This is a genomic window from Corallococcus sp. AB032C, from assembly GCF_003668935.1.
Classification (GTDB): Bacteria; Myxococcota; Myxococcia; order Myxococcales; family Myxococcaceae; genus Corallococcus; species Corallococcus exiguus.
Window position 1 is genome coordinate 1 of the sequence record NZ_RAWP01000094.1, and the last position, 41,123, is coordinate 41,123.

At 71.0% G+C, this 41,123-nt stretch carries 35 protein-coding genes and 1 pseudogene; 23 read left to right on the forward strand and 13 right to left on the reverse strand.

The window, feature by feature from the left end:
- The 4 genes from D7X99_RS31580 to pcnB form a co-directional block, all read left to right on the forward strand.
- Positions 1–378: MFS transporter (locus D7X99_RS31580; protein ID WP_120600400.1), on the forward strand; the 378-nt coding region annotated here is incomplete at its 5' end.
- 10 nt (positions 379–388) lie between these two features.
- Complete coding sequence (gene plsX, locus D7X99_RS31585; protein ID WP_120581642.1) at positions 389–1,423, forward strand: phosphate acyltransferase PlsX; 1,035 nt, start codon at positions 389–391, stop codon at positions 1,421–1,423.
- The gene (locus D7X99_RS31590; protein WP_120581641.1) at positions 1,420–2,466 is read left to right on the forward strand and encodes a phosphatase domain-containing protein; all 1,047 of its coding nucleotides are present in this window, start codon (positions 1,420–1,422) and stop codon (positions 2,464–2,466) included. Before plsX ends, D7X99_RS31590 begins: the two co-directional genes overlap by 4 nt.
- 381 nt (positions 2,467–2,847) lie before the next feature.
- On the forward strand, positions 2,848–4,581 hold the full coding sequence (pcnB, locus tag D7X99_RS31595) for a polynucleotide adenylyltransferase PcnB (RefSeq protein ID WP_121781008.1): 1,734 nt from the start codon (positions 2,848–2,850) through the stop codon (positions 4,579–4,581).
- An 86-nt stretch (positions 4,582–4,667) separates the two neighbouring features.
- On the opposite strand, the gene dinB is transcribed toward pcnB, so the two are convergent.
- Complete coding sequence (gene dinB, locus D7X99_RS31600; RefSeq protein ID WP_121759948.1) at positions 4,668–5,873, reverse strand: DNA polymerase IV; 1,206 nt, start codon at positions 5,871–5,873, stop codon at positions 4,668–4,670.
- Positions 5,874–5,914: 41 nt separating this feature from the next.
- Between dinB and D7X99_RS31605 the strand changes: the two genes are divergently transcribed.
- On the forward strand, positions 5,915–6,328 hold the full coding sequence (locus D7X99_RS31605) for a secondary thiamine-phosphate synthase enzyme YjbQ (RefSeq protein WP_014398332.1): 414 nt from the start codon (positions 5,915–5,917) through the stop codon (positions 6,326–6,328).
- Here the strand turns inward: D7X99_RS31605 and D7X99_RS31610 are convergent.
- Positions 6,325–7,263 carry an RluA family pseudouridine synthase gene (locus tag D7X99_RS31610; RefSeq protein ID WP_121781009.1) on the reverse strand — a complete coding sequence of 313 codons (939 nt, stop codon included), beginning with the start codon at positions 7,261–7,263 and terminating at the stop codon, positions 6,325–6,327. The genes D7X99_RS31605 and D7X99_RS31610 overlap by 4 nt on opposite strands.
- The gene (locus D7X99_RS31615) at positions 7,260–8,378 is read right to left on the reverse strand and encodes a serine/threonine-protein kinase (protein WP_121781010.1); all 1,119 of its coding nucleotides are present in this window, start codon (positions 8,376–8,378) and stop codon (positions 7,260–7,262) included. The genes D7X99_RS31610 and D7X99_RS31615 overlap by 4 nt, the downstream gene beginning before the upstream one ends.
- Positions 8,379–8,505: 127 nt before the next feature.
- Here D7X99_RS31615 and D7X99_RS31620 point away from each other — a divergent pair, with 127 nt between their 5' ends.
- Both D7X99_RS31620 and D7X99_RS31625 read left to right on the forward strand, forming a co-directional pair.
- On the forward strand, positions 8,506–9,396 hold the full coding sequence (locus D7X99_RS31620; RefSeq protein WP_158627099.1) for a serine/threonine-protein kinase: 891 nt from the start codon (positions 8,506–8,508) through the stop codon (positions 9,394–9,396).
- A gap of 93 nt (positions 9,397–9,489) precedes the next feature.
- Positions 9,490–11,349: a serine/threonine-protein kinase gene (locus D7X99_RS31625; protein WP_121781012.1), complete on the forward strand. Its 1,860-nt coding sequence runs from the start codon at positions 9,490–9,492 to the stop codon at positions 11,347–11,349.
- Positions 11,350–11,361: 12 nt separating this feature from the next.
- Here D7X99_RS31625 and D7X99_RS31630 read toward each other — a convergent pair whose 3' ends face one another.
- Both D7X99_RS31630 and D7X99_RS31635 read right to left on the reverse strand, forming a co-directional pair.
- Positions 11,362–13,359 carry a MopE-related protein gene (locus D7X99_RS31630; RefSeq protein WP_121781013.1) on the reverse strand — a complete coding sequence of 666 codons (1,998 nt, stop codon included), beginning with the start codon at positions 13,357–13,359 and terminating at the stop codon, positions 11,362–11,364.
- On the reverse strand, positions 13,356–14,186 hold the full coding sequence (locus D7X99_RS31635; RefSeq protein WP_147476312.1) for a tetratricopeptide repeat protein: 831 nt from the start codon (positions 14,184–14,186) through the stop codon (positions 13,356–13,358). Before D7X99_RS31635 ends, D7X99_RS31630 begins: the two co-directional genes overlap by 4 nt.
- A 138-nt stretch (positions 14,187–14,324) precedes the next feature.
- On the opposite strand from D7X99_RS31635, the gene uppS reads away from it, so the two are divergent.
- The 10 genes from uppS (at position 14,325) to D7X99_RS31685 (ending at position 24,404) form a co-directional block, all read left to right on the forward strand.
- A complete protein-coding gene (gene uppS, locus D7X99_RS31640; RefSeq protein WP_120578794.1) occupies positions 14,325–15,122 on the forward strand; it encodes a polyprenyl diphosphate synthase in 798 nt (265 codons plus the stop codon).
- The gene (locus tag D7X99_RS31645) at positions 15,119–15,946 is read left to right on the forward strand and encodes a phosphatidate cytidylyltransferase (protein ID WP_120578791.1); all 828 of its coding nucleotides are present in this window, start codon (positions 15,119–15,121) and stop codon (positions 15,944–15,946) included. Before uppS ends, D7X99_RS31645 begins: the two co-directional genes overlap by 4 nt.
- Positions 15,947–16,030: 84 nt before the next feature.
- Positions 16,031–17,662: an RIP metalloprotease RseP gene (gene rseP / locus D7X99_RS31650; protein WP_121781015.1), complete on the forward strand. Its 1,632-nt coding sequence runs from the start codon at positions 16,031–16,033 to the stop codon at positions 17,660–17,662.
- Between the two features lie 10 nt (positions 17,663–17,672).
- On the forward strand, positions 17,673–18,155 hold the full coding sequence (locus D7X99_RS31655) for a septal ring lytic transglycosylase RlpA family protein (RefSeq protein WP_121781030.1): 483 nt from the start codon (positions 17,673–17,675) through the stop codon (positions 18,153–18,155).
- A gap of 22 nt (positions 18,156–18,177) precedes the next feature.
- The gene (tsaB, locus tag D7X99_RS31660; RefSeq protein ID WP_120578789.1) at positions 18,178–18,921 is read left to right on the forward strand and encodes a tRNA (adenosine(37)-N6)-threonylcarbamoyltransferase complex dimerization subunit type 1 TsaB; all 744 of its coding nucleotides are present in this window, start codon (positions 18,178–18,180) and stop codon (positions 18,919–18,921) included.
- Positions 18,922–18,988: 67 nt separating this feature from the next.
- Entirely contained in the window at positions 18,989–20,020 is a 1,032-nt protein-coding gene (locus D7X99_RS31665; protein ID WP_121781016.1) for an aspartate-semialdehyde dehydrogenase, read from the forward strand.
- Between the two features lie 126 nt (positions 20,021–20,146).
- The gene (locus D7X99_RS31670) at positions 20,147–21,181 is read left to right on the forward strand and encodes an MXAN_2561 family MXYO-CTERM-anchored protein (RefSeq protein ID WP_121781017.1); all 1,035 of its coding nucleotides are present in this window, start codon (positions 20,147–20,149) and stop codon (positions 21,179–21,181) included.
- Positions 21,178–21,897, forward strand: a complete 720-nt coding sequence (locus tag D7X99_RS31675) for an MXAN_2562 family outer membrane beta-barrel protein (RefSeq protein ID WP_121781018.1) — start codon at positions 21,178–21,180, stop codon at positions 21,895–21,897. The genes D7X99_RS31670 and D7X99_RS31675 overlap by 4 nt, the downstream gene beginning before the upstream one ends.
- An 11-nt stretch (positions 21,898–21,908) precedes the next feature.
- Positions 21,909–23,717 carry a PKD domain-containing protein gene (locus D7X99_RS31680; RefSeq protein WP_121781019.1) on the forward strand — a complete coding sequence of 603 codons (1,809 nt, stop codon included), beginning with the start codon at positions 21,909–21,911 and terminating at the stop codon, positions 23,715–23,717.
- Positions 23,718–23,741: 24 nt separating this feature from the next.
- Positions 23,742–24,404 carry a molybdenum cofactor biosynthesis protein MoaE gene (locus D7X99_RS31685; protein ID WP_121781020.1) on the forward strand — a complete coding sequence of 221 codons (663 nt, stop codon included), beginning with the start codon at positions 23,742–23,744 and terminating at the stop codon, positions 24,402–24,404.
- 22 nt (positions 24,405–24,426) lie between these two features.
- On the opposite strand, the pseudogene D7X99_RS44725 reads toward D7X99_RS31685, so the two are convergent.
- The 5 genes and pseudogenes from D7X99_RS44725 to D7X99_RS31715 form a co-directional block, all read right to left on the reverse strand.
- A pseudogene (locus tag D7X99_RS44725) lies at positions 24,427–25,148 on the reverse strand (IS5 family transposase); the annotation flags it as partial.
- Between the two features lie 134 nt (positions 25,149–25,282).
- Positions 25,283–25,963 carry a hypothetical protein gene (locus D7X99_RS31700; protein ID WP_121781031.1) on the reverse strand — a complete coding sequence of 227 codons (681 nt, stop codon included), beginning with the start codon at positions 25,961–25,963 and terminating at the stop codon, positions 25,283–25,285.
- An 85-nt stretch (positions 25,964–26,048) separates the two neighbouring features.
- Positions 26,049–29,849, reverse strand: a complete 3,801-nt coding sequence (locus tag D7X99_RS31705; RefSeq protein ID WP_121781021.1) for an ATP-binding protein — start codon at positions 29,847–29,849, stop codon at positions 26,049–26,051.
- A 163-nt stretch (positions 29,850–30,012) separates the two neighbouring features.
- A complete protein-coding gene (locus tag D7X99_RS31710; protein WP_171805491.1) occupies positions 30,013–31,428 on the reverse strand; it encodes an RIP metalloprotease in 1,416 nt (471 codons plus the stop codon).
- A gap of 22 nt (positions 31,429–31,450) precedes the next feature.
- Positions 31,451–31,873 (reverse strand): NUDIX hydrolase, encoded by a 423-nt coding sequence (locus D7X99_RS31715; RefSeq protein ID WP_121781022.1) that lies wholly within the window; start codon positions 31,871–31,873, stop codon positions 31,451–31,453.
- A 73-nt stretch (positions 31,874–31,946) separates the two neighbouring features.
- On the opposite strand from D7X99_RS31715, the gene D7X99_RS31720 reads away from it, so the two are divergent.
- Together D7X99_RS31720 and acs are read left to right on the forward strand one after the other, a co-directional pair.
- Positions 31,947–32,429, forward strand: a complete 483-nt coding sequence (locus D7X99_RS31720) for a hypothetical protein (RefSeq protein ID WP_233597204.1) — start codon at positions 31,947–31,949, stop codon at positions 32,427–32,429.
- 63 nt (positions 32,430–32,492) lie between these two features.
- Entirely contained in the window at positions 32,493–34,445 is a 1,953-nt protein-coding gene (gene acs, locus D7X99_RS31725; protein WP_121781023.1) for an acetate--CoA ligase, read from the forward strand.
- A gap of 27 nt (positions 34,446–34,472) precedes the next feature.
- On the opposite strand, the gene D7X99_RS42945 is transcribed toward acs, so the two are convergent.
- A complete protein-coding gene (locus D7X99_RS42945; protein ID WP_158627100.1) occupies positions 34,473–34,628 on the reverse strand; it encodes a hypothetical protein in 156 nt (51 codons plus the stop codon).
- Positions 34,629–34,864: 236 nt separating this feature from the next.
- On the opposite strand from D7X99_RS42945, the gene D7X99_RS31730 reads away from it, so the two are divergent.
- The 3 genes from D7X99_RS31730 to D7X99_RS31740 all read left to right on the forward strand — a co-directional run bounded on the left by D7X99_RS31730 (position 34,865) and on the right by D7X99_RS31740 (position 38,318).
- Positions 34,865–36,592 (forward strand): dipeptidase, encoded by a 1,728-nt coding sequence (locus D7X99_RS31730; RefSeq protein WP_121781024.1) that lies wholly within the window; start codon positions 34,865–34,867, stop codon positions 36,590–36,592.
- Positions 36,593–36,731: 139 nt separating this feature from the next.
- Positions 36,732–37,703, forward strand: a complete 972-nt coding sequence (locus D7X99_RS31735; RefSeq protein WP_121781025.1) for a squalene/phytoene synthase family protein — start codon at positions 36,732–36,734, stop codon at positions 37,701–37,703.
- A gap of 84 nt (positions 37,704–37,787) precedes the next feature.
- Entirely contained in the window at positions 37,788–38,318 is a 531-nt protein-coding gene (locus D7X99_RS31740) for a hypothetical protein (protein ID WP_121781026.1), read from the forward strand.
- Here D7X99_RS31740 and D7X99_RS31745 read toward each other — a convergent pair.
- Positions 38,302–39,018, reverse strand: a complete 717-nt coding sequence (locus D7X99_RS31745) for a hypothetical protein (protein ID WP_121781027.1) — start codon at positions 39,016–39,018, stop codon at positions 38,302–38,304. The two genes, D7X99_RS31740 and D7X99_RS31745, sit on opposite strands and share 17 nt — an antisense overlap.
- A 114-nt stretch (positions 39,019–39,132) precedes the next feature.
- Here D7X99_RS31745 and dusA point away from each other — a divergent pair, with 114 nt between their 5' ends.
- The gene (gene dusA, locus D7X99_RS31750) at positions 39,133–40,134 is read left to right on the forward strand and encodes a tRNA dihydrouridine(20/20a) synthase DusA (RefSeq protein ID WP_121781028.1); all 1,002 of its coding nucleotides are present in this window, start codon (positions 39,133–39,135) and stop codon (positions 40,132–40,134) included.
- A gap of 9 nt (positions 40,135–40,143) precedes the next feature.
- Here dusA and D7X99_RS31755 read toward each other — a convergent pair.
- Positions 40,144–41,123, reverse strand: a 980-nt coding sequence (locus D7X99_RS31755; RefSeq protein ID WP_121781029.1) for a hypothetical protein, incomplete at its 5' end; no start/stop codon positions are given.

Below are 41,123 nucleotides of genomic sequence, written 5' to 3' on the forward strand. Positions count from 1 at the left end.
GCCCCGGTGGCCGTGGTGGGCTTCGGGCTGACGGCGGTGGGGCTGGCCCTGCTGCCCGTGGCGCCGTCGTACGGGTGGCTTTTCCCGGTGATGGGCCTGTTGGCGGTGGGCTCCGCGCTGGTGACGCCGTGCCTGTCCGCGCTGGTGTCCCTGCACGCCCCCATGGAGCGGCAGGGGGCGGTGCTGGGGGCCTATCAGGCGTCCGGCTCGCTGGGCCGCATCATCGGGCCCGCGCTGGGCGGCCTGCTCTTCACCCGACTGGGTCCGACAGCCCCGTACGGGACGGGCGCGGTGCTGGTGGCGCTGGGTGGACTTTTGGCACTGTCGCTGGTGACACAGGTGCGATTGTCGGGAGCAGGCGCGGAGCAAAGCTCCTAGGATGGGGACCATGGTGGGCAAGCCGCAACACATCACCATCGCGTTCGACGTGATGGGGAGCGATCACGGCCCGTTGGAGGTGGTGCGAGGCGCCGCCCAGCTTTCGCTGGAGTCTCCGCACATCCACGCGCTGCTCGTGGGGGACCGGCCGGTCATCGACGAGGCCCTGGCGAGCATCAAGCACAACGGGGAGCGCATCTCCGTGCACCACGCGGGAGACTACGTGGGCATGGACGAGAAGCCCGGCGAGGCGCTGGCGCGCAAACCCGAGTCCTCCGTGGCGGTGGCCGCCCGGCTGGTGGCGGAGGGTGAGGCGCATGCGCTCGTCTCCGCGGGCAACACGGGCGCGGGCGTGCTCGCGTGCAAGCGCCACTTCCAGCTGATTCCCGGCGTGCGCCGCGCGGCCCTGGCCACGGTGTATCCCACGCGGGGCGTGCGAGGCGCGAAGCAGGACCCGTTCAGCCTCATCCTCGACGTGGGCGCCACGGTGGAGGCCACCGCGGAGGACCTGGTGGCGTTCGCCGTCATGGGCTCCGCCTACGCGCGCATCATCTCCCGCAACGAGCGGCCGAAGGTGGCGCTCCTGTCCAACGGCGTCGAGCCGCAGAAGGGCCCTCCGCGCGTGGTGGAGGCGCACCAGCGGCTGTCGCAGATGGCGGGGCTCAACTTCACGGGGAACGTGGAGGGCATCGACATTCCTCGCGGCACGGTGGACGTCATCGTCACGGACGGCTTCGTGGGCAACGTGTGCCTGAAGATGCTGGAGGGCGTGCACGACACGGTGATGGAGCTGGCCCAGTACGCCTACAAGGAGAGCCTGCGCTGGCGCGCGGGCCTGGCCATGCTGTCGTCCGGCATCGAGCGGCTGAAGGACATCACGGACTGGGAGCAGTACGGCGGCGCGCCCATCCTGGGATTCGACCGCATCTTCATCAAGGCGCACGGCCGCTCCAAGGCGCGCGCCATCGCGAACGCGGGCAAGGTGGCCGCGAAGGCGGTGGCGAACGAGCTGGGCACCGCCATCCAGGAGGGCCTGGCGAAGTGAGCCTGCCGGACCGCATCGACCCGCCCCCTCCGCGCCGCATCTACCGGTGGGACCTGGACAAGACGTACCTCCAGACGGACTTCGAATCGCTGCGCGACCTGTTCCGCACGGCGTTCCAGAAGGCCCATGAGAAGGTCGCCATCCCGGGCGCGTCCGCCCTCATCCGCGAACTGGCGGAGCAGGGGGACTCGCGGCTGTGCATCGTGTCCGGCAGCCCCAAGCAGATGCGCGCGGTGCTGGAGGAGAAGCTCAAGCTGGACGGCATCCAGTGGGACGAGTTCGTCCTCAAGGACAACGTGGGCAACCTCCTGCGCGGGCGCTTCCGGGCGCTCCGGGGACAGGTGGGCTACAAGCTGCCCGCCATCCTGGAGAGCCGCGTCCACGCGCCGGTGGAAGCGGAGGAGGTGCTCTTCGGTGACGACGCGGAGGCTGACGCGTTCATCTATTCGCTCTACGCGGACCTCATCGCGGGCCGGGTGGACGAGCGCGTGCTGTCCCAGGTGCTGGAGGCGGGCGGGGTGTACCCGGACGACGTCGCGCGGGTGCAGGAGGCGTGGAAGAAGATTCCCATCGCGGATCCGGTGCGGCGCATCTTCATCCACCTGGACAAGCTGACGCCGCCCGCGCACTTCACGCCGTACGGCCCGCGCGTGGTGCCCATCTTCAACTACTTCCAGGCGGCGCTGGTGCTGCTGGCGGACGGCCACCTCACGGCGCCGCAGGTGCTCAAAATCGCCGTGGAGATGGTGCAGACGGCGGGGCACAACATCATCACGCTGTCGAACTCGTTCCAGGACCTGCTGCGACGTGGGTTGCCGCTGCAGCAGGCGGCCATCGCGTTGTCCCAGGCGATGGAGGGGCCCAACGCGCTGCTCAAGGCCATGCGCCCCATGCCGGACATCCTGGCCGCGTTCAGCAAGCGCCTGGCCGCGCTGGGCACGCAGCCACCCCCACCGCGCGTGCAGGCGGTGGACTATGTGTCGCTCATCTCCCACGCGCTGCCCCGGACCCATAAGGGGCGCACCTTGAAGCCGCCCACCTGAGCGCGGGCCTTCGGGCTCGGCTGTCTGCCTGCCTGCTTCCCAGCCCCTCCAGCGTTGGGGCCCGTGGCGGCCGGAGTCCGGCCCGGACCGGGGTGTTATCCAGTGGAAGCGCCTCCCACGGGCAGCGGGCGCACGGCGAGCGGGCAGGGGGCCCTGGGCGGACCCCCGACGTCCCTGAAGAATGTCCTTAAGCGCGACCCCCATGGGTGGGAGGATGCGTGCTAGACGGCTGCCCTGCCGAGGCGAATGACGCGAGACCCGACCCATCCCCCGCCCCCTGGCGGAACGCTGCCAGCCGCGCCCGGAGACGACGCGCGCGGAGAGGCCTCCTTCGAGGCGGCAGCGGACACGGCCTCCGGGTCCGCGCACGAGGTTTTTTCCATGTCTTCCCCCCTGGACCTGTCGGGCCCCGAGGAGCGCACCGAGCGCACCGAGGCCCAGGTGCCCGCGGACTCCGCCGAGCACCCCAGCGATTTCGAAACCCCTTCCCGGGCCGCCACGGCCCCCTCCGAGCCCTCCTTCGCCGCGGACGCGGCGGAGGACGACGGGTTCGACGACGATGACGATGACACCGAGGACGCCGGCCCGGAGGTCACCGACGAAATCCTGGCCGCCACCGAGGCCCTGAAGGCCGCGGAGGCGGAGGACGCGCAGGCCGCCGCCGAGGCGGGTGACGAAGCCGAGGAGCCCGAGGCCGTCATCCTGGAGCCGGAGCCGGAGCCCGCCGCGAACGAGCCGGAGTTGCAGGCGCCCACCACCACCCGCACGGGTGAGCCCGCGGAAATCGACCCGGACGAGATGGATCCGGACGCGCTCAAGGTGGTGCTGCGGCTGCACCAGCACGGCCACCAGGCGTACCTGGTGGGTGGCTGCGTGCGCGACCTGCTGTTGGGCAAGAAGCCCAAGGACTTCGACGTGGCCACCAGCGCCCACCCGGGCGAGGTGCGCGCCATCTTCCGCAACTGCCGGCTCATCGGCAGGCGCTTCCGGTTGGCGCACGTCTACTTCAAGGGCGGGAAGATCGTGGAGGTGTCCACCTTCCGCGCGAACCCCACGGAGCTGGAGCCGGCGGCCGGTGCGGCCGGTGCGGCGGGGGCGGAGGAGGGGCAGAGCGGCGAGGACCTCCTCATCACCCACGACAACGTCTTCGGCACCGCGCAGCAGGACGCACGCCGCCGCGACTTCACCATCAACGGCCTGTTCTACGACGCGGCTGAAGGCCGGGTCATCGACTACGTGCGCGGCCGGCGCGACCTGGATGAGCGCTTCATCCGGACGATTGGCGACCCGGAAATCCGCATGCGTGAGGACCCGGTGCGCATCCTGCGCGCGGTGCGCTTCGCGGCGAAGCTGGACCTGGACATCGAGTCGCGCACGTACGCGGCGATGGAGGGCGCGGTGGAGGACCTGCCGCGCTGCGCGCCCGCGCGCCTGCTGGAGGAGACGTTCCGGCTCATCCGCGGCGGCGTGTCCGCCCCGGCGCTGAAGCTGCTGGCGGCGCTGGACGCGCTGAAGATTCTGCTGCCGCCCGTGGACGAGTACCTGCGTGAGAACGGCAAGGAAGGCGAGAAGACCTTCTACGCCTTCGCGCAGGCGCTGGATAAGCGCGTGTCGGCGGGCGAGGTGCTGGACGACGCCATCCTGCTGGCGGCGTTGCTGGTGCCCATCAGCCGCGCGCAGCCGCCGGTGGAGGAGACCCAGGACGAGGGCCGCGCGTCGGTGTCGCGCGTCATCGAGGACCTGCTGGCGGGCTTCGTGGAGTCCGCGCGGCTGCCGCGCCGCATCGCCGAGCGCTGCCGCATGCTGCTCCTGATGCAGCGCACGCTGTCCGGGGAGCGCCGCCGCAAGACGGGCGCCTTCCGCCGCCACCCGCTCTTCAACGAGGCGCTGGCCGTCTACGCGATGACGGTGGAGGCCACGGACGAGGGCCGCGAGGCGCTGGAGGCCTGGCATGCCGGAGAGGTGCCGCCGCCGCGCGCCGGAGCGAGCAATGGCGCGGACGCGGATGGCCCCAAGCGCAAGCGCCGTCGCCGCCGTCGCCGCCGCTCCGGCAACGGGAGCGGAGAGGGCGGCGGTTCGGGCGCCTCCTCCGGTTCCGACGCGGGCGAGGGGTAGCGCTCCCGTAGCAGCCGGGTGCAGCGAAAGGGCTGGAGTGCTTCAGGCGCTCCGGCCCTTGTCGTGTCCGCGAGCCCGGTGACGCGCTACCGCTTCGGCTTGTCCACCGGCTTTTCGGAGCGGTGCTGGTCGTCATCCGACGCCTCCGCCCCCGCGATGTCCGCCATGGTGATGGCCTTGCTGCCGAAGCGCGCGGCGATGCGGTCCATCGCCTCGTTCAACTTCGACGACTTCGGCGCCGCCGCCGGGAACAGCCCCAGCTGCGGCTCGTCCTCATCCAACTGCACGCTCACGCCGGTGAGCCGCAGCGCCTTGCCTTCGTGCGCGCGCTCCAGCAGCTCCAGCGCCGCGCGGTAGATGACCTGCCCGTCGTCCGTGGCCTCGCGCAGCGTGACGCGGCGGGTGATGAGCGTGAAGTCCGCGAACTTCAGCTTGAGCTGCACCACGCGGCCCTTCAGCGTCGCGCGCCGCAGCCGCCGGGCCACCCGCAGGGCCTGCGCGTGCACGTGCGGCTTGAGCGCCTCCAGGCCCGTCAGGTCCTCGTCGAAGGTGTCCTCCGCGCCCACGCTCTTGGCCGCCCGGTCCGGCACCACGTCCCGCGCGTCGATGCCGTGCGACAGCTCCCACAGGTGCTTCGCGCTCGCCGCGCCGAACCGCTCCTCCAGCCAGTCCACGTCCCGCGCCGCCACGTCGCCAATGGTGACGAGCCCCGCGCGCTTCATCGCCTCTTCCGTCTTCGGCCCCACGCCCCACAGCCGCGACACCGGCAGCCCGGCGAGGAAGGCCACCGTCTCCTCCGGGCGCACCTCGCGCTGGCCGTTGGGCTTCGCCAGGTCGGAGGCGATCTTCGCCACGAACTTCGCCGTGGCGATGCCCGCGGACGCCGGCAGGTTCAGCTCGTGGGCGATCTCCTTGCGGATCCGCTTCGCGATGTCCGCCGCCGCGCCGAACAGCCCCACCGACGCCGTGACGTCCAGGAAGGCCTCGTCCAGCGACAGGGGCTCGATCAGCGGCGTGTACCGCTCGAAGATGGCGAACACGTGCTCGCTGGCCTCCGCGTAGGCGGAGAAGCGCGGCTTCACCACGATGGCGTGCGGCGCCTGCTTCATCGCCCGCGCCATGGGCATGGCGCTGCGGACCCCGAAGGGGCGCACCTCGTAGGACGCGGCCACCACCACGCCGCGTTGTGCATGCCCGCCAACGATGACCGGCTTGCCCCGGAGGGACGGGTTGTCGCGCTGCTCGACGGACGCATAGAAGGCGTCCATGTCCACGTGGAGGATGGCTCGCATGACGTGAGTCACTCTAGTGGTCCCCTCTGACAGTGCGAGCCATGAAGACCCTCACCGAATACCTCTGGTTCGAGACGAAGGCCCGGCGCGAGCTGGTGCGCCTGACGGACACCGTGGCCGCCCTGCTGAAGAAGAGCGGCATCCAGGAGGGCATGGTGCTGGTGTCCGCCATGCACATCACCGCGGGCGTCTTCGTCAACGACGACGAGCCCGGCCTCCACGAGGACATCTGGGACTGGCTCCAGCACCTGGCGCCCCACGGCCCTGACTACCGCCACCACCGCACCGGCGAGGACAACGGCGACGCGCACCTGAAGTCCATGCTCGTCCACCATCAGGTGCTGATTCCCGTCACCGCCGGCAAGCTCGACCTGGGCCCCTGGCAGCAGGTCTTCTACGCGGAGTTCGACGGCCAGCGCCGCAAGCGCGTCATCGTCAAGGTGATGGGCGACTAACCGGCCACGGGCCACGCCAGCCCGTGGCGTCCCAGCTCCGCCACCAGGTCCGGCGGCAGCGGGCTCTCCACCTTCACGGGCTCCTTCGTCACCGGGTGCTGCACGGTGAGCGAGTGGGCGTGCAGGAAGAACCGCCCCAGCTCCGGCGCCTCGCGGCCGCCGTAGAGCGCGTCCCCCACGAGCGGCGCGCCCACCCCGGCCAGATGCGCGCGGACCTGGTGCAGCACGCCGGTGAGGATTTTGACCTCCACCAGGCTGTAGTCCCCGGACCGGGCCAGCACCCGGAAGTGGGACAGCGCCTCGCGGGCATCCTCGGCGCCGTAGGGGGCGGGCTCCACGCGGTCCGGGTGGCGCGGGTGGTGGCGCAGCGGCACCTCCACCTCGCCCTCGTCCGCCAGCGGGCCCGTCACCAGGGCGACGTAGCGCTTGTCCACCGCGCGGTTGCTGAAGGCCTCGCGCACGGTGGTCCAGGCCTCGCGCGTGCGGGCCGCCGCGAGCACCCCGGACGTCTCCACGTCCAGCCGGTGGCACAGGCCGCCCTCGCGCGGGTCCTGGGACGCCTGCGCGACCTCCGGGTAGCGCGCCACCAGGGCGTTGGCCACCGTGCCCGTCTCACCCGGCTGCAGGGGGTGCGACGGACGGCCGGCGGGCTTGTCCACGAAGAGCAGGGCCGCGTCCTCGTGCAGGACGACGAGCGGGAAGTCCGTGTCGGGCACGGCCTCGCGCGAGGACTCCTCCACCGTCACGGCGACCTTCTGGCCGGCGGTGACGAGGAGGCCCTTCTTGGCGGGGCGGCCGTCCACGCGCACCTGGCCCTCCTCGAAGAGGCGCTTCATGCGCGCGCGGGACAGGCCCAGGGCCTCGCCCGCGAACAGGTCCACCCGCTGGCCCGCCTTGTCGGCGTCCACGGTGAGGGTGTGCGTCGTCGTCGTCACTCTGAGAGGGCCTCGTACACTTCCTCGGCCGTCTGGAACCGGTCGTCCGGCTCCTTGCGGATGAGGCGATGGGCCACCCGCGCCAGCTGCGGGTCGCCATGCAGGTTGAGCGCGAGCAGCGGCGGAGGTTCCGTCTCCAGCACCTGGCGCCACAGCTCGTGCGGCGTTTTCGCGTCGAACGGCGGACGCCCGCTCATCAGCTCGTACAGGATGACGCCCAGGCTGTACAGGTCCGCGCGCCCGTCCAGCGGCTCGCCCAGGATCTGCTCCGGGGCCATGTACCGGTAGGTGCCCACCAGCTTGCCGTCCGCGGTGATGCCCGCGTCGTCCGCGAGGAACTTGGCCAGGCCGAAGTCCATCAGCCGCACCTGGCGGTCGTCGTCCACCATGATGTTGGACGGCTTCAGGTCGCGGTGCACCAGCCCGTGGCCGTGGATGTACGCCAGCGCCTCGCACACCTGGAGCATGGCGTCCTTCAGCTTGCCCATGCGCTCCGGGCGGTTGAGGTCCGCCTCCTTCGGCGTGGCGGGGCGTGAGGGGGGCGGCGGCGCGCGCGGCGAGGCCCGGCGCGGATCCACCACGAGCATCCCGTCCGAATCCGAGTCGCCCTCCCCGGCGCCGTGGAAGCTGGCCAGGTCCTCGCTGGGCGCTTCCTCCGCGAAGGCGTTGAGGTCGAAGGTGCCGTCGTCCTCCACGTCGTCGTCCTCTTCCTCGTCCGGGCTGTCGACGCTGCCGAAGTCGTCGTCCGCGGTGCGGCGGATGGTGAGCGGGAAGCGCGAGGAGGGCGTGGGCGTGTGCAGGTCGTTGAAGCTCACGTCCAGGTAGTGGCGCAGCGTGAGCCCCTCGATGAGCTCCATGGCCAGGTACGGCTGGCCCGCGTGGACGCCGGCCTCGAAGACCTTCACCACGTTGGGGTGGGCCAGGTCCGCGAGCGTCTCGAATTCGCGCGCGAGTCTCCGGGCCGCGCGGTCGTCCAGCGACGGTCCACCCGTCGACAGGAGCTTCAGCGCGACCTCGTCGTTGCTGCGGCGGTCCAGGGCCCGATAGACGGTCCCGGCCCCGCCACTGCCGAGCGTTTCCAACACGCGGTAGGGACCAATGGCCTTGGGAGGCATGGGAGCGCGGATCCTACGGACCACGTCACGTCAGGGTCAAACATGCAGACGGCGCTTGAGAGGTTGCGAACGCCTGGCCCCTGGGCTGTTTCATTTTTCCAGTGAGACATGGGAAGCCTCACGGACCATGCAAATCGGGAAGTATCGGCTCATCCAGAAGCTCTCCGAAGGCGAGAGGGTGGAGTCCTTCCTGGCGGAAGACGCCAGAGGCCCATGTGAGCTCCAGCGCGTCCTTCCCGAGGTCGCGACGAGCCCCGAGCTCGTGAAGACGTTCCTGTCCGAGGCCGAGAATGCTTCGTGCCTGCTCCATCCGAACGTGCAGCGGGTCCTCGACTTCGGGACGGAGGATGGGAACGCCTTCCGGGTGACGGAGTCCATCGACGGGCCTTCGCTGCACTCACTCATCCAGGCGTTGGCGGAGCAGGGGGCGCCGCTGCCGCTCGGCGTGTGCGCGGGGCTCATGGCCCAGGCCGCCATGGGGCTGGCGTACGTGCACGCGCTGACGGATGGGGCGACGGGAATGCCGCTGGAGTGGGCGCACCGCGATGTGCGGCCCGGGACCGTCCGGGTGTCCCGGGAGGGCGTCGTGAAGGTGAGCGACTTCGGCATCGCGCAGCTGGCGGTGCACGACCTCCGCACGCGGCTGACGCCGGTGGATGCACTGGCGTACAAGCCGCCGGAGCTGTTCCAGGGCCAGTCCCCGGACCTGCGCGGTGACGTGTACGGGTTGGGGATGGTGCTCTATGAGTTGCTCACCGGCCTGCGTCCCTTCGTCGGGCAAGACCTCGTAGGCGCGCTCAAGGCCATCCGCTCCGCTTCCTACGTGCCCGCGGTGGAGCGCCGGCCGGACCTGCCGGAGACGATGCAGCGCATTGTGGAGCGGGCGCTCGCGACGGACCGGGAGCAGCGCTATCCGGACTGCCTCGCGTTCCATGCGGACCTGGAGCGCTTCATGTCCTCCCTGAACGAACCGGTGGGGCCGGACGTGCTGGCCCGGTGGGTGGCACGGGTGACCTGAGGCGGGGGCAGGCAGACCCAGGGTGGGCGGGTGGACGTCCCGGGTGGGGCGGGGATTTCCCTTTCCCGCGAACCATGGGAAAGCTCTGGGGCCATGCAATTGGGGAAGTACCAGTTGGTGCGGAAGCTCGCCTCGGGCGGGATGGCCGAGGTGTTCCTCGCGAAGGCGGCGGGGCCCCGGGGGTTCGAGAAGACGCTGGTGCTCAAGCGCATCCTTCCGCACCTGGCGGAGGATGAAGCGTTCGTGGAGATGTTCCTGGGCGAGGCGCAGCTGGCCGCCCGGCTGGACCACCCGAACGTGGTGCAGATCTTCGACTTCGGCGAGGTGGACGGCAGTTACTTCCTGGCCATGGAGTACATCGACGGGCCCACGCTGCGCAGGCTCGTCAAGCGCTCGGCGGAGCTGAAGCAGCCGTTGCCCGCAGGCTTGTGCGCGAAGATGGTGGCCGCCGCGGCGGAGGGGCTGGCGTTCGCGCACGAGCTGTCGGACCCTGAGACGGGATCCCCGCTGGGGCTGGTGCACCGGGACATCAGTCCGGAGAACGTCCTGGTGTCGCGGCAGGGTGCGGTGAAGGTGGTGGACTTCGGCATCGCGAAGGTGGCGGGGCAGAGTCACCGCACGGCGACGGGCGTGGTGAAGGGCAAGATTGCGTACATGCCGCCGGAGCAGCTCCAGGCCAAGGCGATGGATGGGCGCGTGGACGTGTACGCGCTGGGCATCGTGCTCTACGAGTTGCTCACCGGCCGGCGTCCCTTCGACGCGACGACGGACGTGAGCATGATGCAGGCCATCCTCTTCGAGCCCTTCGTGCCCGCGGTGCAGCGCCGGCCGGACCTGCCGGAGGCGATGCAGCGCATCTTGGAGCGGGCGCTCGCGAAGGACCGCGAGCAGCGCTACCCGGACTGCCGCGCGTTCCAGTCGGACCTGGAGCGCTTCGTGCTGTCGCTGGGCGAGCCGGTGGGCGCGTACCAGATTGCCCGGCTGGTGGCGCAGGTGATGGAGGGGGTGGAGGCCACGCCCTTGGCGCCCACGCCCGCGAAGGGGCGGGAGACGGCGCCAGCGGCCCGGGCGCCGGAAGCGGCGACGACGCCCATGCCCGGCCGTGTTGGCACGGCGTGGGAGCCCTTGTCCTCGCGAGGGTCGATGGCGGCGCCTGTGGTGACGGCGTCGCAGCACGACATGCCGTCGAGCCGGTTCGATGCGGCGACGGATCCGGCGACACCTTCTGCGGGGAGCCTGCTGCGGGAGTCCTCGGGGGTGCAGCCTCCGGAAGTCTCGAAGGTGGTTGCCTCCGAGCAGCCCCTGCTCGCGGGAGCGGTCCCCTCTTCCCGACGGAAGCTGGTGGGGGTGATGGTGGCCATGAGCGTGCTGGGGCTCGCTGGGGGGCTGGTGGTGGCGGGCCGGGGGGAGAAGGCCGCGACGCCCGCGAGTGCTCCCACGCAGGTGGCTCGGAAGGACGACGCGCCCGTGAAGCCGCCGGAGCCGAGGGTGACGCCAGTCGTGCCGGAGTCGCGCGTGGAGCCGGTGGCCACCGCATCCGTGGCAGTGGACAGCGGCACTCCGGCCGTCGTGGCCGAGGTGAAGCCCGCGACGGGGGAGCCCGTGGAGGCGCGTGACGCAGGAGTCGTCACGGAGGCCGTGCCGACTCCGCGAGCCGTGGTCGCCGTGAAGCCCGTGTCGACGAGCACGAATCCTCCGCCGGTCCGCCGCGTGGCCACGCCGGTCCGTCGTGAGCTGCCCAAGGGCAAGGTGGAGTTCCGCGTCCGTCCGTTCGGCATGGTGTCCCTGGACGGCAAGCCCCTGGGACAGACGCCCTTCGCCGCAGTGGAGGCGACGGAGGGCGTGCATCAGGTGCGCGTCGTGAACAAGGAGCTGGGCAAGGACGTGACCCGCGCCTTCGAAGTGAAGGCGCGGCAGGACAACGTCTTCAAGCTCAACCTCGCGGCGGAGTGAGCGACGCGGTTGTCAATTCCCGAGGTCTGGTACCCGGACAGGGGCGTGGGCATCCTCGGTGGAGGCTTCGTCAACCTGCCCTCGGTCGTTGCCGCCCCAGGCCCACATGCTTCCATCCTGCTTCACGGCCATCGAATGGCTGTCACCGGCGGCCAGTGAAACCACGTTCGTGAGCCCCATGACCTGCACGGGAGTATCGCGCGCCGTGGTGGAGCCGTCCCCCAACTGGCCTGTCGCGTTTTCGCCCCACGCCCAGACCGTGCCAGCCTGTTTCAGGGCGAGCATGTGGCGACCGCCGGCCGCGACCGCCGTCACGCCCGTCAGGCCCTGGACCTGCGCCGGGATTTGAAGCGTGCCGTTCTTGCTCCAGCACCAGACGGTGCCGTCCGTCAGCAGAGCGATCTCCTGGAGATCGTTGGACGCGATGGCGGCGACCCCCGCCAGCCCAGGAACCTGTTGGGGGCGCGGAGCCCCGAGCCGTGTGCCCCAGGTCCAGACGGTACCGTCGGCCCTCAATGCCTGCCACCTATCGCCACTCGATGCGATGGCGATGATGCCTTTCAGGCCGTCAACCTGGACGGGATGCTGGTTCGAGTACCCACTCACGCCGCCAGACTGGCTCGCGCTGTTATCGCCCCAGGTCCACACCGTGCCGTCATTCTTGATCGCGAAGGAGTGATACCTGCCCGCGGTGAGGGCCACCACGCTCTTGAGCCCTTCGATGGGCCCTGGCAGGTAGCGGGCCACGGAGTCCCCGTTGCCAAGTTGTCCGTAGCTGTTGAAGCCCCAGGCCAGAGGGGCTCCGTCCTGCTTCAGCGCGAGCACGTGGTAGTAGCCGGGGGCAAGCGTCAGGACGCCGGTCAGCCCCTGCGCCTGCGCACGGGCACGCTGATAGCTCCGTGTCCCGTCCGCGAGCTGGCCATCCATGTGCTCGCCCCATCCCCAGACGTCTCCAGACGGGAGTTGCACCAGGTTGTAGTGCCCAGCGGCGAAGACACGGGGGCCGGAGTCGAGCCATTCGTCCACCGCGCCATTGCAGTTGTTGTCCCGGGTGTCCTTGAGCTCCGCGACGCCGGGCCGGATGCCGGGATTCGTGTCATCGCAGTCCGTGGCGATGGCCACATACCCAGACGGCGCCGCGCAAACTGAAACAGCCTGGGCCACGTCGCCATAGCCGTCCCGGTCCGAGTCCCGGTACCACTCCTGGACGGGCAGCCCCTCATCCTTCGCGCCATCGCAGTTGTCGTCACGGCCGTCACAGCGGAACTCGCTCTGGCCCGGATGGACGGTGGCATCCAGGTCGTCGCAATCGCCGCCCTGTTCCACCAGTGGGCCGGTGGGTTTCACGCACGCCATCATGGCCACGCCATAGCCATCGCCATCCTCATCCAGGAACCACGTCCGCATGCCCGGGGCGTCCGCCTCGACGTCCACGCAGTTGTTGTCCACGCCGTCGCACCGTTCCTCCGCGCCCGGGTGGATGTCCGCGTTCGTGTCGTCGCAGTCCGTGCCTCCCGTGGCGATGGACGGATGCCCATCCCCGTCCTCGTCGCTCTGGGACACGTCGAGTTGGACGCTTTGCACCTTGCCCTGAGGAACCTCGACGAACCGCAGGAGCTTCGTGGTGGGAACACCGTCGCAGGCGTTGCCCGCGAAGGATTCGGCCAGCAGCCGGAAGGAGGTCCCCTGTGTCGCGGAGAGCAGGATGCGCAGCCCTCGCGACTGCGCCAGCGTGACCTGCGTCGGTCCCAGCAACTGGGTGGAGGCGAGCAGCCGCTTGTCGCCATCCTGGAGCGTGACCTGGACGCAGCCAGGGCTGGCGTTCCCACTCCGGACCTCCACGGCCATGCCCCGGTCGCAGGCCGACGGATCCGTCAGCCGGAACGTCGCGTCCTGGAAGTCCTGTCCGGTGTTCGAACAGAACCTCCGCAGGATGACGTCGTCATCGGCGGGCACGGTGCAGCCGCCCAGCAGCAGCACCCCCAGCGTCAACGCGAGCTGGATCCTCACGGGGTCCCCGCCGACGCAGTGGACTCACCGCTAAGGAAGTACGTGGTGACGGCGCCAGCCGCCGCTGCCAGCGCCGTGCCGAACAGCACGTTCGCCACGACCGCCTGGCCCCGCGCATCGTCCAGGTGCCCGCTCACATCCGCGGACAGGTCCGCGTCCCGCGCGGAGTTCACGTTGCCGCGCGACTGGAGTCCGATGACCGACCCCACACCGCCCGCCACCACGCCCGTCCCCAACAGCACCCACGACACCGTCGGCACCCGGCGCATCCCGCGCTCACGGGCATCCGCCTTCAAATCCACGCCCGGAGCAGGCGCCGTCGCGACCTGGGGAGGGCTCAACGCCGCCGGAGTCTCCACCACCAGAGGCCGCACCGGCGCATCCGCCGGCTTCTCCAGCGCCGCGCGCTCCTGCCGCACCGCGCTCCGTACCGACTCGAAGTCCCCCTCCACCTTGGGCGACACCTTCGCCGGCAGCCGGGCCTCCGGCGCCAACAGCAACCCCGCTTTGAACGACGCCAGCGCTTCATCGCGCCGCCCCAGGTCCGCGAGGATGACGCCCTCGTAGATGGCCGCCGCGCTCCGCTCCTGCTCTGTCCGGGCCAGGCGCCGCGCCCGGGTCACCGCCGCCAGCGCCTGCTCGGACTCCAGGTCCTCAAAGAGCCGGGCGGTGTCCGCCATCGCCGCGTCGAAGTACGTGCCTGCGAGCCGCGTCGCCGTCGCCCCCGTCCCCGCTGCCTGCCCGAAGGCCGGACCCACCCCGAGCACCCAGAACCCGAGCAGCCCGCCGAGCACCCGGAAGGAAGGACACCCATGAGGAGTTTTCATGGAAGACCACTCTAGCCGGGCTCGTGTCCCCTCATGAACCGTTCAACCCCCCCAGACGACCGCCCACCCGGGGAGGGGGACCGGGCGGCCACGCGCCCGTGGACGCGACGCGGCGCCGCCGCTAGGGTGCGCGGCTTCATGGATCGCCCTCCCACAGTGTTGCCCACCGCCCTTGAGATCCAGGTCAAGGCCCGGCCACTCCCGCGCCACGTGGGCATCATCATGGACGGCAACGGTCGCTGGGCGGAGCTTCGCGGCCAGCCCCGGCTGGAGGGCCACCGCGAGGGCAGCGTGAGCGTCCGGGAAGTCACCCGCGCCGCCCGCCGTGTTGGCGTCCAGGCCCTCACCCTCTACGCCTTCTCCTCCCAGAACTGGGCCCGCCCGCCGGAAGAGGTCGCCGGCCTCATGGACCTCCTGCGCGAGTACCTGGAGTCCGAGCGCGCGGAAATCCTGGACAACGGCATCCGCCTCAACGCCATCGGCGAGGTGGACAAGCTGCCCCGCTACGTCCGCGAGCCCCTGGAGCGCCTCCGGGCGGACTCCGCCCACAACACGGGCATGGTGCTCACCCTGGCGCTCTCCTACGGCGGCCGCGAGGAACTCCTGCGCGCCGCGCGCGACCTGGCTCAGGCCGCTGCCCGCGGCGAGCTGGACCCCGCGCACCTGGACGCTGACGACCTGGAGTCGCGGCTGTGGACCGCCGGACTGCCGCCGGTGGACCTCATCGTCCGCACCAGCGGCGAGCAGCGCATCTCCAACTTCCTGCTCTGGCAACTGGCGTACGCCGAGCTGTGCTTCACCGACGCCCTGTGGCCCGACTTCCGCACCGAAGAGTTCCTGCGCTGCCTGTCGCAGTTCCAGGGCCGCGAAAGGCGCTTCGGTCTGACGTCCGCCCAGGTCAACCGGGACGACACCCCCCAGCGGGCCAAGGCGTGAACGAGAAGAACAAGAACCTCCTCATCCGCGTTGTCACAGGCGTCACCCTCCTGCCGCTGGTGCTCCTGCTCCTGTTCCTGGGCGGGTACTCCAGCGCCATCCTCCTGGGTGCCGCCGCGGCCGTGTGCGCCGGCGAGTACTACCTCATCACGCAGAAGCGCCTGGGCGCCGCCGCCTGGGTGGGCATGGCCTTCGCCTTCGTGATGCCGCTCTTGCCGCTGCGAGACGCCGCGCGCACGGGTGAGGCCGCCTTCTGGCTGACGTCCGTCTTCTTCTTCTTCGCGTGGATCTACAACCTGTTCCGGGGCGTGCTCGCGGAGGCCCCCACCCGGGCCGCGCACCTCGTCACGGGCTTCCTCTACGGCTCCATTGGCCTCACCGCGCTGTCCGCGCTGCGCCTGCTGCCGGAAGGGCACGCGTGGGTCATCTGCGCGCTGACCATCACCTGGGCCAACGACACGCTGGCGTACTTCGCCGGCCGCTTCCTGGGGAAGCACAAGCTCTACCCCGCGGTGAGCCCGAACAAGACGTGGGAGGGCTTCTTCGGCGGCATGGTCGGCTCCGTGCTGGGCATGTTCGTCGCCAAGCTCGGCTTCTTCCCCATCTTCACCGTGTGGGACTGTGTGGTGCTGGGCATCCTGGGTGGCCTGCTGGGCCCCGTGGGTGACCTCTGCGAGTCCATGCTCAAGCGCGCCTACGGCGTGAAGGACTCCGGAAAGCTCATTCCCGGACACGGCGGCGTGCTGGATCGCATCGACGCGCTCATCTTCAACGCGCCGCTGGTGTTCGTCTATGTGCAGTTCGTGAGGCACCTGCTGCCGTAAGTGCCTGATTTCGCGCCTGCCCGCCCGCCTTGCGGCGTGCGTTGTGCGTTGTCCGTCCCAGGGGGCGCGATTACTCTTCCGGCCATGCTCCTGAACCTCGGGTACTTCATCCTCCTGCTGGGCGTGCTCGTCACGGTGCATGAGCTTGGCCACTTCCTCGTGGCCAAGGCCTGCGGAGTGAAGGTCCTCAAGTTCTCCATCGGGTTCGGACCGAAGATCATCGGCTTCACCAAGGGGGAGACGGAGTACCAGGTGGCGCTGTTGCCCCTGGGCGGCTTCGTGAAGATGGCCGGAGACCTTCCGCACGAAGAGCTCCCGCCGGAAGAGGCCGCGCGCGGCTTCCTGGCGCAGCCGCCCTGGAAGCGCGGGCTGATTGTGCTCGCGGGTCCGGCCTTCAACCTGCTGTTCCCCATCCTCGTCTACTTCTTCGTCTTCCTGGGGCCCCAGGAGACGCTGTCCACGCGCGTGGGCATGGTGTCGCCGGACATGGCCGCCGCCGCCGCGGGCGTCCGCCCCGGAGACCGCATCCTGTCCGTGGAGGGCGAGCCGGTCCGCACCTTCGACGACATGCGCGACGCGTTCGTCGGCAAGTTCAACCGCCCCGTCCCCATCACCCTGGAGCGCGACGGGCAGCAGCAGGTGGTGGAGGTGACGCCGGAGAAGAGCTCGGAGGTGTCCCCGGTGGACACCATCGAGCGCGGGATGATTGGCGTGAGCCCCTACCCGCAGCCGCCGGTGGTGGGCGTGCCGGCGACGTCCCCCGCGGCCACCGCGGGCCTGAAGAGCTTCGACCGCGTGCTGTCCGTCAACGGCGTGCACGTGCAGGACGAGGCCGCCCTCTACCGTGAGGTGGCCAAGGTGCCGGAAGGCACCTCCATGGCGCTGAGCGTGGCGCGCCTGGCCCCCGTGGACGTGGGCGCCGTCACCGGCCGGCTGCCGGAAGTGGTGAAGGTGTCCCTGCCGCGTCAGCCCGGCGAGGGCGCGGCGGCGCTGGGCGCGGAGGCGGTGGACCTCTACGTGGCGAGCGTGGCCACCGGCAGCGTGGCGGAAGGCGCGGGCATCGTTCCGGGCGACCGCATTGTCGCCATCAACGGCACGCCGCTGAAGTCCTTCAACAAGCTGGCGACGGTGCTCAACGGCCTGCAGGCCCAGCCCTTCACGCTCACCTGGCGCGGTGCCCAGGGTGAGCGCACGGAGAAGCTTGCGCAGGCGCCGCTCAAGACGCGCGACGACTACGGCCAGACGAGCGCCCCGCTGGTGTTCGGCGTGCGCCCGTGGAGCTACAGCAGCGCGGACCTGCCGCCGGTGGAGAAGGTGACCATCGACCTGGGCCCGGCCGCCGCCTTCAAGGAGGCCGCGCTCATCGTCCCCAAGATTGTCGGGCAGATGGTGCAGGTGCTGGGCGGGCTGTTCGTGGGCAAGGTGTCGCCCAGCACGATTGGCGGCCCCATCATGATGTACCAGCTGGCCGCCAAGAGCGCCGAGCAGGGCCTGGACAGCTTCCTCAACCTGATGGCCATCATCTCCATCAACCTGGGCGTGATGAACCTGTTGCCCATCCCGGTGCTGGACGGCTTCCACCTGCTGTCCGCCGCGTGGGAGGGCATCCGCCGCCGCCCCATCCCCGTGCGCGTGCGCGAGGTGGCGAACATGGTGGGACTGGCGCTGCTCATCCTGCTCATGCTGCTGGCCGTGACCAACGACGTGACCCGCTAGCGAGGTGATGATGCGAGGACGTACCGCGCTCCTGCTGCTGGGGATGGGATTCTTCGCTGGCTGCGCGTCGCGCGCGGCGAAGCCCCAGCCGCCGGAGACCTCTTCCGGTGAGGAGGGCGCGAAGGTGACGCGCCGGGAGAAGATGCCCCGCAACTACCTGGGGGAGGGCGTCGCGTCCTTCTACGGTCCCGGCCTCCACGGCCGGCCCACCGCCAGCGGGGAGAAGTTCAACCAGAACGCCCTCACCGCCGCGCACCGCACGGAGCGCTTCGGGTCGTGCGTGAAGGTGATGAACATGGAGAACGGCCGCCAGGTGGAGGTGCGCGTCAACGACCGCGGCCCCTTCGTGGACGGCCGCATCATCGACGTGTCGAAGGCCGCGGCGAAGCAACTGGGCATGCTGGACAAGGGCCTGGCGCGCGTGCGGCTGTACCGGTGTGGTAGCGACCGCGTGTCGCAGGTGCCGGTGGAGTTCTGGGCCGTTCCGGCCTGAGTGCCTTGAAACGAAAGAAGGGATGTCGCCTGTGTTGCTCGCGCTGGACACCTCCACGCTGACGCTGTCGCTTGCCCTGGTGGAACGCCAGGGGGACGCCGTGCGCGCCGTGGAGCACGTGGTGGTGCTTCCGCCGGAGAAGCAGAGCGAGGCGCTGCCCGGCGTCGTCGGGGATCTGCTCCAGCGCCATGGCCTGAAGCTGAAGGACCTGGAGGGGCTGGCGGTGGGCCTGGGGCCGGGGTCCTTCACGGGCCTGCGCATCGGCCTGGCCACGGTGAAGGCGCTGGCGTACGCCACGGGCCTCAAGGTGGCCGGCGCGTCGTCCCTGGCGGCGGTGGCGCTGGAGGGACCGGAGGGCGTGCCGCTGTTCTGCCTCGCCGTGGCGCGCAAGGACGACCTCTACCTGGGCGCCTACCGCCGCGTGGGCTTCGCCGTGGAGGCGCTGGCGCCGGAGACGGCCATGTCGCCAGAAGAAGTCGCGCAGCGCATGGCCGCCGAACCGGAGGCCGTGGCCCTGGGCCCCGCGCTCGCGGACTACCGCCAGGCGCTGGAGAAGCACGGCGTCGCGCCGCACCGGTTGCTGTCCGGCCCGGCCTTCCCGTCAGCGGTGGAGGTGGGGCGGCTGGCGAGGCTGCCGGAGGCGTACTCCCAGGAGGCGCTCTTCGCCCTGGAGCCGCACTATGTCCGCGCCTCCGAGCCGGAGCGCAACCCGAAGTTCCCGCCGCTGCCGGGCCCCGCGCCCACGGCGCGGCTGAAGGAAGACTGAAGCCTCCGCCTCCCGGGCGCTTCGTCGTGCTCGCGTGGGCGGAGGCGCTGACGTAAAGGAGCGCGTCATGAGAGAGAACCTTCGGATTGCCGTGGTGGGCGCCACGGGCGTGGTGGGCCGCGAGGTGCTGGCCAATCTGTACGCGCGCGACGTGCCGATGGAGCAGGTGCGGGCCTTCGGCTCGGAGCGCTCCAAGGGCCTGGAGGTGGAGTACGGCGAGGACACGCTGGAGGTGGAGCTCGCTTCGGCGGAGGCCTTCCGGGGCATCCACGTCGTCCTGCTGGCCACGCCCGCGGAGGCGTCCCGCACGCTGGCCCCGGCCGCGCAGGCCGCGGGCGCGTGGGTGGTGGACGCAAGCAGCGCCTTCCGGAATGACGGCAACGTGCCGCTCATCCTCCCGGGCTTCAACACGGAGGCCCTGGGGCCGGGCTTCAGCTTCAAGGGCCGGGTGGTGAGCCTGCCGGGCATCGTCACCAGCGCCACCGTGCACCTGGTGGAGCCGCTGCGCCGCGCGTTCGGCGTGGTGCGCGCGCAGGTGACGGCGCTGATGGGCGCCTCCAGCGCGGGCGTGCGCGGCATCTCCGAATTGGAGAAGCAGACCGCGGACCTGCTGTCTGGCCGCGAGCCGGAGCCGCAGGTCTTCCCGCACCGCGTGGGCTTCAACCTGGTGCCCCAGGTGGGCGGCTTCATGGTGAACAGCCCGTGGACGGAAGAGGAGGGTGGCTGGACGCTGGAGGCCGCGCGCCTGTTCTCCGCCCTGGGCGAGACGCCCGTCCTGGCCGGCACCGCCGTGCAGGTGCCCACCTTCCACGGCCATGGCCTCACCGTGAACGTGCAGCTGAAGAAGCCGGGTCCGGTGGAGCAGGTGCGCGCCGCGCTGAAGACGTCCCCCTCCCTCAAGGTGCTGGATGCCCCCGGCGAGCGCATCTACCCCATGCCCATGCTGGTGATGAGCGACCCGGCCGTCCACGTGGGCCGGGTGCGCGCCTTCCCCCAGGCCCCGGAGTGGGTGACGCTCTTCGCGTCCGTGGACAACGCCGGCCGGGCCGCCGCGCACCTGGTGGACGCGGGCCTCAAGCTGGCGGAACGCCCCGCCTGACATTTTGGCAAAGCCCCCGGGGGCGCCTTGCCTGTTTGGCGCGCGAACCCGGGGTTTTCCTTGGGAAACAGGCCGTCTGGATGGGGCTTGAGGGTGGCCCCGCCCTTGCTAGCTTCCAGCCCATCCATGCGCCTTCCCTTCATTGGCCTCCTGCTCTTCGCGTCCACGGCCGTGGCCCAGACGGGGCCCACGGTGGTGTTCACGAGTTCGTCCACCGCCACGAACAACACCGTCACGGTGCCCAAGAGTGAATGTGGCCAGGAGCGCCGCTTCAGTTGGCAGCGCAGCGGGAGTGCCTGTGAGGACTCGATCTATCTCTACGTGACCACGGGGTCCTGCGGCACGCGGCCCGCGTCCACGGACCTGGTCCTGGCTTCGATCGACTCGGCCAACACGGCGACGAACGGCGTCGTGGCCTTCACCGTGGGGGAGGCGCTCGCCGCGCGCGGCGGCGGCTCGGACGCGGGCTCCGTGACGACGTGCGACACCCAGGACACGGAGATCTCCTTCAAGCTGTGCGCGTCCGCGCGGCGGCTGGGCGGCAGCCTGGGGTTCGATTGCCAGGAGACCTTCTCCAACGTGGGCAGCCCCCCCTTCGTGGTGAAGTACGACCCGCAGCCGCCCGCCACGCCCTCCATCGCCAAGGTCATCGCCCGGGACTCGGCGCTGTCGGTTCAGGTGGATGGCGCGGAGGCGAACTCCACCGTCGTGGTGGAGGCGGCGAGGGTGGCCACGGCGGGCTCGGATGACGCCGGGACGGATGCGGATGCCGGCACGGACACCGATGCCGGGACGGACGTGGACGCGGGCACGGAGGACGGCGGGCAGGGGCTGGTGGGCGCGCTGGCGCTGGAGGGCACCACGGGGCCGGTGACGCGCGTCACCAAGGCGTCCGGCGAGGGCAACGTCGTCGTCAACGGCCTCACGAATGGCGTGACGTACCGGCTCCAGGCGACCATCATCGACACCGCGGGCAACGTGAGCACGGGGTCCACCCAGGTGGATGCGACGCCCGTGAAGAGCAATGGTTTGTTCGATGCCTATGTGGAAGATGGCGGTCAGGAGCGCGGCGGGTGTGCCGCGACCGGCGGCGGCATCGCGGGTGGCGCGGTGCTGGCCGCCCTGGGCATCTGGCTGTCGTCTCGGAGGAAGGTGTCATGAGCAGCACGGCTGTGGGCCTGGGAGTCGCGGCGCTTCTCTTGGCGGTACCGGCGGTGGCGCAGGAGGTGACCATCCCCACGCGCTCTCCGCGCACGGGCGCGGTCATCTTCCGCGCGGGCGGCTACAAGCCGCGCATCGACACCGAGAAGGCCTTGAAAGGCAACACGCCGTACAAGGACACCTTCGGTGACACGTCGCTGCTGCTCGTCGAGGGGGAGCTCCAGCGCTTCTTCTACCAGGGCATCGGCACGGCGGGTCTGGGCCTGGGCCTGGGCTACGGGGAGAAGTACGCGGACGCCAAGCTGGATGACGGCTCGGCGGCGGCGGACAAGGCTGCGCTGAAGGTGCTGCCCATCCAGCTCAACGCCTTCTACAAGTTCGACTACGCGGCCTTCCGCTGGGGCATCCCGCTGGTGCCGTACGCCAAGCTGGGGCTCATCTACTCCCCGTGGTGGATGACCAAGGGCAGCGCCACCGAAGTGGTGGAGGGCAGCAAGGGCAGCGGCGGCAAGTGGGGCTGGGGCGGCACCGCTGGCGTGTCGTTCCTCCTGGACGTGCTGGAGCCGCGCTTCGCTCGCGACTTCGACTCGGACCTGGGCGTGAACCACTCGTACCTCTTCGCCGAGTACACGCATGCGGATGTGAACAACTTCGGCGGCGAGGGCCTGAACCTGGGCAGCCGGCGCTGGATGTTCGGTCTGGCGTTGGACTACTAACCGAAAGGCCCATGGCCTCCCGACCGCGCGCGCACCCGTCCCCGCTTCCGTTCCTCCTCCTCCTGGCCGCAGTGGGCCTGGGAGCCTCCGGCTGCCGGGGGCTGAGGGCGGACCTGGGACCGGAGCGCACGCTGGAGGCGGGAGTGCCGGAGGCCTTCGGCTCCACCTCCCCGAAGGCGCCCTCCATCACCTGGGACTTCGGGGACGGCACGCCGCCCCAGACGGTGCCGGGCGTCCGCCACGCGTGGGCCACCGCCGGCCGCTACACCGTGCGGGCGCTGGACGGGGACAAGGAGCTGGCCCGGGTGGTGCTCACCGTGGTGCCGCGCCCGGTGCTCCGCGCGGTGCCGGAGGACGCGCAGACCGTCCTCTGGGTGCCCCGCCTGCGCGGCAACGTGGAGGGGCTGGTGAACTTCTACGGGCGGCTGGTGGGCGAGGGCAACATGCGCCAGACGCTGGCGGACACGCCGCTCGTGCCGCTGCTGCTGCGCAGCCTGGGGCCCGGTCCCTCAGAGGTGGACCCCGAGGAGGGTTTCGGCTTCTTCCTCCTTCCGGACTTCGACGGCGTGGTGGCGCTCCTGGGCGTGACGGACTCGCGGGCGGCGCTCGCGGCCGTGGCGCGCGAGCTGCGGAGCGCCGGCCACCGGGTGCTGCCTCGCGAGGACGGCAGCGCGCGCGTGGAGCCGGTGGACGGCGGCAACGCCATGCTGCTCTTCGCGGACCGGGGCTACGTGTACCTCGCGGTGCCGGATTCACCGGACGCGCCGGAGCCCGGGGAGACGGTGAAGGCGCTGGCGGTGGCGGAGTCCCCGGACGTGGAGCTCGTGCGCCGCAAGGTGGAGGCGCTGTCCGGACCGGGCATCTCCGAGAACGCGCTCCTGGCGGAGCTGCGCGGCAAGGTGCGTGACGGCAGCGTGTTCCTCTTCTCCGCGCCGCCGGTGCCGGAGGCGGAGAAGGAGGACATGCCGGTGCGCGGCTTCTTCGGCGCGCTCGCGGTGCAGGCGGACCAGGCGGAGCTGGACGGCTTCTTGTCCTCGTCCCGGCCGCTGTTGGGCGGCGCGCGGGGGCCGGCGTCGCAGCTGCTCGGACGCGCGGCGGTGGGGCCGGTGGCGGCGGCGCAGCTGTCGGTGCCTCCGGAGGAGCTGGCGCGGCTGGTGTTCGGCTCGCCGGAGTCGCCCCGGCGGCAGCGGACGCTGGAGCGCTGGCGCAAGCAGGGGCTGGACGCGGAGCCTCTCCTGAAGGCGCTGCGCGGGGACGTGGCGATGCTCGTCTACTTCGACGCGGCGGCCTTCTTCCGGAGCTTCATCCAGGACCAGCGCCCAGCGCCCAAGGGCACGGTGGTGATGGAGGCGGGCCTCGCGTCCGTGCCGCCGGTGCTCCAGCTCATCCAGAAGCAGCTGCAGGACAACGGGCTCGTCTTCCAGAAGGAGGCGCAGGGCAACACCACGCGCTTCCGCACGCGGCTCATGGAGCAGCCGGTGTCGCTTTCGCTCACCCCGGAGCGCGCCACGCTGGAGGCGGGCGAGGTGCTCAACGGCCGCGAGCTGGGGGACGTGGGCAAGACGCTGCGCACACGCTTCGGCGCGGAGGCGTTCGGGCCGGGCCACCTGTCGCTGATGGTGGACATGGGGCAGTTGCGGGCGGACCTCTCCGGGGTGCGCTCGGTGCCGGGCGTCGCGACGGCGAAGCTCCTGATGAGCCAGCTCTTCGTGACGGCGCTCCTGGAGAAGTTCACTCCCTTCGAGTACGGGTTCCTCGACTTCTCCCCGGTGGACGGCGGCGGGCGGCTCCAGGGCCGCGTCGTGCTGCGCGAGCGCTAGGGACACGCAAGCAGGAGGCAGGCCATGTCCGTCACGGTGCTGTACTTCGCCGCGGCCCGCGAGCGCGCGGGCCTGTCCCGCGAGTCGTTGGACGTGCCACCCGGCGCGCGCGTCTCGGATGTGCTCGCGCTGCTCGCCTCGAAGCACCCTCCGCTGGCGCCGCTCCTGCCGCACCTGCGCGTGGCGGTGCAGCAGCAGTTCGTGGGGCTGGACTCACCGGTGGCGCCGGACGCGGAGCTGGCGTTGATTCCGCCCGTGGCCGGTGGGGCGCCAAGCCTCTTCTCCGTGGTGGGCCGGCCGCTCCAGCTCGCGGAGGTCGTGGACGCGGTGGCCTCGCGAGGGGCGGGCGGGCTGGTGACGTTCTCCGGCGCCGTGCGCGACCAGACGAAGGGCCGGCGCGTGCTCCGGCTGGAGTACGAGGCCTACGCGCCCATGGCGGAGGCGAAGCTCACGGAGATTGGCGACGAGGTGGCGCGCACGTGGCCGGGGACGCGGCTGGCCATCATGCACCGCGTGGGCACCCTGGTGCCGGGCGAGCTGGCCGTCGTCATCGCCGCGGCCTCCGCGCACCGCAAGGAGGCCTTCCTGGGCTGTGAGTACGCCATCGAGCGGCTCAAGCAGGACGTGCCCATCTGGAAGAAGGAGTACTTCGACGACGGCGAGGTCTGGGTGGGCCTGGGGCCCTGAGCCCGCGTCCTAGGGGGTGTCCCTAATTAAGCCAAAGCATCATGCAGGCCAGGTGGAGGACCGCCAGGTAGTTGGTGGCGGTCTTCTCGTAGCGGGTGGCCACGGCGCGGAAGCGCTTGAGGCGGTGGAACATGCACTCCACCTGGATGCGCAGCCGGTAGAGGGCGCGACTGTTGCGGCGCCGGTGGTGCTTGCGCGTTGGATTCATCGCGATGACGGGCCTCATTCCGCGCTCCCGGACGGCCTGCACGAGGTGGTCGGCGTCATAGCCGGCGTCGGCGATGAGCGCCTTGCCGTGCGCATACTGAATGAGGTGCTCGGCTTCAGTGACGTCGCCGCGCTGCCCAGGCGTCAGCGTCACTTCGAGCGGTTGGCCCTGGGTGGTGCACAGGGCGTGGACCTTGGAAGAAAAGCCTCCTCGAGAACGGCCCAGAGCATTGCATCGGCCCCCCCTTTTGCGCCCGCGGCGTCCTGATGCGCCCGGATGATGGTGGCGTCCAGCAGCGAGCCGACATCATCCACTTGCAACTGCAGCGACTTGAAGAGCCCCTCCCATACGCCTCGGGTCGCCCAGCGCCCGAAGCGGTTGTAGACCGTCTTCCAGGGCCCGTAACGCTCTGGCAAGTCACGCCAGGGTGCGCCCGTCTTCACCCGCCAGAGCACTGCATTGACGAACTGCCGGTCACCTTTCTTGGTGCGCGGCCCTCGTCGGGCAGGGATGAGTGGCTCAAGCTGCTTCCACTGCTCGTCCGTCAGCTCATGTCGGTGCACTCACCAGGGGTGCTCAGCTCTTCCTTTCCCTGCAAGCTCAACCCTGCCCACGGGGCTGGCGGCCGCTCGGCCTCCAGCACCTTTCTTCAGATAATTAGGGACACCCCCTAGCGCACGCCGAAGCTCGCCGGGACGGTGACGCGCACGCCGCCGTCCTGCTGCTGCGTGGCGCGCTCGGCTTCCGTCATGGGCTTCATCGGCTTGTCCAACCCCATGGCCTTGCGCCGCGCCTCTTCCTTGTCGTGGGCCACCTGCAGCGCTCGCGCGTTGTTCGCGGCCATGCGCGCCGGGTCCGGCCCCATGACGAGGAAGGCGACGGGCGCGCTCAAGAAGAGGATGGCCACCGTGATGAGCCAGGCCACGTCCCGCACGCGGAAGCGCCCCGCGCGCTCCTTCACCACCGACGGCTGCAGCAGCAGGTTCAGCTCGCCCTCCACGAGGCGCAGCGTCATGCCCTCGCGCAGCTCCACCGCGGTGCGGCCCGGGGCGCCCGTCAGCTCGTCGGGGCCCACCGGTTGGAAGTCGTTGCCCTTGAGGCGCTTCTCCACGCGGGCGGACGGCGGCACGTGGATGCGCCAGCCCTTCGGAGTGCGTTCGGCGAGGAGGAAGGGCTCCTCCGGCAGCGTGAAGCCGTAGAGGGGCAGGGGGGCCTTTTCGTCGGGCGCGGCGTGGACCTGGCCCAGCTCGGGCCCATAGCTCCAGGCCTCCGCCAGGGAGGTGCCCCAGTACAGCTCGCAGAAGAGTCCGCCGTCCGCCACGGAGGCGGAGGGCGCGGAAGGCGTGGGCATGTCGGGCCGGAGCATAAGGCCTTGGCCGCCGCCCGGCCCGGCTTCGTGAGGCTGGACGTCCCCTGGACGACGGGCGGCCTGCTGCTCAGGCGCCCGTCAGGTCCTTGAGCAGCGCCTCCAGCGTCTCGAAGTGCAGCGGCTTCACCAGGTGCGCGTCGAAGCCCGCGGCCTTGGAGCGCTGGCGGTCGGACTCCTGGCCGTACCCCGTCACCGCCACCAGCTTGAGGGGACGGGGCTCCTCCTGCTGGCGCAGCAGCCGGGCCAACTCGTAGCCGTCCATCACCGGCAGGCCGATGTCCAGGAGCGCGATTTCAGGGCGGAACTCCTTCGCCGCCTCCAGGCCGCTGGGGCCGTCGTAGGACACGCGCGTCGTGCAGCCGAGGAACTCCAGGGACTCGGACAGCACGTCCGCCGCGTCCCGGTTGTCGTCCACGATGAGCACGCGCGCGCTCACGGAGGTGGGCTCCTGGGGGACGAGCGCGCCGGGCTGCGGCGTGGGCAGCGCGGCGGGGGCTTCCGCCTCCAGCGCGGGCAGGCGCACGGTGAAGGTGCTGCCGCGGCCCCGGCCCGCGCTGTGCGCGCTGATGGCGCCTTCGTGCAGCGTCACCAGGCTGCGCGCGATGGCGAGCCCCAGTCCCAATCCGCCCTGCGAGCGGTCCAGGGCCTGATGCTCCTGCACGAAGAGGTCGAACACGCGCGGCAGCATCTCCGGCGCGATGCCCACGCCGGTGTCGCGCACGCTGAGGACGAGCTCACGGCCCTCGCGCGTGCCCGTCACGGCCAGGAAGCCGCCCGGCTCCGTGTACTTGGCGGCGTTGGTGAGCAGGTTGGCGAACACCTGCGCCAGGCGCGTGGGGTCGCCGTTCAGGTCCATGCCTCGGTCGGGCAGGTCCACCTCCAGCGTGTGCTGGCGCTGGTCGATGAGCGGGCTGGTCTGCTCGATGGCCTTCGCCACCACGTCGGTGAGCGTGACGCGCTCGCGCTTGAGGGTGACCTTGCCCCGGGTGACGCGGCTGACGTCCAGCAGGTCGTCCACCATGCGCACCAGGTGCGTCACCTGCCGCTCGATGAGCGTGCGCTCACGCTCCGCCGCCGTTTCACCCCTCAGGCGCATCAGCTGGAGCGCGGTGAGGATGGGGGCCAGGGGATTGCGCAGCTCGTGGCCGAGCATCGCGAGGAACTCGTCCTTGGCGCGGTTGGCGGACTCCGCCTCGCGGCGCGCGGTGGCCAGCTCCGTCACGTCGAAGACGACCACGATGATGGAATCCACCTGGCCCTTCGCGTCGCTCATGGGCTGGTAGACGAAGTCGAAGAACACCTCGCGCGCGGACTGGTTGGGGCCGTCGTTGAAGACGACGCGCAGGGAGCGGCCGATGTACGGCTCACCCGTGGTCAAGACGCCGTCCAGCAGCTCGTAGATGCCCTGGCGCGCCAGGTCCGGCAGGGCGTCGCGGATGGCCTTGCCCGTCACGTCCCGGTTGGCGACGAGCTTGAGGTAGTTCTGGTTGGCGAACTCGAAGACGTGCTCCGGGCCGCGCAGGATGGCGATGCCCACGGGCGCGTGCTGGAAGATGCGCGCCAGCCGCTCGCCGTGCGCGGCCTCCAGCTTGCGCAGCCGGGAGCGCGTGAGCTGCGCGGTGACGCGCGCGAGCAGGTCGCGGGTGGAGAAGGGCTTCACCAGGTAGTCATCCGCGCCGGCGTTGAGGCCCTCTTCCTGGGCTTCCTCGCCCGCGCGGGCGGACAGCAGGATGACGGGCACCGTGCGGGTGCGCTCGTCCGCGCGCAGGGCCTGGAGCAGCCCGAAGCCGTCCAGCCGGGGCATCATCACGTCGGACAGGATGAGGTCCGGGGGCCGGGCGCGCGCGGCCTGGAGCGCGGCCTCTCCATCCGCCACCGCCTCCACCGTCCAGTGCGCCCCCAGCAGCCGGCCCACGTACTCGCGCATGTCCGCGTTGTCGTCCGCGAGCAGCACGCGCCCGCGCTCCTCCGTCCCCAGCGACGCCGGGTCGAGGGTTGGGGGCATCCCGTCGTCATTGGCCGACGTGGACGGCAGCTGCGTCAGCCAGCCCAGCGCATCGCGCACGTAGGGGTCCGCGCCCGCGGGCAGTGAGCGCTGGCTCTTCGCGGACGTCACGTGCTCCGGCGGCAGGTGGGCGAAGCCCGTGGGGATGCACACGGTGAAGGTCGTGCCGCGCTCCAGCTCGCTCTGGACGGTGAGGGTGCCGCCGTGCAGCCGCACCAGCTCGTGCACCAGCGCCAGGCCGATGCCGGAGCCTTCGTGGGAGCGCGCGCGGGCGCCGTGCACGCGGTGGAAGCGCTCGAAGAGGCGGGGCAGCTCGTGCGCGGGGATGCCGGTGCCGGTGTCGGTGACGCGCAGCTCGATGTGCCCGTCCTTCAGCGCCTGCGCCACGGTGATGGTGCCGGTGAAGGTGAACTTCAGCGCGTTGGAGACGAGGTTGAGGACGATCTTCTCCCACATCTCGTGGTCCACCCAGGCCGGCTCCGGCAGGGTCGGACAGTCCACGTCGAGCACCAGGCCCGCGCGCTCGATGGCGGAGCGGAAGGCGCTGGCGAGCCCGGCGGTGAGGGCGGCCAGGTCGGTGGGCTCGTAGGCGGCGCGCACGCGCCCGGCCTCGATGCGCGCGAAGTCCAGCAGCGTGTTGACCAGCTTGCGCAGGCGCACGGCGTTGCGGTGCACCGTCTCCAGCGAGTCGCCCTGGAGCGTTCGCTCGGGACTGGCGAGCGCGTCCTCGGTGGGACCCAGCAGCAGCGTGAGCGGCGTGCGCAGCTCGTGGCTGATGTTGCTGAAGAAGGCCGTCTTCGCGCGGTCCAGCGCGGCGAGCTCCTCCGCGCGCTGACGCTCTTCCTGATAGGCACGCGCGTTGGCGACCGAGGCGGCGACCTGCTCGGCGGTGGCCTGGAAGAAGGCGTGATAGCTCGCGTCGAGCAGCCGCCGGGGACTGACGCCACCCACGAGGAATCCGGACGGCCGGGACTGGCCGGGCTGCGTCAGGGCGCGCACCACGGCGAGCGATGGCGGCGTGTTCCACCGGCCCGCGGGCAGGGCGCGCAGGTGCTGCCCCAGGTCCTTCACGACGACGGAGTCACCGGTGCGGGCGGCCTCGGCGAAGGGCCAGTCGGTGCCGGACTCGGAGGAGAGGGACTGCTGCGTGGGCAGCGCGGCCAGGACGGTGTCGGGCAACCGGCTGCTGCCCGCGAGGCGCGCGGTGTCGCCGTTCGCGTCCAGCAGGTAGAGCAGGGAGAACGGCAGGTCCAGGTCGTTGCCCGCGAGCACGTCCAGGCTGGTGAGGCAGGCCTGCTCCGGGGACTTCGCGTCGGCGGAGCGGGCCGCCAGGTCGCGCAGCATGCGCAGCTGCCGGTCGAACTGCACCTCCTGCGTCGTCTCCCGCACGGTGACGAGCACGCCGCCCACGCCGCCCTGCTCGTCGGGGATGGGGCTGTACGAGAACGTGTGGAACGTCTCCTCGACGAATCCCCGGCTGTTGAGGAACAGCGCCAGGTTCTCGCTCCAGGTGGCGGGGCCGCCGTTGAGCACGCCCTGGGCCATGGGGCCGACGACGTCCCAGATCTCCGACCAGATCCTCTCGCCCGGCGCGCCCAGGGAGCCGGGGTGCTTGCGGCCCAGCACCGGACGGTACGCGTCGTTGTAGACCTGGATCATCTCCGGGCCCCACCACATGAGCATGGGGAACCGGTTGTGGAGGACGACGCCCACCATCGTCTTCAGGCTGACGGGCCAGTCGCGTGACGGACCCAGCGGCGTGCGCGACCAGTCCAGCGAGCGCACCAGCTCACCCATCTCACCGCCGCCCGCGAAGTGGCGCTCCTCGGAAGGGGGGACGGGGGGGAACGGGGGCTGGAGCATGCGGATCTCTGATGGGCGGCGCGAGGTGGAAGAAGCCTTGGGCTTCTATTGGCGCACACGCGGCCGTGCAATCACCGAGGTGGATTGCAGCCGAGCAGCACCCGCCATCCAACAGAGGCTCCGCTCCCTGCCTGGATGCCAGTGGAGCAGGCGGGTGGACGCCTCAGGGAGGCGAAGGCGTCACGATGGGCGCGGCGCTCCCCGCGTCCGGTGCGGGAGGCGTGGCGGCGGACACGGAGGTCCCCGCATCCGGCTGCGCGGCGGCGGACGCGGACGTCCCTGCATCCAGAGGCGCGACGGCGGACACGGAGGTTCCTGCATCCGGCTGCGCGGTGACGGACACGACCGTGCCTGCGTCCTGCACCTTGGGGACGACAGCGGTCGCGGACGTCCCGGCATCTGGAACCGCGGGCGCCACGGCCACCGGTTTCGGCGCCACCGGCGCGGGGCTCGCCACCGCGAGGACGCCCGCATCCAGGACGACAGTCGCGGGCGTGGCGACGGGCGCGACAGCGGGGGCCTTCACGCCAGGGGGCGGAGCCTCTGACGACGGCAGCGCGCGGCGGATCTCCGCGCCCGCCGTGGCCACGATGCCAATGGACAGGAAGAGGAACCCGGCCGTCTGCGCCACCGTCTCCACGCGAGGCGGGATGCGCCGTCCACTCACCGCTTCGATGGCGAGCAGAAGCACCCGGCCGCCATCCAGTCCCGGCACCGGCACCAGCGTCAGCATCGCCAGCGCCACGGACGCCGCCACCAGCGCACGCACCAGCGCATCCGTACCGGACGCGGTGGACGACGCGACGTCGGACGACTCCTGGCGCATCATCGCGCCCGGCCCGGCCTTGCCCGCGACCTCCGGCCCGCGCACCATCGCCACCAGCGTGGACAGCGCCTCGGACGCCACGCGCCCGGTGTGCACCAGCGACTGGGTGAAGGCCTCTCCAGGCGCGTGCGTGCGGAACACGTACTGCTGGCTCACGCCGATGCGCCCCGCGCCGCGCTCGTCCGCCCGGGGCCGCACCGTCACCGTGCGCGGCTCGCCGTGCCGGTCCACCGAAAGCTCCAGCGGCCCGCCCACGCCGTCCGCCACCCGCGCGACGAAGTCCGACCAGCTCGCCAGCGGCTTGCCGGCCACGGCCACCAGCTTGTCTCCGGGCAACAGCTGCGCCCGCGCCGCCTCCGAGCCCGGCAGCACCGTGCCCACCGTCAGCGGCACCACCACGTGCGTCCCGGACGAATACAGCGCGAACAAGAGCCCCAGCGCGACCGCGTAGTTCGCCAGCGGCCCCGCCAGGATGATGGCCATCCGCTTGAGCGGCCCCAGCGTGCCGAACCCGGACGTGTCCTCCTCCGCGGAGCGGTGCGGGTTCATCCCCTGCAGGTTCGCGGACGCGCCCAGCGGCACCGCGCCCAGCACGAACTGCGTCCCGCCCAGCCGGAACGACAGCAGCGGCGGTCCGAAGCCCACGGTGAAGCGCGGCACCCGCACGCCCAACAGGCGCGCGGCCACCAGGTGCCCCAGCTCATGGACGATGAGCAGCGCTCCGAGCGCCAGGAGGACGAACAGGTAGTGCATCCGTGGAGGCCCGTGCCGCCGCCTACAGCTTGCGGCGCTTCCCGGTGCGCTTGTACGTCAGGTAGTCGGACAGGATGGTGCCGTGGTCGAAGCACAGGTCCTTGGGCAGCGCGTCCAGGGTGAACGTCTTCGCCTCCGCCGCGTCGTCCGCGCCCACCGGCTCGCCCGTCGCCTTCGCGATGAACACCGTCGAAATCGTGTGCAGGCGCGGGTCGCGCTTCGGATCCGAATAGCTGAAGAACTGCTCCTCCAGCGTCACGTCCAGGCCCGTCTCCTCCTTGGCCTCGCGGATGGCCGCCTTGTCCAGGGGCTCACCCTCGTCCACGAAGCCGCCCGGCAGCGCCCAGCCCACCGGCGGGTTCGCGCGGCGGATGAGCACGATGCGCTCTCCGGACAATTCGATGATGCAATCCACGGTGGGTTTGGGGTTGCGGTATTCAGGCATGGCGTCGCACTCTACCCAAAGCCCCCTGGCGAGCGCCCGTTCCGGATGCCTCCCGTGGGCGATGGTGCGTGCCGTGTCTACCCTGCGACGCCTCAGCCTCACCGCCCTCCTGGCCTCCACCCTGGCGGGCTGCCTGCCCTACAGCCAGAACGAGGGCGTGTACGAGCTCATCCCCACGGAGACGCTGCGCGACGACTGCGACCTCCTGGCGAAGTTCCAGGGCAACCTCCAGTTGAATCTTCAAATCGCCGGACGCGTGGTGCGCGCGGACTTCGGGGTGGAGAACATGCAGCTGCTCGGCTACGTCCTGGAGGACGGCGAGGCCTTCACCGCCGACGGCAGCGTGGCCAACGTCAGCACCACCGTCGACGGGACGAATGAGTGCCTGCTCGACCAGGTCCGCGTGCACCTGGACGCGACCACCGTGTGCGCCACGAAGTTCAGCGGGCAGATGCGGCTGGCCTACGACGCCAACAACAACACCGACTGCACCTGCGAGCTGTGGATCCGCTTCGACGGCGTTCAGGGGAACACCCGCTGTGAAGGGAACCCTTGAGATAGCGAGGAGGGCTTCCTACAACATGGGGGCTGTTCCCACGCTCCAGCTGGAGGAACGCCCATGGCAGACCCGCAGGAAATCGTCTCGGTCCTGACCGAGTCCCGCGTCTTCCCCCCGCCCGAGGACTTCTCCCGGCGGGCCCACATCCGCGACATGCAGGACTATCAGCGGCTGTGGGACGAAGCCGCGAAGGATCCGGACAAGTACTGGGGCGACCGCGCCCGCGAGGAGCTCTACTGGAAGGAACCCTTCCAGACGGTGCTGGACTGGAAGCCGCCCCACGCGCGCTGGTTCGTCGAGGGGAAGACCAACCTCGCCTACAACTGTCTGGACCGGCACCTGCCGAAGCTGAAGGACAAGCCCGCCATCCTCTTCGAGGGTGAGCCGGGCGACCGCCGCACCGTCACCTATGGCGAGCTGTCCCAGCAGGTGAACCGGCTGGCCAACGGCCTCAAGTCGCTGGGGGTGAAGAAGGGCGACCGCGTGGGAATCTACCTGCCCATGGTGCCGGAGGCCGCCGTCGCGATGCTGGCGTGCGCGCGGCTGGGCGCGGTGCACTCGGTGGTGTTCGGCGGCTTCTCCGCGGAAGCGCTCCAGGACCGCATGAAGGACGCGGGCGCCAAGGTGCTGCTCACCGCGGACGGCGGCTGGCGCAAGGGCGCGGTGGTGCCGCTGATGAAGAACGTGGAGGCCGCGCTCCCGAACGCCCCCGGCATCGAGAAGGTCGTCGTCCTCACCCGCACCGGTGACGGCAAGCTGCCCGAAGGTCCGGAGTTCCTGGCCTGGGACGCGCTGGTGAAGGGCCAGTCCGACGCCTGCGAACCGGAGTGGGTGGAGAGTGAACACCCGCTGTTCATCCTCTACACGTCCGGCTCCACCGGGAAGCCCAAGGGCGTGCTGCACACCACGGCGGGCTACGCGATGAACGCGTCGCTCACCACGCGCTGGGTGTTCGACCTGCGCGATGACGATGTCTACTGGTGCACCGCGGACGTGGGCTGGGTGACGGGCCACACGTACGTCGTCTACGGCCCGCTGATGAACGGCGTCACCACCCTCATCTACGAGGGCGCGCCCACGCAGCCGGGACCGGACCGCTTCTGGGACATCATCGAGCGCTACAAGGCCACCATCCTCTACACCGCGCCCACCGCCATCCGCGCCTTCATGCGCCTGGGCGACGAGCCGGTGAAGAAGCACGACCTGACCTCGCTGCGCCTGTTGGGCAGTGTGGGCGAGCCCATCAACCCCGAGGCGTGGATGTGGTACCGCGACGTCATCGGCGGGGGGCGCTGCCCGGTCGTGGACACGTGGTGGCAGACGGAGACGGGCAGCATCATGGTTTCACCGCTGCCCGGCGCCACGCCCACCAAGCCCGGCTCCGCCACGTTCCCGCTGCCCGGCATCCACGCGGAGATCCTGGACCGCGACGGCAAGCGCGTGCCCAAGGGGCAGGGCGGGCTGCTCTTCGTGACGAAGCCCTGGCCGTCCATGCTGCGCACCGTGTACGGGGACCCGGAGCGGTACGTGAACACGTACTTCAGCGAGCTGCCCGGCATGTACTTCACCGGCGACGGCGCGCGCACGGACGCGGACGGCTACGTGTGGCTGATGGGGCGCGTGGACGACGTGGTGAACGTGGCGGGCCACCGCCTGGGCACCGCGGAGGTGGAGAGCGCGCTCGTGGCGCACCCGAAGGTGTCCGAGGCCGCCGTGGTGGGCCGCCCGGATGACCTGAAGGGCACGGCGCTCGTCGCCTTCGTGACGCTCAAGCAGGGCAACGCGCCCTCGGACGCACTCAAGAAGGAGCTGGCCGTGCACGTGAGCAAGGAGATTGGCGCCATCGCGCGGCCGGATGTCATCCGCTTCGCGGAGGGGCTGCCCAAGACGCGCTCCGGGAAGATCATGCGCCGCCTGCTGCGCGACGTGGCCGCGGGCAAGCAGTCCTCGCAGGACACCACCACGCTGGAGGACCTCAACGTGCTGGCGGCGCTGCGCCAGAACGACGAGTAGCCACCCGTCACCGCAAGCGGCCGCCCCTCAAGCGTCCTTCGTGCCCTTCTGGGGCCGGCCGTGCTTGTCCTTCACCTGCTCGCGGTCCGCCTTGCTCCACCAGATGCGGGAACTCCACAGGGCGGGGCCGAGCACGACCGTGAGGACGAAGAACACCACCAGGCCCACCACGATCTCCGCCACGGTTTCCTCCAAAGGGAGCCCTGGGGTTCGGAACGCCCCGGGCAGGAAAAGGCAACCCTAGCGTCCCCGTGCGGCGGGTGCCATCCAACGTCAGGGCCGGGAAGTAGCGCGGCGCTCGGCGGCCATCGGCTTCTCGCATGGCGTCATGCGGCAGGGCCGCCGGGGCCCGGGCGCTCGGGTGCCGGGCAACCTGTCTGGGCGGGCAGCGGGCGGCGGTCCTGCTAGATTGCGCCGCCATGAACCGATTCCCTTCGACCCTCTTCACCGCGCTGCCGCTGACGGCGGTGCTCGTCGCCCCCGTCGTCGCGGACGCCTGCACCAGCATGCTGGTGACGAAGGGCGCCACGACGGACGGCTCCACGTTCATCACCTACGCGGCGGACGCGCACGAGCTGTACGGCGAGCTGTACTACACGCCCGCCCGCCGCCACGCGGCCGGCTCCATGCGCGACGTCATGGAGTGGGACACCGGCAAGTTCCTGGGCCGCATCAAACAGCCGGCCGCCACCTATTCGGTGGTGGGCAACATGAACGAGCACCAGCTGTCCATCAGCGAGTCCACCTTCACGGGCCGCAAGGAGCTGGAGGGGCCCGCGGGCATCATCGACTACGGCTCGCTCATCTACATCGCGCTGGAGCGCTCGAAGACGGCGCGTGAAGCCATCCAGGTGATGACGGACCTGGTCGCCGAGTACGGCTACGCGTCCACCGGTGAGACGTTCTCCATCGCCGACCCGAAGGAGGCGTGGCTCCTGGAGATGATTGGCAAGGGCGAGGGGCAGAAGGGCGCGGTGTGGGTGGCCCGCAAGCTGCCGGACGGCTACATCTCCGCGCACGCCAACCAGTCGCGCATCCGCCAGTTCCCGCTCAACGACAGCGCCACCTCGCTGTACTCGCCGGACGTCATCTCCTTCGCGCGCGCGAAGGGCTGGTACACGGGCGCGGACAAGGACTTCAGCTTCGCGGACACGTACCACCCGCTGGACTTCGGCGGGCAGCGCTTCAGCGAGGGGCGCGTGTGGAGCATCTTCCGCCGCGCGGCCCCGTCCCTGAAGCTGGGCGTGGAGTACGCGGACGGCGCGGACACCACGAAGCGGCTGCCCCTGTGGGTGAAGCCGGACAAGAAGGTGTCCGTGCAGGACGCCATGGCGCTCATGCGCGACCACTTCGAGGGCACGCCGCTGGACATGTCCAAGGACGTGGGCGCGGGGCCCTACGCGGTGCCCTACCGCTGGCGCCCCATGACGTGGGACGTGGACGGCAAGAGCTACGTGCACGAGCGCGCCATCTCCACGCAGCAGACGGGCTTCTCCTTCGTCGCGCAGATGCGCTCCACGCTGCCGGACGCCATTGGCGGGGTGCTCTGGTTCGGCGTGGATGACACCTTCACCACCGTCTACACGCCCATGTACGCGGGCATCCGGCAGGTGCCGAAGAACTTCTCCCAGGGCGTGGCCAGCCGCGGCGAGTTCTCCTGGGACTCGTCCTTCTGGGTCTTCAACTGGGTGTCGAACCAGGCCTACGGGCGCTGGAGCGACATGATTGTGGACGTGCAGAAGGCGCAGGGGGACCTGGAGGGCCAGTTCCTGGCGGACCAGGCCAACGTGGAGAGCATCGCGCAGGTGCTCTACAAGCGGACGCCGGAGCAGGCCCGCCAGTACCTCACCGAGTACTCCCTGCAGCAGGGTGACAAGGTGCACGCGCGCTGGCGCAAGCTGGGTGAGCAGCTGCTGGTGAAGTACATCGACGGCAACGTGCGCGACAACACGGGCAAGGTGGGCCACCCTCGCTACCCGGACGCGTGGTACCGCCGCATCGCGGCCGACAACGGCAAGATCCTGGAGTCGCACGAGAAGCCGGAGCCGAAGCCCGCCGCCCCCGCCGTGGCTCCCGCCGCGCCGGCCCAGCCCGCTGCTCCCGCGCAGCCCGCGGCCCCGAAGCCGACGGTCGCACCGGCGCCCTGAAGCACCGGAAAAAACCGGGCGCGCGGTGTCCGTCCTGGGCCCCGCGCGCCGGGCTCGCACGTTCTCGCGTGTGTCGGTGGATGGCTTGTGGCAGTGAGGGCGCGGGCGGCAGGCACGCCCGTGCCCGGAGGACGGTTCCTTGAGTGACGCCCCCACCGTGACGGCCCTTCCGTTCCGGGATGACGAGCTGGCGGACTTCCTCGTGCGGACCAGCCGCACGTTCGCGCTCGCCATCCCGCTGCTCGACGAGCCGCTGCGCCGCGAGGTGGGCCTGGGCTACCTGCTGTTGCGCGTCGCCGACACGCTGGAGGACGCCGCTCCCTGGACGCGCGACGAGCGGCGGGAGGCGCTGGCCGCCTTCGAAGCCCTGCTCCAGGAGAAGCCGGGCACGGACGCCGGGGCGCTGTCTCGCGAGTGGCTGTCGCGCCCTCCCAGCGAGAACGCGGGCTACCTGGACCTGCTCGCGCGCACGCCCACGCTGCTGGCGAGCCTGGACGCGCTGCGCCCGGAGGCCGGCGCCATCCTGCGCCACTTCGTGCTGAAGACGGTGCAGGGCATGGGGCAGGTGCTGGCCGGTGCGTCCGAAGACGGGCTGTTGAAGCTCGGGTCGCTCCAGTCCCTGCGTGACTATTGCTACATCGTGGCGGGACTGGTGGGCGAGCTGCTCACGGACCTGTTCGTCCTGGATCCGCGCCTCGCGCCGTACGCGCCGAACCTGCGCTCGCTGGCGCCGCTGTTCGGCGAGGGGCTCCAGCTGGTCAACATCCTCAAGGACGCGCGCCAGGACCGGAAGGAGGGCCGCGTGTGGCTTCCGGACGGCGTGCAGCTCCAGGACGTGGAGCGGCTCGCGGGCCAGGACCTGATCGCCGCGGCGCGCTACGTGCGCGCGCTGTTCCTGGCGGGAGCGCCCCGGGATGTGCTCGCCTTCACCACGCTGCCGCTGCTCCTGGCCCAGGCCACCCTGGAGCTGCTGGTGCGTGACGGCGCGGGCGCCAAGGTGTCGCGTGCGGTGGTGACCGCCCAGATGATCACCCTCCACGCCGCGCTTGAACGGGGCACGCTCCCCGAGGCCGTGGAGGCGCTCGCCGGGCCCATGCCGGGCGGCCCCTGAAAAGCGTTGACCGCGAAGCAACTCCAGGGTGTCAACGCCGGATAATTCCGGTGCAGGTGTTCCCCCTCTGGAGTCGTGTCTCCCATGAACTGCGCCCGCTCCACACCGGCGGTCATCGTCTACTTCCCCGCGCGTTCGGAGAACTCGCCTCTGCGGGTGCAGCGCCGGGCGGTCCAGGTGGAGCGGCGGGGTGGGGGGCTGCCGTTCGCCGCCACGCGTCAACGCGGCCTGTGGACATTCCAGACGTCGGCGGGGCCGGAGCGGTGGTTGCCCGGGCGGGTGCGGGGGAAGGACCGGATGCAGGCGTTCCTGGTGGACGTGCTGGGCTTCGGCGCGGTCATCCAGACGTATGACGTGACGGGGGACACGCGCAGCGACTCGCTCCCCGGGCATCCGGACTTCGCGAAGAACTTCGACCTGTTCCTGCACCACTACGCGGGCGCGCTGCTCAAGCACGCGGCGCCGGAGGGGGCCTTCGCCCGCGCGCTGGGCCAGGTGGTGATGCTCAACGGCCAGCAGTGGGCCGGGCTGGGCTTCACGCTGACGGACGCCGGCCAGCGGCTGGTGGACGCGTGGCTCGCGGAGCAGGGCGTGGTGCTCAGCCCTCCCGCCTGAGCCACACCCGCAGCGGCCCTCCGGACTCGAAGCCCAGGGCGCCCCAGGTGTCGAGCGCCTCGCCGTGCTCGTAGCCGACGATGGGCTGCCCCGGGAAATGGGACCGGACGTGCGCGAGCAGCTCCGCGTCCAGCGCGGCGGGGGCGCCTTCGACGCGGAACGCGTTCGACAGTCCGACGGCATTCGCGGCGAAGGAGGCGATGCCTCCGGCCAGGGGCCGCGTTCCCTCACCCGCGGCGAGGAAGACGACGCCCTCCTCCTGGAGCAACGCGGGAGGAAACACACGCCCACCGTGGGGCCGGCCGCTCCATGCGGCCTCCCACGCCTCCAGCTCCTCCGGTGTCCGCACCGTGCGCCACGCCGTGCCTGAATCCGCTTCCGGCACGGGCGCGTTGGCCGCCAGGTGGATCCACCGGGCCTCGAACAGCAGGTCGAATCCGTGCGCGGCGAGGTCGAGCGTCGCGAAGCTGTCCTTCACGCCCCAGCGGCCCGGCAGCTCCAGCCGGGACAGGGCGTGGAGGGTGGCTTCCGCGTGGTCCTCCGTCAGCGTGACGGCGTTGGGATAGAAGGCCGGCACCGGCGCGGGGTTGAGCCACAGGCCTTCCTCGAACCGGCCCGGGCGGCCGTGGGCGCGGCAGACGGCGTCGCACCACTCCGCGTTGTTCCGGACGGCGGGAATCCAGGGCGGGGGAGGGGTCATGGCCCGCGAGCATAGGCCTGGTGGTGCCCGCCTGGGCTCGGTCATCCGCCTGCCTTCGGAGGGAGCCTCGGGAGACCCTGGGCGGACGGCGGGAGTCCGGATATGGGTAGGGCGATGACTGCCCTGGCCTACCCCATGCCGCTGTGTGTCGCGCCGATGATGGACTGGACGGACCGGCACTGCCGGTACTTCTTCCGGCTCATCTCCCGCCACACGCTGCTCTACACGGAGATGGTGACCACGGGCGCGGTGCTGCACGGCAAGCGCGACCGCCTGCTGGGCTTCACGCCCGCCGAGCACCCGGTGGCCCTCCAGTTGGGCGGCTCGGAGCCCGCGGACCTGGCCGCCTCCGCGCGCATCGGCGAGGAGTGGGGCTACGACGAGATCAACCTCAACGTGGGCTGCCCCAGCGACCGCGTGCAGTCCGGCCGCTTCGGCGCGTGCCTGATGGCGGAGCCGGACCTCGTCGCCCGCGGTGTCGCCGCCATGCGCGAAGCCGTTCGCATCCCCGTGACGGTGAAGTCGCGCATCGCCATCGACGACATGGAGGAGTGGTCCACGCTGGAGGACTTCGTGCGGCGCGTCTCCGCGGCGGGCTGCACGCGCTTCATCGTGCACGCGCGCAAGGCGTGGCTGCAGGGCCTGTCCCCCAAGGAGAACCGGGACGTGCCGCCCCTGCGCTACGGCCTGGTGCACCGGCTCAAGGCCGAGTACCCGCACCTGGACATCAGCCTCAACGGCGGCATCAAGACGCTGGACGCGGCGGCGGAGCACCTGGGCCGCGTGGACGGCGTGATGATGGGCCGCGCGCCCTACGAATCCCCGTACCTGCTGGCGGACGCGGACCGGCGCTTCTTCGGGAGCACGCAGGAGCCCCTCACGCGGCACGAGGTGGTGGACGCGATGCTGCCGTACATCGAAACGCAGATGAGCCAGGGGGCGCCGCTGGGCGCCATGACCCGGCACATGCTGGGCCTCTTCCAGGGACTGCCCGGCGCGCGCGCCTGGCGCCGGCACCTGAGCGAGAACGCCCACAAGGACGGCGCGAGCCCGGAGTTGGTGCGCGCGGCCGCCGCGAAGGTGCCGCGCGACGCCGGCCTCCAGGCCGTGGCCTGACACCAAGCCTCAGCGCTTGGGCACGGTGGTGCAGCACCCGGAGCGCGCGCAGCGGACCCAGCCCTGGTTCTGGCAGAGCTGATCATTCGTGCACGCGGGCCCCTGGCCCGGCTGTCCGCAGGTGGAGGACGGGCCGCCTCCGCCCCCGCCGCTGTCGAAGGGCACCGCGGCCTGGATCTTCACCATGGAGCAGCGGGGCTGCGGGCCCTTGCCCACGCAGGTGTTGGAGTCGCCGCTGGTGACGTTCCTCGGGCACGTCATCTGCGCCGCGGGGCGCCCCTGACCATCCACGGAGAAGCAGACGCCAACCTCGGTGAGGTTGCAGTTCGGGTCGCAAGCGAAGGCGACGCTGTCGCCCTGTCCGAACGCGGCGCGCAGGTTCTCCAGCGCCACGCTCCCGCCGATGTTGTTGGTGAGCGCGGGCGGCGTCCCCTGGTCGCCCGGCAAGGACAGCAGCGCGTCGATGGTGCTCTGGAAGTAGGTCCGGGCGTCCATCCCCGTGCAGCTGCCGTGCTTGGGCCACTCGTGGTTCGCGAGGAAGTAGTTGTCCGTGACGAAGCCCGGGCCGAGGGTGCCCAGGGCGTGCGGAATCGTGGCGGGGTCGGGGAAGCACCGCGAAGGGGCATCGGTGCCCTGGCATTCGCAGCTCCCGCCGCAATACGCCGGATAGGTGCAGTGGAGCTCCTGGGCCTCCTCGTCGTTGAACTGGGGCCACAGTCCGTGGATGGTGAGGTGCGTCGCGCCGAAGGTGTCTTCCAGGTGCGCGCACTCCTCCTTGTCCGGATGGGTCCGGCAGAAGGTGGGGGCCCATGTCAGCGCGAGCAGGTACGTGCCGAAGCGCGGCGTGGCGCACGCGCCCCCGTCCTGCGCGCAGGCGTCACCCTTGAAACAATCGCAGGCGGTGGCCTGGGGCCGTCCGAACTCGAACTCGATGGCCTCCGGCTTCGCCAGATGGAGCGGCCGGGCGGTGGCCGTGGGCGGGGGAGGGG

Excerpts from the sequence above, each read along its gene's own strand:
- plsX (WP_120581642.1), top strand. The coding sequence starts at position 389 with ATGGTGGGCAAGCCGCAACACATCACCATCGCGTTCGACGTGATGGGG.
- pcnB (WP_121781008.1), top strand. The coding sequence starts at position 2,848 with ATGTCTTCCCCCCTGGACCTGTCGGGCCCCGAGGAGCGCACCGAGCGC.
- dinB (WP_121759948.1), bottom strand. The coding sequence starts at position 5,873 with ATGCGAGCCATCCTCCACGTGGACATGGACGCCTTCTATGCGTCCGTC.
- D7X99_RS31605 (WP_014398332.1), top strand. The coding sequence starts at position 5,915 with ATGAAGACCCTCACCGAATACCTCTGGTTCGAGACGAAGGCCCGGCGC.
- D7X99_RS31615 (WP_121781010.1), bottom strand. The coding sequence starts at position 8,378 with ATGCCTCCCAAGGCCATTGGTCCCTACCGCGTGTTGGAAACGCTCGGC.
- D7X99_RS31620 (WP_158627099.1), top strand. The coding sequence starts at position 8,506 with ATGCAAATCGGGAAGTATCGGCTCATCCAGAAGCTCTCCGAAGGCGAG.
- D7X99_RS31625 (WP_121781012.1), top strand. The coding sequence starts at position 9,490 with ATGCAATTGGGGAAGTACCAGTTGGTGCGGAAGCTCGCCTCGGGCGGG.
- D7X99_RS31635 (WP_147476312.1), bottom strand. The coding sequence starts at position 14,186 with ATGAAAACTCCTCATGGGTGTCCTTCCTTCCGGGTGCTCGGCGGGCTG.
- uppS (WP_120578794.1), top strand. The coding sequence starts at position 14,325 with ATGGATCGCCCTCCCACAGTGTTGCCCACCGCCCTTGAGATCCAGGTC.
- rseP (WP_121781015.1), top strand. The coding sequence starts at position 16,031 with ATGCTCCTGAACCTCGGGTACTTCATCCTCCTGCTGGGCGTGCTCGTC.
- D7X99_RS31655 (WP_121781030.1), top strand. The coding sequence starts at position 17,673 with ATGCGAGGACGTACCGCGCTCCTGCTGCTGGGGATGGGATTCTTCGCT.
- tsaB (WP_120578789.1), top strand. The coding sequence starts at position 18,178 with ATGTCGCCTGTGTTGCTCGCGCTGGACACCTCCACGCTGACGCTGTCG.
- D7X99_RS31665 (WP_121781016.1), top strand. The coding sequence starts at position 18,989 with ATGAGAGAGAACCTTCGGATTGCCGTGGTGGGCGCCACGGGCGTGGTG.
- D7X99_RS31670 (WP_121781017.1), top strand. The coding sequence starts at position 20,147 with ATGCGCCTTCCCTTCATTGGCCTCCTGCTCTTCGCGTCCACGGCCGTG.
- D7X99_RS31675 (WP_121781018.1), top strand. The coding sequence starts at position 21,178 with ATGAGCAGCACGGCTGTGGGCCTGGGAGTCGCGGCGCTTCTCTTGGCG.
- D7X99_RS31680 (WP_121781019.1), top strand. The coding sequence starts at position 21,909 with ATGGCCTCCCGACCGCGCGCGCACCCGTCCCCGCTTCCGTTCCTCCTC.
- D7X99_RS31685 (WP_121781020.1), top strand. The coding sequence starts at position 23,742 with ATGTCCGTCACGGTGCTGTACTTCGCCGCGGCCCGCGAGCGCGCGGGC.
- D7X99_RS31700 (WP_121781031.1), bottom strand. The coding sequence starts at position 25,963 with ATGCCCACGCCTTCCGCGCCCTCCGCCTCCGTGGCGGACGGCGGACTC.
- D7X99_RS31705 (WP_121781021.1), bottom strand. The coding sequence starts at position 29,849 with ATGCTCCAGCCCCCGTTCCCCCCCGTCCCCCCTTCCGAGGAGCGCCAC.
- D7X99_RS31710 (WP_171805491.1), bottom strand. The coding sequence starts at position 31,428 with ATGCACTACCTGTTCGTCCTCCTGGCGCTCGGAGCGCTGCTCATCGTC.
- D7X99_RS31715 (WP_121781022.1), bottom strand. The coding sequence starts at position 31,873 with ATGCCTGAATACCGCAACCCCAAACCCACCGTGGATTGCATCATCGAA.
- acs (WP_121781023.1), top strand. The coding sequence starts at position 32,493 with ATGGCAGACCCGCAGGAAATCGTCTCGGTCCTGACCGAGTCCCGCGTC.
- D7X99_RS31730 (WP_121781024.1), top strand. The coding sequence starts at position 34,865 with ATGAACCGATTCCCTTCGACCCTCTTCACCGCGCTGCCGCTGACGGCG.
- D7X99_RS31740 (WP_121781026.1), top strand. The coding sequence starts at position 37,788 with ATGAACTGCGCCCGCTCCACACCGGCGGTCATCGTCTACTTCCCCGCG.
- D7X99_RS31745 (WP_121781027.1), bottom strand. The coding sequence starts at position 39,018 with ATGACCCCTCCCCCGCCCTGGATTCCCGCCGTCCGGAACAACGCGGAG.
- dusA (WP_121781028.1), top strand. The coding sequence starts at position 39,133 with ATGACTGCCCTGGCCTACCCCATGCCGCTGTGTGTCGCGCCGATGATG.